A 57,671-nucleotide genomic window follows, 5' to 3' on the forward strand; every position below is an offset into this window, starting at 1 on the left:
GCCTCGTGGGGCAAGGGCCGGGTCTCGCTGGAAGGGGATCTGGAGCGCGTGGCCAAGGCACGTGGCCGCACCTATTCGCCCGATCCGAATCTGGAAGCGGGCTTCTTCTACCGCGCCGACCACTTCGCCTTCGCTCGCCTTGGCGTGCCAGCGATCACCATCGGCCCGGGGCTGGACATGCGTGAGGGCGGGATCGAGAAGGGCCGTGAACTGCGCGATGCGTACTTCGCCGCCTGCTACCACCAGGCCTGCGATGCGTGGACTCCGAGCTGGGACCCGAGTGGTCATGCCGCCGACACCCTGCTGGTCTACGACCTGGGCGCGGAACTGGCCAACAGCCGTCGCTGGCCGCAGTGGGAAGAAGGGTCCGAATTCCGCGCCGAGCGCGAGAAGAGCGAATCGGCGCGCCGCTGAGGCGTACCGCAGGCGGCGCTCAGCGCCGCCGCAGCAGGCGCCACGCGCCCCCGCCACTGGCCGCGAGCGCGGCCAGGCAACAGGCCATCATCGCGCCGAACGGTTGACCCATGGCAACGCAGCGCCCGTCCGGGCGCTGCGTTGCGTAAGAGGACGTGCTGGCCTGGGCGAACGCCGCCGGTACCCGCACTGCCGGCATCCACCCGCCCAGCGTGATCGCGGGGCGGGTGGTGCGGCCGTTACTTCCGGGTGCCATCGAGCCAGTTCGGGCCCTTGTTGGTCAGGAAGAACATGTAGACCACCAGCGACACCGCGATGATTGCCGTGACATACACCGCGAACATGCCGACCTGGCCGGTCTTCAGTGCGCCCTGGTACAGCAGCGGCGCGGTACCGCCGAACAGCGAGTTGGCCATCGCGTAGCCAAAGCCCACGCCCAGCGCGCGCACATGGGTTGGGAACAGCTCGGCTTTGACCACCGCGTTGATCGAGGTGTAGCCGGTGAGGATCACGAAGCCGATACCCAGCACCAGGAAGGCCATGAACGGATCGTGCTGGTTGGGCAGCTCGGTGATCAGGTACCAGCTGTACAGCACGCCACCGATGCCGAAGAACACCAGCAGGCTCTTGCGTCCGACCATGTCCGACAGCCAGCCGCCGATCGGCTGCAGCACCATCAGGAAGGTCAGCACGCCGAGGTTGATGAGCGTGCCGGTCATGACGTCATTGCCCGCGAACGCGCTCTGGATCATCTTCGGCCCGTTCACCGAGTAGGTGTAGAACGCGACGGTGCCGCCGGCGGTGATCAGGAAGCACAGCAGCAGCGGACGCCACTGGTTGACGAACAGCTCACGCATCGAGCCGGAGGCCTTGGCACGGCCATCGCGTGCAGCTTCGATGGAATCGGACTGCAGCGATTCATCCATGGTCCGGCGCAGCCAGAACACCACGATCGCACCGATGCCGCCGATGCCGAACGCCACGCGCCAGCCCCACGCGGAGATTTCCGGCTTGTCCCAGAAGGTCAGCATGCACAGCAGGGTTAGCTGTGCGAGCACATGGCCACCAACGAGGGTGACGTAATGGAACGAGGACAGGAAGCCGCGGCGCCCGGGTATGGCGGCTTCGGACATGTACGTCGCACTGGTGCCGTACTCGCCACCGGTGGCGAAGCCCTGCAGCAGGCGCGCGAACAGCAGGATCACCGCCGCCCAGATGCCGATCTGCGACGCGGTGGGGGTGATCGCGATCAGGAACGAACAGGCGGCCATCATCGTGACCGACACTGTCAGGGCCAGGCGGCGGCCGTAGCGGTCGGCGAAGCGGCCGAAGTACCACGCACCGATCGGGCGCATCAGGAAGGTGGCGGCGAAGATCGCCCACACGTACATGGTGGAGTTCTTGTCGGCGGCCGAGAAGAACTGGGATTCGAAATAGACGGCAAAGACGGAGTAGACGTAGACGTCATACCACTCGACCAGATTACCGGCCGAGCCTTTGAGGGTATTGGAGATGGAGCGCCGCAGGGCGGCCCGTTCGGGGTGTGCCGCAGTGGCGGGGACGGAAGTGCTCATGCAGGGTAGGGGTCCTGGCTGGGAAGCGTTGATTACTCTTGTTACCTTACCGCACGTCAAAAACGGGTGCGTGTCAGGCATCACGGTGCGGCTGGATGAAATCAGCGTGCCAGCACAAAGCGTGCCGCGCCATCGGCAACGGCCTAGAATTCGTGTTCCCCCGCACCGTGGTGGCCCATGGCCGTCCTACCCCCTTCCCCGTCGGCCGCTCCCCGCAGCGGCCTGGTCGTCCTGGCGCTGCTGCTGGTGTACGTGGTCTGGGGGTCCACCTATCTGGGGATCCGACTGGCGCTGGAGGGCGGCGCGCTGCCGCTGACGATGGTCTCCGGTGGCCGCTTCATCATCGCCGGTTCGCTGATGTACGCCGTGTTGCGCTGGCGTGGCTCGCCCGCGCCGACCCGGCGCCAGTGGCGGAACCTGGCGATCATGGGCCTGACCATGCTGGTGCTGGGCAACGGCATGGTGGTGCTGGCCGAGCGCACGGTCTCCTCGGGCCTGGCGGCGACCGCCGTCGCCTCGGTGCCGCTGTGGATGGCCCTGTTCGGCGCGATGCGTGGGCAGAACGCCAGCCGCGGCGAGTGGCTGGGCATCGCGATTGGCTTCCTCGGCGTGGTCTGGCTCAACGCCGGCAGCAGCCTGACCGCCTCCCCGCAGGGCCTGATCCTGCTGCTGATCGCCCCGATCGGCTGGGCCTTCGGCTCGATCTGGGCACGCGGCCTGGACCTGCCCAGCCCCTTCATGACCGCCGCCGGGCAGATGCTCTGCGGTGGCGCGATGCTGATCGTGCTCGGCCTGCTCAGCGGCGAACGCCCGACCACCTGGCCCAGCATGAATGGGCTGCTGGCGGTGGCCTACCTGTGCATGTTCGGTTCGATCGTCGCCTTCACCGCCTACGTGTGGCTGCTGCATAACGTGCGCCCGGCGCTGGTGGCCAGCTATGCCTACGTCAATCCGGTGATCGCGGTGATCCTGGGCGTGATCATCGGCAACGAGCACTTCGGCGGGCGTGACCTGCTGGCCATGGCGGTGATCCTGGCCGGCGTGGTGGTGCTGACCCTGGCCCGGACGCGCGCGAAGTGAGCCTGCCCGCACCACACAGCCTGCAGGAGCAGCGCCGCGGCCTGGCGATCACCGCGTTCACCTTCACCCTGTGGGGCCTGGTGCCGGTCTACTGGCACCTGCTCAATGCGGTGCCCTCGCAGCAGATCATCGCGCACCGCATCATCTGGAGCACGGTGCTGGTGGTGGCCTGGCTGCTGCTGAGCAACGGCCCGGGCTGGTGGAAGGCTATCGCGGCGCAGCCACGCGCGCTGCCGACGTTGGCGCTGAGCAGCGTGGCGATCGCGTTCAACTGGGGCCTGTACATCTGGGCGATCAACGCCGGGCATGTGATCGAGACCAGTCTGGGCTACTTCATCAATCCGCTGGTGAGCGTGGTGCTCGGCGTGGTGGTGCTCAACGAGCGCCTGCGCCGCCAGCAGTGGCTCGCGGTGGGCTGCGCGGCGCTCGGTGTGGCATGGCTGACCATCGATGCCGGCAGGCCGCCCTGGATCGCCCTGGGGCTGGCCTGTTCGTTCGGCCTGTACGGGTTGCTGCGCAAGATGATTTCGGTCGACCCGGTGGCGGGGCTCGGGGTGGAAAGTCTGTATCTGTTCCTGCCGGCGATCGGGTTCGCGCTGTGGAGCGAGAACGGGCACGGCGGGGCGTTCTTCAGTGGCTGGGGCTGGCGCAATGATGCGCTGTTGATCCTTGGCGGAGCGGTGACGGCGCTGCCGTTGATCGGGTTCGCGTACGGGGTGAAGCGGATTCCGCTGTCGCTGGTGGGAATCCTGCAGTACATCGCGCCGAGTATCGGGTTGTTGTTGGGCGTGTTCTTTTTCCGCGAGCCGTTCGATACGGCCAAGGCGGTGGGTTTCGCTGCGATCTGGACCGGGTTGCTGCTGTTCATCGGCGACAGCGTGTGGCGGTCGCGTGCTAGTGGTGCGTTGAAGCGCTGAAGCCTGAAAGCCTGAAAGCCTGAAAACTTGAGCCCTGGTTTGCTGGGCTGCGTGGCCAGGCGGGGTGTGGGTGGGTGCGCGGGACCCGCCGTGAACCCATCCATGGATGGCGGCATACGAGCTTACATGGGTGAAGGCGCATTGCTTGCGAGGCACTGCCTCGCATGCGACTGAACGCAAAGCCGCCAGCGGCTGGGCCGGGCCGCGGAGCGGGACTTGCAGCGGGTCCCGACAACCCACCCGTGCCCGCCCACGCCAGGCGAGTCCAGCACTGAAGGCTGTTGTTCCAAGGAGCTATTGCTCCAAAGAGCTGTTGCTCTTAAAGCCATCGCTCCAGAAGCCATCGCTCCAAAACTGCAGCGCAAAAAAAAAAGACGGCGCCCGAAGGCGCCGTCTTACTTCCACTCGGCGGCTTGGAGAGAGTAAGCCGCAGATCAGAAAGGGGTGATCAGGCAAGCCCGATCAGAAACGCTGCTGGTACTTCATGTACATGTAACGGCCGATATCGAACCCGCCGTAGTACGTGAAGCTGCTGTTCGGCTGGCTGTACATGATCGGACCCTGATGGTCGAACACATTGTTCACGCCCATCGAAACGGTACCGTTCCACGGCAGCACGTAACGCACCTGGATGTCGTGGAAGGTGTTCGAACCCACCTTGTTGACGCCCTGGCGGCCCGTGTACGCCGAGCTGAAGCCGGGATTGCTGCACTCGGTCGTGTACGCGCAGTTTTCCTTCATGCTGGAGTAGTAACGCGCCGTCCAGCCCAGGCCGAAGTTGCCGTACTGATAATCCAGGTTGAGGTTCGAACGCACGCGGAAGTTGCCTTCCCAGCCCGTGTACTGACGCACCGGCGTGGTGTCGACGTTGTCGTTCTTGCGCTCCAGGTAATCCACATACGTGGTGTTCCAGGAGACCGCGAACTTGCCGATCGCCAGTTCCGGCAGGCGGTAACGCACCGAGAGGTCATAGCCGGCGGTTTCCTGGTAGCCGGCGTTGAGCAGCGTACGGTCCAGGCCGTTGACCTGGCCGATGGTGCGGCCCGACTTGGCACGGGTGAAGCGGTCGCATGCGGCATCCACACCCAGCACATAGCACTGGTTGAGCATGTCCGTGGCCGACTCACCGACGATCACGTCGTTGATGCGGATCTTCCACCAGTCCAGGCTCAGGTCCAGGCCCGAGACGAACTCCGGGCTGTAGACCATGCCCACGGTCCAGGTCTTGGCGGTTTCCGGCTTCAGTTCCGGGTTGGAGCCCGAGCTGAAGTCGGTGCCGCCCTGCTGGCCCGGCACCGTCGCAGCGCTGCCGTCCGCGGCGAGCTGGCGGAAGTTGGCCGGGACACCATTGGCCAGGCAGCGCGCCAGGACCTGCGGGTTGTTGGCGGCCGCACCGAAGTTGGTATCGCACGGATCGGTGTACGAGTCGCGCGTGCTGGTGGTACCGCCGTACAGATCTTCCACGGTCGGCGCGCGGAAGCCGGTGCCGTAGGTGGCGCGCACCAGCAGGCTGTCGATCGGCTTCCACTTCAGGCCGAACTTGGTGTTCGTGGTCGAGCCGAAGTTGTTGTAGTCCGAATAGCGGCCGGCCATGTCCAGCGACAGCTCACGCGCGAAGGCCATGTCGGCCAGCAGCGGAACCTGCAGTTCCAGGTAAACCTCGTTGAGCGAGTAATCGCCCTGGGTCGGCTGGCCGGTGGTGCCGGCGATCTGGCCGTTGCGGACCATCAGGTCCGGCGAGTAGCTGGCTTCTTCGCTGCGGTGCTCGACACCCAGCGCACCCAGGATGTCACCGGCCGGCAGGGTGAACAGCGAGCCGGAGATGTTCGCGCTGGCCACCTTGGTGGTGCTCTGCATCTTGTCGGTGAAGCGGGTGAACAGGAAGTCCTGCACGTCCTGGTTGCTCATCGAGCCCGGGCCGGTATAGCCCATCGGCGCCAGCGGGTTCCACGGGGTGCAACCGGCGATCACGTTGCCCACGCTGCCGCAGTGGGCGACGTTGTTGGCATCCAGGAACGACGGGCCGACCGACTGGTTCACGTTCGGCTGGTACATGCTGCCCGTGCCGATGCGCTCGCCTTCATTGCGGTTGTACATGTAGCTGACGTTCCAGTCCCAGTAACGCGAACCGGTGTCGAAGCTGCCTTCCAGGCCCAGGCTGGCGCGCTTGGTGGTCAGGTTGTTCTCGGTGCCGCGCGGCAGCTCTTCGGTACGGTGCGCGAAGGCAACGTCCTGGCCGAACGGGTTGAACGCGCTGTCCTTGGACAGCAGCGCACGCGAACCGGTGCTCTGGTACGGGTAACCGGCCAGCTGCTTGCTCGACTCGCGCTCGCTGTACAGCGCATCGGCGACCAGGCGCAGGTCATCGGTGATGGAGAAGCCACCGTTGGCGAACACCGACTTGCGCTGCAGACCGGTGAGCAGGCTCATGTTGGTCTTGGTGTTGGCGTCGTTGGCCTTGTCGGCCGGCGTGAAGTTGCCGAGCTGGGTCGGATCGCCGCCCGGGCCCACGCTGAGGTTGCGGCCGTTGACGGTCGCATAGCCCCACGGGGTGACGCCGCTCAGGCCGTCGCCGGTGTGGCGCGGGCCGTTCGGGTAGGCGGTGAACTCACGCGCGCCGCCCAGGACCGGATCTTCGTCGGTGTACTCGCCACCCACGGTGACCCAGCCGCGGTCGAAGGTCTTGCCGAAGGTCGCGCTGTAAGCAGTCTTCTGGCCGTCACCTTCGCTGTACTGGCCAACGTAGGCGTTGACTTCGGCACCGTCGAAGTTCTTGCGGGTGATGATGTTGACCACGCCGGCGATGGCGTCCGAGCCGTACAGGGCCGACGCACCGTCGGTCAGCACTTCCACGCGCTCCACGATCGAGGACGGGATCGAGGCCAGGTCGGAGTAACCGCCGGCGCTGACGCCCATGCGGCGGCCGTCGATCAGCACCAGGCTGCGTTCCGGGCCCAGGTTGCGCAGGCTCACGTACATGCCGCCGAAGTCGCGGCCCGATTCCAGCGAGGAGGCACGGCTCATGCTCGGCGAACCGGCGGCGGTGACGTCCTGCAGGATGTCGGCGACGTTGACGTAGCCCTTCTTCTCGATCTCGGCGCGGTTCAGCGCAACGACCGGCTGGGCCGATTCGACGCTGGCCTGGCGGATGCGCGAGCCGGTGATCTCGATGCGATCGAGGTTGGTGGTGCCGTCATCGGCACTCTGTGCGAAGGCGGGGGCACTGCAGCTGGCGACAAGCGCGATGGCGATCGCGTTGCGCAGCGGATTGGTCTTCAAATACATCCGTGCGTTTCTCTTTCTCTGTAAAAACATTCGCCCGTTCGGGCGGCGTGGGGCACAACACACCACGACGTGGGGGGCGGGAGTCTAATGACTTTTCAAATTTTTTACTTTCATTTGAAAGCGTAAAAAGCGCTTTAAATGAACGATGGCTGACAAAACCACGCATTCAGACGAAACCTTTTTCACATCGTCGCGAGACGCATGCAGAAGCGGTCCGCCGCGCTGGGTCGATGCGCAATAGCGGCGACGTGCGAAGCAACTTGAGCGCGTGCGACGTTCCTTTGCAGCGTGCGTACAGCTGCGCGCTGGAGATCTAAACGTGCAGTGAACGTGCGCTGCAAAAAAAAGAACCGCACTCTTGCAAGTGCGGTTCCGGAGTTGCTATTTCGCGTGCGCGATCACGCGCACGCGCGTTGTTCAAACGTATCGCTCAGGTCTCGCGCAACGCCGTGGTGATCGGCAGTCGCGCCGCGCGCAGGGCCGGGAACAAGCCGCCCACCAGGCCAATGCCCAGCGCCCACTTCAAGCCTGTCCACAGCAGCTGCGGCGACACCTGGAACTGGAACACCACCTGGCTGAAATTGTTGCCCAGCGTGGAAACGGTGTAGTTGTTGAACACCAGCCATGCCACCAGACCGCCGAGCAGGCCGCCGAGCAGCGCCAGGAGCATCGTCTCCAGCATCACCGCGGTCACCACCGGCACGCCACGGAAACCGATCGCACGCATCGTCGCGATCTCTCGGGCACGCGTGGCCACCGCCGCATACATGGTGTTGAGCGCACCGAACACCGCACCGATCGCCATGATCGCGCCGATCCCCGTGCCCAGGATGCTGATCAGCTTGCTCAGGCCACCGGACTGCTTGCGGTAGTAGTCACGGGTGGTCTCCACATCCAGCTTCAGGCGCGGGTCGGCCTCCATGGCCGCCTTGAACTGCTGGAAGCCCGCGGCCCCTTCGGTGCGTACGTTGACCGACTGGTAGGCACTGCGGTTGTAGGTGGTGGACAACGTCTGGGTGTCCGACCACAGCTCCGACTCGTGCACATCGTTGGAGGCGAACACGCCCACCACCGTCCACTCCTGCTTGCCCAGCTGCAGGGTCTTGCCGATCTCCAGGCCCTCGAACTGCGCCTGGGCGCCCTTGCCGACCACGATTTCGCGCAGGCCGGGCTTGAACCTGCGGCCGGCGATGATGCGCACGTTGTCGCGCACCGCCCACGCCTGCTCGCCAACGCCGCGGAACTGCACGTTGGTATCGCTGTGGTCGCTGCGCGAGAGCAGGCTGATCACCTGCGACAGCTCGGCGGAGATCAGCGGCTTGCCATCGCTGCCCCGGGCCACGCCGGGCAGGTTCTCGATCAGTGGCACCTGGTCGCGCATGATCACCGAGTTGGTTTCGGCCTGTGAGCCGCCGCGCAGCACGATGGCCACGTCATCGCTGCCGCTGCGCTCCAGGGTGGCCTTGAAGCCATCGCCCATCGCCAGCATCGCCACCAGCACCCCGACCACGCCGGCGATGCCGACCACGATCACCGAGGAGGCACCCCAGCGCTGCGGCAGGCTGGCGATGCCGATCCGCGCTGCTGCCAACGACAGACGGCCAGCACGGGTGAGCACCAGCCAGGCGGCCAGCAGCATGGCGATGGCCAGCACCATCCACCACGGCAGCACGATCCACACCACCAAGGCGACCAGCAGCGCCAGCACCGTCACGACGTTCCACATCCATTGCTTGTTCATGGTGGTCTCCTCAGCGCCCGGCCAATGCATCGACGATCTTCAACCGCTGCGCGCGCAGTGCCGGCAGCAGGCCCACCACGATCCCGATCACTGCCATCAGGCACAGCGCCACCCCCCACGTCTGCGCCGGCACGCCGGGCAGGCTGATCATGCCCTGGCTGCTGGCGCTGATCACCGGCATCACGATCGAGGCCAGGCCCATGCCGATCAGCCCGCCGAGCACGATCAGCAGCACCGACTCCACCATCACCAGCACCAGCACGGTGCCATCCTTGAAGCCCAGCGTCTTGAGGATCGCCAGCTCCGGGATGCGCTCGCGCACCGCCTGGGCCATGGTGTTGCCGGTCAGCAGCACCAGGGTGAAGAACACCGCCGCCATGATGCCGGTGACGATCAGGCCGATATCGGCGAACTGCTTGGCGAAGGCCTGCGAGAACGAGGCCTCGGTCTGCGACTTGGTTTCGTGGTCGGAATTCAGCGACAGCGCATCGATCGCCTGGGCGACGCGCGAGGCGTGTGCGGGGTTCTCCAACTGGACGGTATAGAAACTGACCTGGTTCTTGATGTAATCGTTGGATTCATCGAAGTAGCTCCAGTGCAGCATCAGCTGGTTTTCCGCACTGGCGTTGTTGCGGTCCTTGGCCCGGTAGATGCCGCTCAGCACCAGCGGCCAGTCGTTGCTGCCCTTGCGCGGGAAGATCGTGGCCTGCATCGGAATGGTATCGCCCACTTTCCAGCCGAAGCGCTTGGCCAGGGCTTCACCCACCAGCGCACCGGTCCGGGTGTTCTTGAACGCCTCGGCCTGCTCGGGCGGCAGCTCGAACTCGGGGTACAGGTCCATGTAGTTGTCCGAGACGGAGAAGCTCGGGAAGAAGTTCTTCTGGTCCTGGTAGATGCCGCCGAACCACATCGCGTAGTTGACCTTGCGCACGCCGGGGGTGGCTTCGATATCGCGCAGCAGCCGCAACGGCAGGCTCTGGGTGATCGACAGCTTGGAGGAGACCACCAGCCGCTTGGCACCTTCGATGGTGTCACCGCCGGAGTTGAAGGCCACCCGCACCGAATCGAGCATGCCGAACAGCAGGAAGGCCGCCACCACCGACAACAGCGTCAGCAGGGTGCGGGTCTTGCTGCGGAACAGCTGTGCCCAGACCAGCGAAAAATATTTCATCGCCGCATCCTCCGTCAGTGGGCCGCTGGCGCGCCGGCCAGTTCGCCCTTGTCGAGGTGCACCGTATGGGTGGCGTACTCGGCGGCCTTGGGATCATGGGTGACCATGATGATGGTCTTGCCGTGTTCGCGGTTGAGCTGCTGCAGCAGCCCCAGGATTTCCTCGGCGGACTGGCGGTCCAGGTCGCCGGTGGGCTCATCGCAGATCAGGAAGGTGGGGTCGGAGACGATCGCACGGGCGATCGCCACGCGTTGCTGCTGGCCACCGGACAGTTCGTTCGGGCGGTGGCTGCGGCGGTCGGCCAGGCCGACCAGGGTCAGCGCGATCTCGGCATTGCGCTTGCGTTGTGCGGCGCCCAGGTGGGTGAGCAGCAGTGGCAGCTCCACGTTCTTCTGCGCGGTCAGCATCGGCATCAGGTTGTAGAACTGGAACACGAAGCCGACGTGATGGCTGCGCCAGGTGGAGAGCTGGCCGCCGCTCATGCGGTCGATGCGCTCGCCTTCGATCTCGATCTCACCGCCGGTGGGCGTGTCCAAGCCGCCGATCAGATTGAGCAGGGTGGTCTTGCCCGAGCCGGACGGGCCCATCAGCGCGACGAAATCGCCGGACTGGATGTCCAGGTCGATACCGTGCAGCACCTGCACTTTCTCGGGGCCGCGCTGGTAGGTCTTGGTGATGTTGCGGAGCGAAACCAGGGTGGACATGGGTGGTTCTCCGTGGATCGGTTGGAAAAACGTACGGCGCGTCAGGGCGAAGGCTTCCGGACGCCAGGGGGACGGGCAGCGCTCACCGTGCGCGCCGGGACGGCACGAGGAAATCGCACTTGCCGCGAGCGTGAGCGGCTCGCGTACCGCGTGGGCGCAGGCCGGTGGCGCATTGGCCACGCAGCCCGTTGTCTGTCAGGGGGTTTCGGTGACCTTGCTGCCATCGTGCAGCTCGGCCGGTGGGGTGGTCACCACGACCTCGCCGGCCTTCAGGCCCTGGGTGACCTGGCGGTCGTTGTTGAGCGTGGTACCCACGGTGATCGCGCGCTGTTCCACCCGGGCATCGTCCTTGACCACAAAGGCGACGGTCTTCTGCCCGCGCTCCACGATCGCCGAGGCCGGCACGCGCACGCCCTGCGGCCTGGCGGCTTCGGCGGGGCGGGCGCCTTCCAGGAAGCTGACCCGCACGCCCATCTCGGGAACGATGCGCGGGTCCTTGGCCTTCAGCGCCACGCGCACTTTCACGGTGGCCTTGCCGCGGTCGGCAGTGGGAATGATCGCGATCACCTCGGCCGGAATTTTCCAGTCCGGGTAGGCATTGAGGGTGGCTTCGACCGGCATCTTCGGCTGCACCCGGCCGATGAAGGATTCGCCGACCTCGACTTCGATCTCCAGCGAATCCATGTCCACGATGGTGCCGATGCCGGTCCGGGTAAACCCGCCGCCGGCCGAGAGCGGCGAAACGATCTCACCCGGCTGTGCGGCCTTGGCGGTAACCACGCCGGAGAACGGCGCGCGCACGATGTTGTTGTCCACGCCCAGATCGGCGATCGCCAGTGAATCGCTGGCCACGGTGGTGTTGCGCTGGGCAGTCTTGAGCTGGGCGCGCAGGGTGTCGCGCTGGGCGATGGCCAGGTCGTACTGGGAACGCGAGACCAGTTGCTGGCCGACCAGTGCCTGCAGGCGCCCGGCCTCGGCATCGGCCTGGGCCACCTGCGCCTGCAGACCGGCCAGTTGGCTGCGTGCGGCCTCGAGCTGCGAGGCCGACAGGCTGCGCTGGGCGTTGGCATCGATCGGGTCGAGCGTGGCCATCACCTGGCCTTCTTCCACGCGCATGCCTTCCTCGATCATCACCTCGCGGACCTTGCCGGTGATCTTGGCCGAGACCGTGGCCATGCGCCGGGCGACCACATAGCCGCTGGCGTCGAGCACCGAGCTGCTGGCACCGCCCTGCTGGATCGCCACGACGGGCGCGGTGGTCACGGCGATGGGGCGCTCGCGGCCGAACACGAACCAGGCCAGGCCGGCGAGCAGGATGAGAAGGACGACCGCCAGCGCGATCCAGCGGCCACGTCGCGGGGGCGACGGCGGCGGCGAACCGGCCTTGCGGTCGATACGGAGTTCCTTGAGCAGTTCAGCGGATGCGTTCATCGTGAGTCTGGACGGGGAATCGGGCCGAGTGTGACCGCATCGGCGGCCGAGGGGCAAACCGGCACGGTGGCCGGGTGGCGGACAGCATGCCCGGCGGCCTGGCGCGGCGGCAGTGACAGCTGTCACCTGCATGGGCTGACGACGGCCACTGGGGCGGCCGCGTCGGGCAGCAGACGCTATGGGTGTCCTCCGCGGGAGTCCGCCATGTCCATCTCCACCGCCTCACCCCTGGCCCGCCTGCACGACGCCCAGGTTCACTACGGCAGCGTCGCCGCCCTGCAGGACGTGAGCTTCTCGTTGCACCGCGGCGAAGTACTGGCCCTGCTCGGTCGCAATGGCGCCGGTAAGAGCACCGCCATTTCGCTACTGCTGGGCCTGCGCCGCGCCGATGCGGGTCGGGTCGAACTGCTCGGCGGCGACCCGCAGGACCGCGGCTGTCGTGGCGGCATCGGGGTGATGCTGCAGGCGACCGCGTTACCACCGGTGCTGCAGGTGCGTGAACTGATCGATCTGGCGCGCACCTGCTATGTAGATCCGCGCTCACTGGAGGATTGCCTCGCATTGGCCGGGCTGAGCGACCTGGCCCGTCGCCGCTATGGTCAGCTGTCCGGTGGTCAACAGCGCCGCGTGCAGTTCGCCATCGCGATCTGCGGCCGGCCGCAGCTGCTGTTCCTCGATGAGCCGACCACTGGCCTGGACATCCAGGCGCGGCAGCAGCTATGGCAGGCGATCCGGCAGCTGGCGGCCGAGGGCTGCGGTGTGCTGCTGACCACGCATTATCTGGAAGAAGCCGAGGCGCTGGCCCAGCGCGTGGTGGTGATCGAACAGGGCCGGGTGCTGGCCGATGGTCCGCTGGCGCAGTTCCGCCAGCAACTGGCACCGCGTCGCATCCGCTGCCGCAGCACGCTTGAGGTGGACGCGCTGAAGACCTGGCCGGGCGTGCGCGAGGTGGTCCGCGACGGCCTGCGCCTGCAACTGCTGGCCGAGCCGGCAGAGCCGGTGGTGGCGCGCCTGCTCGCCGAAGATCCGCAGCTGCACGAACTGGAAGTGCATGGCGGCGGGCTGGCCGACGCCTTCGTCGAACTGACCCGGGAGGCCGCATGAACACCGTGATGGATTCCGTCGCCGCTGTGCCTGCCCGCGCGCCGGCCTGGCCGATCTACCGTGCCGAGCTACGCTGCGAACTGCGCCGTGCCTGGCGCTATCCAGGCTTCGTGCTGCCGTCGCTGCTGTTCCCGGTGTTGTTCTATTCGTTGTTCGGCGTGCTGCTCGGCCGCGGCCAGGCCTCGATCTATCTGCTGGCCACCTACTGCGTGTTCGGTGCGATGGCGCCGGCGCTGTTCGGCTTCGGGGTGCAGCTGGCGTTGGACCGCGAAGGGGGCCTGCTCACGCTTAAACGCGCGCTGCCGATGCCGCCAATGGCACCCTTGCTCGCGCGTCTTCTGATGGCGCTCCTGTTTGCAGTAGTGGTGGCCTCGCTGCTGATCACGGTGGCGATCGTTGCGGGCGTGGCGGTTACACCCGGGGCGGTGTTCCATCTGCTGGCGGTGGCGGCGTTCGCCGCGCTGCCGCTGGGCGCGATCGGCCTGCTGATCGGCAGCCACGTCAGTGCCAGTGCCGCTCCGGCCGTCGTCAACCTGGTGTATCTGCCGTTGGCCCTGCTGTCCGGGCTGTGGTTGCCGCTGTCGATGCTGCCATCGCTGTTCACCACGCTGGCACCGCTGTGGCCGACCTGGCATCTGGCCCAGCTGGCGCTTCCTGCGGTCGGCCAGCCGGCACAGGGCAGCACGTGGGTGCACGTGGCCGTGCTGCTCGGCATCACCGTGGCGGCCCTTGGGCTGGCCCGGCGCCGCCTGCGGCGCATCGGCTGAAGTGGCATGATCGCGCCTGATCGCCCTGCTTTGGAAACGTCCGTGCCCTCCAGTCGGTTCGCCTCCCTGTTGCGCCCCGCGCCGGACTCGGCCGTGGCCGAGAACATACGGCGCGGCAAATCGCCGTGGGTCGATGCGATCCACCTGCTGTGGACGCTGTGGGTGTTCCTGACGCCGTTGTTCGGCGGCGGCTACACCTGGCGCTGGGCGGCGCTGACCCTGCTGACCTACCCGGTGTTCCTCGTGCTGTACGCCGGGGTGCTGCTGGCACCGCGCTGCCACGCGCCGCGCTACGCGCTGTCGATGGTGGTGCTGGGGCTGGTGCCGCTGGCGTGGTACCCCTCGGCGGTGAGCTACTTCATTTTCGGCTGCGTCACCCTGCGCGTCTCGCGCCGCAGCGGCTATGGGCGCTATCTGCTGCAACTGGCCGGGTTGAACGCGCTGTTCGTGGTGGTGGGCTTGCTGGCCCACTACCCGTGGCAGGCGCTGATCTGGATCCCGAGCATGGCGATGATCATCAGCCTGGTGGTCAACTTCGAGAGCGCCAGCCATGAACAGGATGCTGCGCTGCAGCTGTCGCAGGACGAAGTGCGTCGGCTCGCCGCGACCGCCGAGCGCGAGCGCATCGGCCGCGATCTGCACGACCTGCTGGGGCATACGCTGTCCTTGATCACCTTGAAGCTGGAGCTTTCGCGCAAGTTGTTCGAGCGCGATCCGGATGGCTCGCGCCGCGAAGTGGCCGAAGCCGAAACGATCGCGCGCCAGGCGTTGGCCGAAGTGCGCAGTGCAGTCACCGGGATCCGCGCCAGTGATCTGGCCGCCGAGCTGGCCTCGGCCCGGTTGCTGCTGGAGTACCAGCACGTGCATCTGCACTACGCGCCACCGCCACCGATGCCCGTCGATATCGAGCGTGCGCTGTCACTGGTGCTGCGCGAAGCGGTGACCAACGTCGCCCGCCACGCGCAGGCGCGGCAGGCGTGGATCACCTTCGAGCAGGATGGGCGCACTTTGTCGATGCAGATCCGCGATGACGGGCGTGGCGGTGCCCACGTGGATGGCAACGGCCTGACCGGCATGCGCGAACGGGTCGCTGCCCTGCGTGGCACCCTGGTGCTGCACGCGGCGAAGGGCGAGGGGACGTCCGTAACGGTCCGCGTGACCTTGCCGGCCGCGACCACGGCGGTGGTGGCGCCTGTGGCGGTGCCGACCGCGCCGTCGCTGCCGGCCGGGGGCGCATCATGATCCGCATCGTGCTGGCTGAAGACCAGGCGATGGTACGCGGCGCGCTGTCGGCGCTGCTCGGGCTGGAGCCGGACATCGAGGTGCTGGGCAGTGCCGCAGATGGCGAGGCCGCATGGCGGATGCTGCAGCAGCTCAAGCCGGACATCCTGGTCACCGATATCGAAATGCCCGGTTTGTCCGGACTGGAACTGGCGCAGCGGATCGCCCGCCAGGGCCTGCCGATCAAGGTGGTGATCGTGACCACCTTCGCGCGTTCGGGCTTCCTGCGCCGCGCACTGGATGCCGGCGTCTGTGGTTACCTGCTCAAGGATGCACCGGCCGAACGCCTGGCCGATGCACTGCGCCAGGTGCAGCACGGCGGCCGCGCGATCGATCCGCAGTTGGCGCTGGATGCATGGTCGCAGGCCGACCCGCTCAACGATCGCGAGCGCCAGGTGCTGCGCCTGTCCGGCGACGGCCGCTCGGCCAGCGAGATCGCCACGCAGCTGGGGCTGTCGCACGGCACCGTGCGCAACTACCTGTCCGAGTGCATCGGCAAGCTTGGCGTGGCCAACCGCATCGAAGCCTACCGGCTGGCGCGGCAGAAAGGCTGGTTGTAGTGCCGGCCGCTGGCCGGCTCCCGTTATTGTCGATCGTGAGGATGCAGAGCCGGCCAGCGGCCGGCACTACCGCGGTGCCGGAGATCCATGCGGTCCGATACCACCGGCCAACGGTCGGTGGTTACCGCGGATCCGTGTCGGTGGGGGAAGTGCCGCCCGGGCCCTTTGCCATCGCCTGGAACACGCCATCGCGGCGCACCCACAGGTGGAACAGCGCGGCCGACAGATGCATCACCACCGTGGCGAACAGCACATAGGCGAGCAGGCTGTGTGCATTGCGCAACGCGGCATACAGCGCCGGGTTGTGCGGCAGGACCGCCGGCAGATGCACGCCGCCGCCCATCACGATCGGGTAGCCACCGGCCGAAAGCATGCCCCAACCGATCAGCGGCATCGCCAGCATCAGCCCGTACAGCACCCAATGCGATGCATGCGCGGCGGCTGCCTGCCACGCGGGCAGGTCGGCCGGCAGCGGTGGCGGCCGATGGCGCAGGCGGTTGTACAGCCGCACCACGACCAGCAGCAGGATCGCGATGCCCAGCGGTCGATGCAGATCGATCAGCACCGGCCGCCAGTGCAGCGAGGCAACCATGGTCACGCCCACGAACAGCATCGCCAGGATCATCGCCGCCATCAGCCAGTGCAGGACGCGGGCGAGGAGATTGAAATGGCCAGCATCACGGTTCATCGCGCACCCTCCTTGCCCGTGGCGGCGGGCGCTTTGCCGCTGGCGATTTCGCGCTCGCGGCGGTTGAACGATTGCGAGTACACCGCCGAGCGTGCGGCCAGGATCGGATCATCGGTGCCGGCCACGCCGCTGGGCAGGATCAGCGGATCGTAGTTCAGATCGCGGCAGGCGCCGGTGGCCTGCGGTTGCATGCTGCTCAGGGTCAGCGTGCCGGCCTTCACCTGGCGACGGTCCTCCGGCCAGACCTGCGAGGGGTCGTTGATCGGGTCGCCGTCGTTGGCGATGGTCACCCACATGTCCCAGCGCACGGGGCCCTGCGCCAGGCGCCGGGCGAACTCCTCGCTGAGGAAATCGTCGTCGGACTGCGCGCGCTGTTCCGGGGTCATGTCCTCGAAGGGCGCCTGCGGCCGCATGCTCCAGCGCACGAAACGGTGGCTGCCATCGGCGGCGGTGAAGCGGAAACTGTTGACGCCGTTGTAAGCGGTGTTGGCCCAGCTGTTCGACCAGGGGGCGGTCTTGGCCCACTGCTGGAAGGCACGCGCGGACGGGTACTTCTCCAGCACGGCGGCCATCTTCGCCGGGTCCGGTTTGCCGGTGGCCGGGTCCGGGATGCCGGCGCGGGTCTGTTCCAGGAAGGCCTCGGCGGTGGGCACCGCGAAGAACGGGAAACTGTTCATCGCCATGCGCCATTCCTGGCCGTCATCGCTGACCAGCTGCAGCGCCATGCTGCGCACGCGGGCCTTGTTGTCGGCGCCATGCGGGTCGCCGCCGCCGATCGAGAGGCGGCCCAGTACCGGCACCTGGCGCTGCCGGAACACGCGTGCCGAACTCAGCGCTGCCCCTTCGGGCGTACCCTGGAAGACACCGCTGACGCACACGCCCTTGGTGTGCGCACGGCGGAAGCCGGGCTGCGGCGGACCGGTCGCCTCGATGGCATCGGTGAAGGTCTGTGCGGTGACGCGGTCGCGGCCGATCCAGCCAGCCAGCCAGGCAAAGGCCAGCACCAGGCCGCCGGCGATCAGGGCGATCAGCGCGATCCACAGCAGCGGTGAAGGAGGGCGTGGGCCGCCCGGTTCGCGACCAGCGCGGGTGTAGCCGAAGAGCGACATGTCCGGATTCCTGCCTTCACGATGCGTGTGGGGGGGCGACAGGGGCATGGTGTCAGAACGCGGCGCAGGCCGATATTCACATTTTCGACAACTGTTGAAAACAACGATCCCCGCCGGAGCGGGGATCGTCGGGTTCAGCCGCTGGTGCGCTGCCTCAGACGGCGTAGCGCGTCTTCAGCATCGCCCAGGCCGAACGCAGCGCCAGCGCTTCGCCACCGGCCGGACGGCCCGGGCGTTCGCCGTCGTTCCAGGCGTACACATCCAGGTGCGCCCAGGTCTGGCCGTCGGCGATGAAACGTTCCAGGTACAGCGCGGCCGTGACCGAGCCGGCCATGCGCGAGCCGGCGTTGGCCAGGTCGGCGATGTTGCTGTGCAGGTAGCGCAGGTACGGGCGCCACAGCGGCATGCGCCAGACCGGATCGCGCACCGATTCACCGGCCTGCAGCCACTGCTGGGCAAGAGTGTCGTCGTTGCTGAACAATGCCGGCAGATCCGGACCGAGCGCGATGCGGGCCGCGCCGGTCAGGGTGGCGAAATCGAGCACGATCTCCGGCTGCTGCTCGCTGGCGTAGGTCAACGCGTCGGCCAGGATCACGCGCCCTTCGGCATCGGTGTTGTCGATCTCGATGCTCAGGCCCTTGCGGGTGGCGATCACCTCGCCCGGGCGGAACGCATCCGGACCGATCGCGTTTTCCACCGCCGGGATCAGCAGGGTCACCTGCACCGGCAGCTGCTGGGCCATGATCAGCCCGGCCAGGCCCAGCGCGTGCGCGGCGCCGCCCATGTCCTTCTTCATGTTGCGCATGCCATCGCCCGGCTTGATGTCCAGCCCGCCGGTGTCAAAGCACACGCCCTTGCCGACCAGCGCAACGTGCGGCTGCCCTGCATTGCCCCAGCGCAGCACGATCAGGCGCGGGGCCCGGTGCGAGGCGCGGCCCACGGCATGGATGGAGGGGAAGTTCTGCTCGAGCAGGGCATCGCCGGTGATCACCTCGATCTGCGCACCGTGGGCGGTGGCCAGTTCACGGGCGGCGTCTTCGAGCTGCTGCGGGCCCATGTCCTCGGTCGGGGTGTTGACCCAGTCGCGCACGCGCAGGCTGGCGGTGATCACATCGCGCACTTCGGCCGAAGGCGTGGCCGCCAGCTGGGCCGGCGCGCGGTTGGGCGTGCGGTAGCGCGCGAAACGGTAGCTGCCCAGCCCCCAGCCAAGCTGCAGCAGGGTCTCGATCTCCGGCGCCAGCGCGTCGGCCAGTGTCCACACGGTGCCTTCCGGCAGCGCGAACGGTGCATGCGCGTAGCTGTAGACATCGCCCGGGTCGCCGACACCGACGATCGCGCCGGCCAGGCCGTGCTCGCCGGGCAGCAGCACCACGCTGCCACCGCTGCCGTTGAAGCGCTGCGCGTCCAGCCACGCGCCGAGCGCGTCGGACTGTTGCGCACGCCAGCCGGCGTACTGCTCGCGGGTCATCACATGCAGCGGCAGCGCATGCGAGGTATCGGACGTGAAACCGTTGATCTGGGACATGGGATTCGAAGGCTCCTTGGGCGGCCGCTCAGGCATGCGGGACGGATGCGTTCGCATCCAGCCAGTCGGCCAGCCCGGTCAGGGTGTCGAACTGCAGATCGGGCTGCAGTGAAGGATGAGTCCAGGTGTGCTCGACGCGGTTGATCCAGCAGCCGCGCAGGCCCGCCTGCATCGCACCGACCACGTCCATCTCGGCGTGGTCGCCGACGTGCAGCACGTGGGCGGGGGCGACCCCCAGGCGCTCGCAGGCGGCGTGGAAGATGCTGGCGGCCGGCTTGGCCGCGCCGTGCTCGCGCGAGCCGAGCTGGAAGGTGAAGTGGTGCGATACGCCGATCCGCTGCAGGTCGGCATTGCCGTTGCTGAGGGCGGCCACCGGCACGCGCGCGGCGATCCGGGCCAGCGCGTCCATGGCATCAGGATAGAACTCCACCTGGTTGCGCGCGGCATAGAACGCTTCATAGGCCGGTTCCAGCAGGGCCGGGTCGGCGCCGCTTTTCTCCAGCGCCTCGCTCAGCGTCAACCGGCGCAGCGCGCTCAGGTCGTAGTGCAGATGCGGGTTGTCATGGAAGGAGCGCTCGCGCAGTTCGCGCATCGCCGCCACCGGGTACATCGCGGCGGTGGCGGGGCTGTGCTGGAGCATCCACTCGTACAACACCTGGTCGATGCGGGCGCCGATGGGGGCGAACGGCCACAAGGTGTCGTCGAGGTCGAGGGTGATGGCTTGGACGGGAAAATTCACCCCGCCATTCTACGCCTGCGCGCGCGGGCTTTCATCGCGCGCGCAGGGAGTGCAGGGCTGTGCTTCAGCGCAGGTCGTAGGAACAGCTGATGGATGCCTGCCCGTCCTGCTGCCGCACGTTCAGGTCATGTCGACCCACCTCCAGGGTGTAGTCGCCAGCTACGCTGTCGCGCATCTTCGCCAGCGCGGCGATCTGCTCGACGGTGGCCGTGCTGAAGTAGGCGGTGTAGCTGTCAACGCCGTCCTCGCCGCTGGCGCCGTCGTACAGGTACAGGCGGTTCACCGGCTGGCCCAGCACAAGCAGCGGCGTGGTCAGCGCATACTCGCCATCGGACAGCTCGCCGTACGCCTGCAGCTCGGTCGGCTTGAGCACCTTCGCCAAGGCAGCGAACTGCGCGGGCGTCAGGTGGCGCTGGCAGGTGACCGCCTCGACCAGCTGGCGGCTGGCAACCTCGGCGCTGGGCGGGGTTGCGGCGAACGTCGGTGTGGTGAGGGTGACAAGGCCGGCGAGGGCAAGACAACGGACAGCGAGAGAAGACATCAGGGCCAGGATCCATCCAGAAAAGTGCGGGTAGTCTGGCAGCATCGGAGATTGCGCGGCCAGCCTGTCCCGGGCCTGACAGGCTTACTCCAGCAGCCGCGCCCAGCCCTGCGTGCCGTCCAATCGTGCCAGTACCAGCTTGATGCAGACCAGCAACGGCACCGCCAGCAGCAGGCCGACCATGCCCCACAGCCAGCCGAACACCATCAGGGCCAGGATCAGGATCAGCGGCGAGATCGCCATCCGGCGGCCGAGCACGATCGGCGTCACCACCTGCCCTTCCACCGTATGCAGGGCGAGATAGCAGGCCGCCGGCAGCAGCGCCTTGAACGGATCGCTGAACTCCACAAAGCCCATCAGCAACATCAGTGCCACGCCGATCAGCGGCCCCACATAGGGCGCGAAGTTCAGCAGGGCGGCCACGGTGCCCCAGAGCAGCGCCTCCTGCAGCGAGATGCCGAGCAGCAACAGGATGCCGGAGAAGACCAGGCCGACCAGCGTGTTGATCACCGTGATGGTCAGGACATACCGGGAGACCTCGCGCTCGATCGAGCGCAGGATGTCGGCGGTGAACCGTTGCTGCTGGCGGCTGGGGAACAGGGCGATGGCGTGCTTCTGCAGGCTCTGCCCGTAGATCATGAAGAACAGGGTCAGCAGCACCACCGCCAGCACCGAGGCAGCCAGGCGTGGTGCGCGGGTCAGCACCTTGTAGGGATCATCGAGCTGGGTGCGCACGATCTGCACCCGGCGGCTGCCTTCGCCCCCGGCCACGCGCGCGAAGTTCTCCGCGGCCTGGTTGGCCTGCTGCACCGGCTTGGTCAGGTTCTGCACCTGGCGGGCGACCTTGCGCAGCTGCTGCGGTGCTTCCTGGGCCCATTCCATCGCCGGGCCGACCAGCTGCACGCCGAGCGCGGCGGCACCGCTCAGGCCGACGCCGAGCACCAGCACCGCGCCGAGGAACCGGGGAATCCAGATCTTCTGCAGCACCCGCAGGATCGGGTTGCCGACCAGCGCGAAGAACATCGCCAGCAGGATCGGCAGCACCACGTCCTGTGCCGCCCATAAGGTGAAGGCGACGGCCAGGGTGGCCAGGATCACCAGCGACATCGGGGCGCGCGGGCGCGGCGCGGGCGGTGCGACGACGGCTTCGGCAGAAGGGGGAACCGGGACGCTCATTCGGGTCGCACACGGGAAAGGAGCGCCATTATTGGGCAAGCCGGGTGCGCGTGGCGTGTGGGGTGCGTGCAGACGAAGAAAGGCCCCGCGGCAGCTGCCGCAGGGCCTTCGGAAGATGCTGCCGACCGTGGTGGGATCAGCGTTCGGACAGATCCGTGGCTGCTTCAGCCGGTTGCGGCTGGGACGGCGAGGCCGGATCAACCCGCCGTTCCGGCCCGAGCCGTGGCGCTGCCGGTGCCGGTGCCGGTGCCGCCTGACGCGGGGCCTGATCGGCCGCGTCATCCACCTTGTCTGCCGCCTGCTCGGCGGTATCGGCCGCTTCGCTGGCCTGCATCGAGGCGAACGCGGCCTGGGTGCTGGCGACCAGATTGGAGACCGAGCCGATCATCTGCAGCCATCGCGCGCCCTGCACTTTCGCACCGAGACCGGTGGGCTCCAGCTTGCCGGCCAGGAAGCCGCCGGCGAGACCGACGGTGATGATCCGCAACGGCGTCCATCCGGCCCGCCAGACGCTGCTGAGGGTGAACCAGCTGCTGCGGGTTTTTTCGACCCGCACCGCCACCACCAGCTCGGCGCGCTGGACACGTTGCCGCAACGCTTCGAAATTCATCGCTTCACCCCCGTGGTATCCACGTCGGCATCGGGATCTTCATCGCTGGGTTCGTCATACAGACCCAGCCGCGACAACTGGCGACGCGTGGCATGCATGCCGGTATGGCGGAAGAAGAACGACACCCGCCACATCGCGTAGCCGGTGACCAGCAGGCTGACGATCGACGTGATCAGCAGCGAATGGAACCAGGACAGGCCCCAGCGCTGCATCAGGGCGATCAGCGTACCGGCCAGCAACAACCAGGCCGATGCACCGAACACGATCGCCACGCCGGCCCAGGCCAGTGCCCGGCCGAACGCGCTGCGCGCCAGTGCGAAATCGGCCGAAGCCAACCGTCGCAGGGAGCGCAGCGTGTGCTTGGCCGAATCGACTGTCTCACGGCCGGCCTCACCGACCTGGCGGATGCTCTCGTCCAGGCGTGGTGCTTTTTCACCGCTGTCCGGTGGCGGGGTATCCGCGCCACCGGGAGCGGTCGACTGGGCTTGATCGCTCACGCCGCTGCTTACTTGTCGCCGCCGCTACGGGCCAGCTTGGCGATGATCCAGCCGGCCGCGAAGGCGACGCCGAAGGAGGCCAGCGGGCGCTCGCGGATCAGTTCAGCGGCGCTGTCGACCAGGTCCTTGCCCTTGTCCATCAGTGCATCGACCTGTTCCTTGGCGGCGGCACCACCGAATTCGGCAGCGGCCAGGCCGGACAGCGCGGTATCGGACAGCTCGGCCTTGACGTTGGCCTTGCCGATGCGCAGCTCGTCACCGGCAGCACCGGTCGCGCCCTTGATGGCACCGCCGGCAGCGGTGGCGGCCGACTTCAGGTGCGAGCCGGCTTCGCCCAGGTGTTCCTTCAGGTTCTCGGTATTGGTGGGGCTCATCGTGTTTCTCCTGCTATGCGATGGGGAAGGTGACCGCGGACGATCCGACGGCAACGAACACAAGGTAATAGCACCGGACGGGTGTAAGCCACGTTACGGCTGCCGCCGCGTTCAGCGCATCACCAGCTGGCCACCGCCGTTTCCACGGATGATCCGCAGCACCAGCTGGGCCGGACGCTGCTGGAAGTTTGCACGCCAGCTGGCGAGATCGGCAAACTCACCTGCCGTTGCCGCGGTGATCACATCGCCCTGCGCCAGCCCGGAGTTGGCGGCGCGGCTGCCGCGTTTGACCTCGCTGACCAGCACGCCACTCACGCCGGCCTGGCGCAGCGACTCGGGCAGATCGACGAAGGTGGCACCGCTCAGGCGCGGGTCGAGCGATTCCCCGGTGACTGCGCGCGCCTGCTCCTTGAGCGTGGCCTTGATCTGCAGCGGCTTGCCCTCGCGGCGCACGTCCAGGGTCAGCGTGCTGCCGACCGGCTGCAGGCCTTCCACGTTGTGCAGCGCCTGCGCGCTGTCCACGCGCTGGCCGTTGGCCGACACCACCACATCGCCCGGCTTGAGGCCGGCGGCGGCGGCACCGGAGCCGGCCAGCACGCGGGTGACCAGCGCGCCGCGCGTCTCGGTCAGGCCCAGGCCCTGCGCGATCTGCTGGGTCAGGTTCTGCGCCTCGATGCCGAGCGTGCCACGCACCACCACGCCGTGCTTGACCAGCTGGTCCACCACGTCGCGCGCCAGGTTGGAGGGGATCGCCAGGCCCAGGCCGATATTGCCGGCCATGCTGCCCTGCGGGTTGAAGCTGGCGGTATTGATGCCGACCAGCTGCCCCTGCAGATTGACCAGCGCACCGCCGGAGTTGCCCGGGTTGATCGAGGCATCGGTCTGGATGAAGTTCTGGTAGCCCAGCCCGCGGATGCCGCTGCGCCCCACGGCCGAAACGATGCCGGAGGTGACCGTCTGGCTGAAACCGAACGGATTGCCGATCGCCACCACGAAGTCGCCGACGCGCAGCTGCGCGCTGTCGCCGAGCTTGATCTCGGTCAGGTTGCCGGTCGGAATCCGGATCAATGCGACATCGGTATCGGCATCGGAGCCGATGAATTCCGCCTTGACCGTGCGCCCGTCGGCCAGGGTCACCTGCACGTCGTCGGCGTTGTCGATGACGTGGTGGTTGGTCAGGACCAGCCCCTCGGCGGCATCGATGATCACACCCGAGCCCAGCGATTCGTTGATGCGCTCCTGAGGCACTTCGGGGAACAGCCGGCGGAAAAAGGGATCGTTGAAGTAGGGGTTGCGCACCCGTACCACCTGCTTGGTGTTGACGCTCACCACGGCCGGCATCACCCGTTCCAGCATCGGTGCCAGCGACGGCACCGCCTGGCCGGCGACCGCTGCGGGCAGCGCGGCCGTGGTCGGGATCGTATACGCGGCCGGCGCCGCCTCGGCACGGTTGTCCAGGTGCGCATTGATGGCCGTGGCAGTGAACCCGCCGAAGGCAGCGGCGAGGGCGAGCGTGAGCAGGGTCGGGAGCGGTCGCATGGTCCGGCGGTTCCGTGTCGGAGGGGACGGGTCAGGTGAGAACACGTATACGGTAATTCAACCTGAATGAGTGTGTCCGCTACCGGCTAAACCCTGGATGAAATTCATTGCCGGCGACGTCGCGCCGCACGACGGATGGGCGCCGGCAGCCAGGGCAATGTGTGCCGCTGGCCACCTGCAGAGCGGGTGCGGCACGATACCCGCGGCAGGGGGAAGAGCGTACCGGCAGGCGCGTCCGTCGGCCGCGCCCGCGCCATCCAAACCAGCGCAAATGCGCAGTACGAGGGCACGGAATGGATCAACTACGACGATCCATCATTGCATCGCCGGGCGCGGCGGAGATGCGCATCGAGACACATCGCATGCCTCTTCTGCGGGAACGCCGATGCTGTTTTCAAGGGGTTTCGTGCACGCGGCCGGTGCATTGCTTGCTGCCGACGATGACAGTGCTACTGTCGGCTTGGCACGAGCATCGCATCAAGACCGTTCCACGATGGACCGCGCCGGTATAGCATCGCCAGCGATTTGACTAACCAGGCCCCTTAGGAGGCACTCAATGAGCAACGGTAATGGTGTGACCACGGTTCTCTCGCAGACCGTCGAAGATGCAAAAGAAACCGCCACCAACGTCGGCGAGACCATCGCACACGTAGCGGAAGATGCAGTGGCTTCGGTCAAGAAGACCGCCAAGCGCGCACGCAAGGCTGCCACCACCCAGGTCGCCAAGGTCAAGAAGGCCGTGACCAAGGTCGAGAAGACCGTCGCCAAGAAGGCTGACAAGGCGGCCAAGTCGGTCGGCAAGACCCTGGCCACCGCCAAGCAGAAGCTGGAAGCGGCCAAGAAGAACGCCAAGGCCGAAGCCACTGCGATCAAGAAGCAGGTCGCCAAGAAGAAGGCCACCGCTGAAAAGGCCGTGACCAAGACCACCAAGGCTGCCGGCAAGAAGGCCACCACCGCCAAGAAGGCCGTGACCAAGAAGGCGGCTGCTGCCAAGAAGACCGTGACCAAGAAGGTCGCCACCGCCAAGAAGGCTGTCGCCAAGAAGACCGCGACCGCCAAGAAGGCCGTGACCAAGAAGACCGCCGCCGCCAAGAAGACCGTCGGCAAGAAGGTCGCCGCTGCCCGGACCGCTGTTGCCAAGAAGTCGGCGACCGCCAAGAAGGCCGTGACCAGGAAGACCGCAGCGGCCAAGAAGGTGGCTGGCAAGAAGACCGCCGTCGCCAAGAAGACCGTCGGCAAGAAGGTCGCCACCGCCAAGAAGGCCGTTGCCAAGAAGTCGGCGACCGCCAAGAAGGCCGTGACCCGGAAGACCGCGACCGCCAAGAAGGTGGCCGGCAAGAAGACCGCCGTCGCCCGCAAGTCGGTCGGCAAGAAGGTCGCCACCGCCAAGAAGGCCGTGACGAAGAAGACCGCAGCGGCCAGGAAGACCGTCGGCAAGAAGGTCGCGACCGCCAAGAAGGCGGTGGCCAAGAAGGCTCCGGCGAAGAAGGCTCCGGCCCGCAAGGCCGCCCCGGCCAAGCGTGCTGCCGCCAAGCCGGTTGCACGCAAGGCGCCGGCCAAGCGCGCGCGCAAGTAAGTCGTCGTAACGTGCTGCTCCTGCCTGAGGGCGGGAGCGGCATGGTGGGAGCCATGCACTGGGCTCATCCCCAACCCAGATACGTGGGCGGGGTAATCGTCCCCTCATGGGGAGACAGGGCGCCCCGAAGGGCACCCCGGCAACATCAGCGCGCCGCGATCGCGGCGAACTCGCGCATCAGGTGCTCGCCGTCATAGACCACCTGGATCTGGTTGCTGCCCTTGTCCAACCGCTCGCCATTGACGAATACGTCGGTCTGGATGCTATAGCGCCCCTGCGGCATGTTGGACGGGAAGGTCACGGTGAAGGTGTTCTCGTACGCACCGCTGCCTGCACTCTCGCTGGCGACTTTCTCGGCGGTTTTGAAGGGTTCGGACTGGCCGGGTTCGTAAATCCGGATCTGTTCCTTGACCTCGCGGATCGGCTGCTGGCGGCCGCTGACCGCTTCGATGTTGGAGACGATCTTCAGCGGTTCACCACGCCGTACGCTGTTGCCGGGGAGGCTGGTCTGGTAATGCACGACCTCGGCAGACTCCGGCAGCTGCGAGTAGCGCGACCGGTAATCCGACTCCACCTGGGCCGCGCTACGGGTGCGGCGGCTTTGTGCGTTGATCACGAAGCAGGCGGCGATGCCGGCCGCAGCGCCGACGTAGGCACCTTTCTCACCATTGACCAGCGCGCCGGCGCCGGTGCCCAGCGCGATCGCGCCCAGGCACTTGCCCCAGTCCGATCGGGTCATCTGATTGCCCGTGGTGCAGCCGGTAAGCGTGCCGGCGGTAGCGAGGCCGATCAACAGCACCTTGCCGAGCGAGGCGGGGGCGAAATAGTCCTTTTTCATGGTCAACACCTGGTGTGAAGTGGGGCGGGCATCATTCGATGGTGGTTTCGCGCATGACACGGTCGCGCTCCGCCTTTGCTTGGCGGATGAGCGACCGGGCAGCCGCTGAGTCGGGATTGACCTGCAGGGCCGATTCGCCCAGGGCTACGGCGACGTCGTAGCGGCCTTGCTGCAGTTCAACCCGCGCCTTGCTCAGCAGGCCTGCTTCCGGCGCCGCTGCCGGTGGCAGCGAGATCGTCGGCGCTTTGGGCGGGTAGCTGTTGTCAGGTTGGCGCAGGTCGGCCATGTCTGAGGCGGTGCCCGCGTCTGGGCTGAAGCTCACCTCCAGCTGCATCGTGCTTGCATTCGCCTGTCCGTCCCGGATGGCAGGTAGGTAACGCCAGCGACGCGCTGCTTCCAGCGCAGCACGGTCCAGCGACCGCACCCGACTGGTGCGCATCACCGAAATGGCCGTCGCAGTGCCATCTTCGGCAACATCGATGCTGAGCAGAACGGTTCCGCGTGCCCCGGTACGCACTGCATCCGGCGGATAGCGCACGGGAGCGCGCTCGCGCGATGCGGCATCCACCTGTGCAGACCGGTCCGGGATCGACGCAGGTGGGGGGGGCGCCTGGGCAACCTCAGTGTGGAGGGGTGCTTGTGCGGCGGTTGGCGCTGGAGCCGGTGCCGGTGTCGCTGCGCGGTTCGGGCGCGCGGGCTCGGCCTGCTTGGCAAGGTCGGCTTCCAATGCAGTCACCCGGACCTGCAGATCGCGCCAGTTCTCTTCACCCGGCAGATCGTGCTGCATGCCCAGCAAGGCGACGCGTGCACAGGCCAGGTCCGCCCGCGCGAGGCATGACTCCACAGCCGCACGATGCGCGTCGATGCGGCCGGCAGACACCGTTGGCGACGTACCTCGATCGCGCAGGAAGATCGCCCAGAACAGCCCACCCAGAACCAGGCAGACCAGGACCAGCGGCACGCGTGAGCGTGGTCGTGGGCTCGGCCCGGGAGCAATCGGCGCAGGCGCGATCGGCGCGGGAGGCGCAGGTGGCCTGGTCGAGCGCTTGGGTCCCGGCGCGGATGCCGGTTGCACAGCGGAAGGCGGAGGCGCTGCAGGGGCCGGTGGAGGCACGGATTCCACCACTGTCGGCGCCGCTGGCGAGGGTGTCGCAGGAATCGGGGGCGGCGGCATGACCGCCGCCGGGGCTATGACCGGCGGCGCCACAACCGCTGGCGCGGATACCCCACAGAACGGGCAGAAGCGTACCTGCCCGGGCAGGGGCTTCATGCACTGGTCATTGACACAGATCGAGGCGGTGGCGCTGGCGTCAGTCATTACGGCGATACAGCCTCAGTACCCGGTGGGCGGCGGCGGGGGAGCCGGCGGTTGCGGGGCCGATGGAGCGGTGAACAGATGGCCCAGTTCCGGCAGTGCACCGGCCGCGCTCCACTCGATGCCTTCGCGCCAGAGCAGGCTGTTGCGGGTGATGTTGCCGGTGCCCACGAACTGCTGCAGCTGCTGGACCGTATACGGTCCCAGCGACTGGTTGTTGTAGCCGACGTAGTAGCTGTAATCGACCATCGGCGGCGGTGGCGGGGGTGCCCCGGGCAGGCTGCCCTGCGGTGGAGGCGGTGGTACCGCGCCCGGGGCAAGCCTCGCCGCGCCCGCGCCCGCAATGGACGTAACGCCCAGCATCTGGGCGAAGGAATCATTTACCTGTCGCTTCTCGCCCCGGTCGGTGGCGACCTCGTCAGCATAGACATCGGCCGAAGAGCCGGAAACCGGCTGCGTCCAGGCGTCGAACAATGCACGGGCGCGCTCTTCGATCCGGTCGGCTTCGTCACCGGCGGCCTGCACCAGCTTCTGCCGATAGTCGGTGGCCAACATCTCACTCAGCTTGTAGGGGAAGCGCTTCTTCAAGCTTTCGCGACCCTGCTGGTCCTCCTGCTTGATCGGCTTGTATGCCACGGTGGCGTAATGCCGGAACAGCTGGGCCAGCACAGCCAGCTGCAGCGGGTCGCGCACGTTGGCCGAGCGCTGGCGCAGCTGTTCTTCGATGTTGCGTTTGTCATTCCCGTCCAGGCCGCTTTGCCGCACGGAGAATTCATCGCCGATGCTGAACCCGTCGCCTTCCAGCGTGATCTCATACTTGCCATCGGCACGGCGCTTGAGCACCCCCAGGCCGAGGGCATGCAGGTATATCCTGAAATCCTCAGCGAACTGCCGGTACTGGCCCTGAGTGAACTGGATGGGCTGCACGAACTGGCTGACCCGCTTGTGGATGTGCAGCGGAATACGGGCCGCCTCTTTGCGGTAAGCCGCCTGATAGGTCGGCAGTGGCGTGAGTGCCGGAACCGGGAAGCCAGACAACTCGGTGAAGCAGATCAGCTTGCCCGGAATGCCGGATTCGACGAAGTCGATCTGGCTGGCGGTCATGCCGGTGCCCTGCGGTACGGCCTGCTCCAGCATCGCGCCATACTGGCGCCGGAACAGGCGCGCATCCTTTACGCCGACCAGGCAGGTGTAGCGGTCCTTGGAGATATCAAATCCACCGTTGAGGTTCAGCGGCACCCATGGCATCGCACGCTGAAGCAGCAGGCGGAACGTCTCGCGCAGCTGCTCGGGCGTAAGCGCGGCCAGCGCCTGCATCAGCGGATCGGTCTGGGTTCGGGCATCGACCTGGGGCAGCTGTGCCACGGCCTTGTTGCGCAGCTTGCCCAACACTTCCTGCGCGCCGTCGTCGCTGAGCAGCTTCTGGAACAGCGTCTGGGAGCCGCCGAAGTCCTTGAATGCTTCCTTGGCCCATTGCCTGAACTCGGCCGGATCGATTGCCGGCTGCTCTTCGTCCTGCGGTGCCTTGAGCGCGATCAGGGTCGCATGCTTCTCGGCGATGGCCGCCTCGATCTTGCCGATGTCACGCTCGACGTGCAGCAGCAGGGACTCAACCGACTGGCGACCGTCCTGCAGGCGCCCGACGAAACCACTCCACAGCGGGCGGCCGTGGGCATCGACAGCTTCCTTGACGCCGAGCCAGCCCGAGACGTCGCGCAGCAGGTTGGCCGCTTCGCGCGAAGCGACCGAGCGCACGTAGAACAGCAGGCTGTCGCGGATCGTTTCCTTGATCTGCGCCAGTACGGTCTCGGCCTGCTTGTCCTTGCCGCTGATCCGCGCAAGCAGACCCTTGCCGGTGGTCTCCTTGAGGCGTTCGAACTCGCGCGCAAGCTCGGCGTTCTGCAGCCTCTCGGAAATCTCGGCGAATCGCTGCGCATTGCGTTCCAGCGCAGGAACGATGCCGGTACCTTCGTTCTCGAGCCGGTCCTTGATCATTTCCACCAAGGCCAGCGTGTAGTCCAGGCCACCGCGCTCGTCATCGTCCAGGCGCCGGAAGATCTGCGCCGGCAGTTCAGCCTCATCGGTAATCGACAGCAACACCCGCTGGCGATTCTCCTTGATGCGGACTTCGTGGTTGCGGTCGGCGCTGTCCACCCGGTTGCCCTTGGTATCGCGCTCAAGCTGCTTGATCACATCCTGGACGTGCAGCGGCCATTGGTCGCGGTCAGCGCTGCCGTGCATCAGCTGCTGGAAGGCATTCTCGACTTTCTGTTCGATCTGCGCACCGATGCTGGCGTCGCCGGTCACTTTCAACAGATCATCAGCGACCTGGTAGTGCGTGAACTCTCCGTTGAGCGTGGCAAGATCGCCGCGGGAGAGGAACTGTGGAATATCCGTAAAGGTGCGTGGCACGATCGCCAGCTGCTCACGCAGGAAATCATCGCGTTCTTTATCAGTGGGGCGGTTGCCCGGGGCCTGGATATTGGCGATGCCGAAGAACGCCTTGAGCATCGCCTGCACCTGGCGGTTCATGCGTACGTTCTGGCGCGCTTCCACCTGGGTATCAAGCACGGCCTGGCCGACGCCGGAGTAGCTGGCGGTGAAGCGCAGTTCCGTATCGTCACCATAGTCCTGCGGCAGCGGAACCGAATAGGCGCGGATCTTGTGCTGATTCTGGTTGACGGCCACCGAGCGCTTGCGGTTGGCGAAGTCCTGGGAGGTGAAGTCGGTGAAGAAGACATCCGAGAGCATCTCGTAGATGTCTTCCTGTTCACTGGTCTTGGCCATCGCCACGTTGGTGTTGTCGACGATGTACACATCGTCGTACGGGCGGCTGTCGATGTGCAGGTTGTCCGAGGCATCCCAATGCTTGACCAGGACATTGCCGCGCAGTGCAGTCTCAAGCTCCATCAACGCGGCGTAGCCGTTGGCCTGGATGCGGTCGGGGTTGGTGGTGGTGATGAAGCCGCCGGGAAGGACCATGTACAGGTCGACCTTGCCCTCGACATTCTTCTCCTTGAGGATCGCCTTGGCCAGATAGCCCATGTCCAGGAATGACCCGGAGCCCGTGCCGCCGGCCGCCGAACCGGTGATGACCACCCGCACCTTGCCCGGCTCCACTTCCAGTCCCAGCTTCTTGAGCTTGTCCGCACGCGCGCCGATGTTGCTCAGCAGCGTCTCGATCTTGTCGCGCAGCTTGTCCCGGATCACCGGATACTTGTCGAAGAAGTACAGGCGCGACAGCGCACGGATCTGGCCTGCGCCTTTGCTTGGATCCACGCCCAGCAGGCGGATGCGCTCGGGCGTGAGCGGGAACCATTCAGCTACTTCCCGATGACGCCGCAGCTCGTCGTCGGACTGGGTGTACTTGTTGAGGTCCAGCCGCTCGATGATCTTCTCTTCTGGAGTGAAGGCGACCTGCTCGGCCAGTACGTCGGTCTTGACCGACTTGCCGTCCTGGGTGACCTCACCGGCATCCAGATCGAAGTTGATGAACTGTGCCACCGGGAAGTCAGCGACGTTCTCGACCTTCGCGTTGCCGCCCCAGATCGCATTGAGGATGCGCCGGCGCAGACGGATGTTGACCTTCATGCCGGTGCCGCCGAGGGCGATGAACAGCGTCGGACGGATCTTCTCGGTTAACTGCGGCGGCTGACCGGGCAGGGAGGTACTTTCGGTGGCATCGTTCATGCGGCGGACCCCTGGATCAACGCTTGGCGGAGAAGGTGGCGAGCCAGGCGATCAACGACACGCCGGCCAAGGCGCTCATCGGCACCAGATACAACGGCGCCAGGAACCGCCCGGCGTTGACGAAGGCCAGCACGGTCACCGTGGCGACCGCCATCAGACCGATGAACAGGAACCAGCCCGACGCATTGGCACGACTCGGCGCGACGCGCTCCTTGACCCGCCAGTTGGCATACGCGTTCTTTACCACGAAGAACACCACGGCCAGCACCAGCAGCACCACACCACCAATCAGCGCATCGCGGCTGCTGGTCTGCTCGCCGACCTGGATGTCCCAGTCGCCGGTGAAGGTCGCAGTCGGCTGCTGCGTCCCCGCGGTCGTCGCCGGTGCGGTCTGTTCGGACGGCGTGGCGGTGGCCGGCTGGTCGGTCACTGGCGCGGGGAGGGAACTCTTCTGGCTCATGCTCTGTCCTTGGCGGTGAATCGTTTAGTTGATGCGGATGGATGTATCAGGTTGGGCCCAGCTCACGCGAGGCTTGAACGCGCCGCGACGGACCGTGGCAACATGCGTGCCGTTGGCATCGCGCACCTCGGTAGTGGTGAACGGTTTGAGCCGCAGGTGCTGGGGTTGATCGTCGATCCAGACCGTTGCTTTGCGCGCGCCGGTCACCAGCACGAGAAACAGCAACGCCCCGATCAGGGCGAGCAGGCCGCCGCCATAGACCACCACGGCAGGCCACACCGGGTACTGCACCCGAAGCAGCAGCGGGACCCGTGTGACCGAGGCATTGGCCGTGACCGGAGGAAGGAAGACCTCCGGCAGCGCATCCCCCGGGAAGAGGTCGGCCATGTGCGCGCGGAACTGCGGCGATACTTCCAGCTGCTGGTTATCCAGGTGGATATCGATCGCCCCGCGCCGTTCATAGCCGCTGCGCAGCAACACCTCACGCGACCACTGCGACGGCAGGGGGGCAGCGACAGGCGCAGGGTCAGCGGGTCACTCTGTTTGCCCGGATCAAGCGCCTGCAGCGAGTGCGTGGACATCTCGCCCTGCAGGCCGATGGCCGGCGGCGTCACCAATGACGTGTCAGCGCTGACGATACGGTAGGGATTGAACAGATTCTCGAACCGGCCCTGCACCTGTGCAGTGCGCACCTGCGTGCTGGCGTCGAACGACAGCACGAGGGTGTGGCCGTCCGGGGCGAGGCCAGCGGCGATGCCCGGCGAATCCTTCACGCCCGTCGGGCTGAAGCGCACGGCCGCTTCGGTCAGTGGCTTCAGGCGCACATGTCCCTCGGGAAGCAGTGCGGTCAGGGCCGGTTGCGCGAGTATCGCGTCCAGCGCGGCCGAGGCCGGTTCGCCGTAGGCCAACGCGTACAGCATCAAACCGTTGGCGCGGTAATGCTTGCCCTGTACCGGCATCTTCAGCGGAAACGCAGCGATCCGGCTGATGACATCCTCACCATGCAGCAGCTCGTAGAACTCGCGATTGCGAGCCACGACCTCGGTACTGTTGTTGGGGCTGTTCTTGTTGTTGGTGACGATCCAGATGATGCCCGGGCGGCCTTCCAGGCCCACCTCGATCGCACCGAGCAGCGCTTCCTTGAAGTCGGTGTCGGCCAGTGCGCCACTACCTTTATGCGCCATCTGCAGGCGCGTCATCGCCTGGGCGAGCCCCGGGTGGTTGCCCGGTCCGCGATACACCCACTCCGGCGAGGGGTGGGTGGCATCGGACTGGTTGAACGCGCCCACCACGACCTCTCCGTGGCCAGCCGCAGCCTGCGCCAGCTGCGCGACAAGCGGCTTGAAAGGCGACTCGGCATCGACGTAGAACGGCTCCATCCAGCCAGAGTTCTGCACCAGTACTGCCTGCCGCAGCTCGGCGGCTCCGACGCTCATGCCCATGCTGCTCGCCAGCAGCACCGCGACGCCCAGCAGGCGATTCAGGACGACGCTGGTCATTGCGGCAGGCTCCAACGCAGCAGGGTGCCGCGCGCGTCTACCCAGAGCCACAGTGCCTCATCGTGGACGAACCACTGCGCGTTCCAGGGCGAGGGTGTGTCCATGGCATAGGTGTAGGCATGACCGCCGATCCGCTCCAGGCAGAACGTGGCATGCACGGTCGCCTGACTCTCGAAGAATGACAGCAGGCTGCGCTGCTGCGGCAGCGGCGCGTGGAGCGACAGCATCAACTGCGGTTCGACGACTTCCAGGAACGGATAGACCACATGGGTCACCGAATACAGGTCATGGTCGAACTCGTCCCACGGGCGCTCCAGACGGACGTTGAACTGAAAGCTGGTTCGGCCGGTGCTGGTGGATCCGCGTGGCGCGGGGCGCTGCTCGGGCAGCACGGTGTCCAGCCGGGTGAGCAGCCACTTTTTGTCCCGGGTGTCATACAGCAGCTGCCAGAAGCCTTCGCCGTCGCGATACGGTGGACCCAGAACCGGGTTGGCCTGATAGCCCTCGGGCCAGCTCTGCCACCGGGCGGAAACGTCCCCCTGGCCGTCCAGGCGCACGCTCAGCACGCCCTGCGTGCCGATCCAGAACAGGCTGCGGTGCGCTGGATCGCTGATCGGCGCAGCAAGCAGTTGCAGGGGCGCGTCAAGCGTCAGCAGCACCTGCTGCCATGCCTCACCGGTGCGGCGGATCGCAAGGCACCATTGGCCCTCATGTTCCTGTGGCACGAAGGCGGCATCGTCCAGCAGGCCGGGTGCACCCAGGGACCGACCCACCGCGCGATCAATCTGATAGCTCAATGTCATTGCGTCGACGCTGACGCAATCGGCACCTGCATCAGTCGCCATGATCACCTCATGGCCATCGTCGTGCGGCAACGTCAGTGTGGCATTCGCCCATGTTTCAAGATGGCTGCGGCCGAGTGAGGCCCCGCGCGGTGTCAGCGGCACCCAATGGCGGTGACCGTGCTGCCAAAGCGACAGCTGGCCAGAGCGGCTCGCCGCGAACAATCCATTGCGATGGCCACCGGCGCGGCTGCTGAAAAAGAACAGGCCACTCGGCTGCGGTGACTTGATCACCTCGGCGGCGTCCTGCATGGACTGGCCACTTCGCTGCCATTGATCGAACAGCGCCTGAAGCGTCGAGGGGATCGGTTCCGCCGCGGCGGCGCTGCAGCTGCGCCCCCCATCATCCCCGCCAAACGGGGTTCGCCACTGCTCAACCGGGCGCCGCTCAAGCGGCTGGCCGGTAAAGGGAGAAAACCGGAAGCTGCCCGGGAGATAACCCCCCTCGGGCACGCGATACGCGCCAGACAGATAGTCCAGATCGCTCAGTGATGTTGGAGGCACGGCAGCGTCGATGGCGACCAGAGAAAATCCGGTTCCATCCTGCACCCACGACTCATTATCCAGGTGCCAACGGACACCTCGCTCTGCTCCGGCGGCCACGCCGTCCCCCTGTATCCTTTCGCGGGCAAGGATATCCTAAAGTCAACGGCATGGAACAAACGCATGCGAATGGTGCCTGTAGGGAAACTCCTGACGTGACGCATTTGGCTCCAAGTCGCATTATCGCCCGCGCATGAAGGAATATGCCTGCAGAAAGGCAGCTGTCGCAGGGCATCACGCATTGGACGCATCAGGGGATACGCAGTGAAGAAAATTCTGTGGGGTGTACTGTTGGTCGTGCTTGCCGGCTGCCAGCAGGGTCGGGCGATCCGCCTCGACCTGATGGCGATGGAGTTCCGCTCCGAGTGTTTCGGTGCAGGCGCGACGACAAAGTGCGTTGCCATGCGCGTCAAGTACAACGTCGCTGCAACACAGTTGATGCTTGATCGGCTGGAAGACGAGTTCGCAAAGATTCCCGATCCGGACCCCCAGGCCTATGCTGCTGCCAGGCAGGCACTTCAGCGGGTGATCGATCGCAACGAACAGGATCGTCCCGGGTGGTGGCGGCGTATCCTGATGAACAACATCGAAGTGACCTACGGTCTGGCGGCGGGTCAGTTCCTGGTGACGCCCAACGAGCTTTCGGAACTTGCGGCCGTGGCTGCCGAGAACGAAAAGCGACGGCGCAAAGTGGCTGCGACCGATAGCCTTCCCGTGGAAGCAGCCGCGCCAGAGGTGAGCGACGTCACCCTCCACACCGATGCGGCGGCGACCACAGAGGGGTTTGACCTGGACTCGGAATCCGCCGATCCCCGTGATGCGCCAGCTGGGCCAGAAGCCATTGAGCGAATCGCAGTGCAGGCAGCGCCTGCAGATGAAACCGGCTATGCCGGCATGATGGCGCGCATGGCGCGCGAGGCTGAGCAAGCGACGGCCCGACCGAGTTTCGACTGCGCCCGGGCGAGCCATCCTGCCGAACACCTGCTATGCAGTGACGCCAGCCTGGCAGCCATGGACGTTCGCATGGCTCGGGCCTACGCCGATGCACCTGCATGTGGGACGGACCGCGCTGCATTGCGCGCCGATCAGCGGCAGTGGCTGCAACATCAGCGCAACCAGTGCAGCGACGCCTCCTGTCTGGAAGACGCCTATCAGGCCCGGATCGCACAACTGGAGCAGTACTGCACGGGTTGAGCACGGCGCAGCCTTGACGATTGCGGGCGTATCGTCCTGCTAGTCTGGACGCCGGCTTCTGGAGACATTCCATGCGCGGTCTCGACTTCACCTCCTGGCAGGCCATGCTCTCCACCCTGGCTGGGCTGGCGATCATCACCCTGATCGGTGTCGGCATACGGCTGCTGGTCATGCAGACCATGCAGCAGCGCCGCGAGCGTGAGAACCGGCAGATCAACGAGCGACTGCGCACGTTGATCGCGGCTTACAAGGTCCTGGGCGGTTCGTTCACCGGCACGCTCGATGTCGATCCTCGCCATCGCCGGGATTTCCGCGCGCTGCCCGACGGCAGCGAAGCCGGCGATGCGCTGCACCTGCCGGCGGAGGCCGAGAACGGCGGCGAGCGTGCGCGCCGGATCCGTGATGCGGTGGAAGCGGCCCTGTCGGACATCGTCCTGCTGGGCACCGACGAGCAGGTGCGCCTGGCCGCCCACGCCGCCAACGAGATGGCCCAAGGTCGCCTCGTTCCCACGGCCGAGCTGGTGGTGTCGCTGCGCGACTTCATTCGTCAGGCGCTGGATCTGGATCCGATCCCGGCCTCGGTCACCATCCCGCGCCAGGGTCCCGCACGGCCTTCGGCCGGTGCGAAGGGCAAGGGCGATGCGGGTGACAAGGGCGGCGGCAAAGGCGGCGGAGGCGGAGGGATGGGCGGTGGAGGCGGGGGTGGCATGGGGGGGATGGGCGGTGCTGGCATGGGGGGCGGAACGGAGGATGCCGCCGATACCCATCGCTGAGCGAGGCGCGTCACCTCACGGCGAGGTGGCCGCCCCGATCCGGTAGGGCGGCGGCGTCGCGCCCATCAGATGCGTGACGAAGTAATCCCACATCCGGCGCATGTAGTAATCGTCGTTGCGGAACAGTTCGTGGTCCTGGTTGGGCAGGTAGAGCAGGTCGTAGTCCTTGTTGGCCAGCGTGAGGGCGCGCGCCAACTGCAGGGTCAACGCCGGCATCGCGTTCTCATCCAGGTCGCCGTAGACCAGCATCAGCCGACCCTGCAGGCGATCGGCCAGTGCATCGTTGGCCAGCGGCTGGAACAGCGCTGGCACTGCATCCGCTGCTGGGCGCACGGCGGTGCCGTCTGCATAGACCGGCTGGCCGCCGACCAGGCGGTCCATGCCGTGGATCGCGCCGCCGTACATGCCCTGGAAGCTGTGGCTGCCGGCCGAAGCCACGCCGACTTTGTAGAAGGTCGGATGACGCAGCAGCGCACGCGCCGCACTGTAGCCGCCGAAGGAATGCCCATAGATGCCGACCCGCGTCAGGTCCATGCCCGGATAACGTACGGCAAGCGCGCCGATCGCCGCGACGTGATCGTCCAGCTGCAGATCGGCCGCGCTCAGGAAGCTGGCATCGTGGAAAGCCTTTGAACGTCCGGGTGTGCCGCGCGCATCGATGCTCACCACCACGAAGCCGAGCTGGGCCAGGCTGGAGCGCGCGACGGGGTTCATCGTCGCGGTGGCGTCGACGAAGCCCACCGGGGTATTGGTGATGTGCGGTCCGCCGTACATGGCATCGATGACCGGATGCCGTCCATCCTCGCGGTAGCCAGGCGGCAGATAGACCGTGGCCTGCAGTTCGGTGCGTCCATCGGCGGCCAGGACACTCACCCGCTGTGGTGGCGTCCAGCCGGCGGCGCGCACGGCGCGGTCGTCGCCGCGCTCCAGTTCCAGCACGACCCGGCCATCGGCCGTTGAGCGCAGCACGCTGACTGGCGGCTGGTCCACCCGCGAGTAGCCATCGACAACGTACGCCGCCGAGGGCGACAACAGGTGGGAGGGACGCCCGCCCATGAGCACACCGGTTCCGCCTTCGATCGCATGATCGGCCGCTTCAGGTGTGAGGAGGACCGGCGCGCCACCATCCAGCGACACGCGGTACAGGCGTCGTTGATACGGATCACCCGGCTCGCGCCCGCCCGCAGTGAACAGCACCTGGCGACGCACCTCATCGACGCCGACCACATCGCGCACCAGCCATGCGCCCTTGGTGAGCTGGCGGACCACACGTCCATCGCGTCGATCGACCAGGTACAGATGGCCCCACCCATCGCGCTGCGAGAACCAGACGATGCCGTCGTCGTGCTGCAGGACGTGCACCGCCGGCCGGTTGTAGGGATAGCTGTTGAGCTGCACGCGGGTATCGCTGCGCTCCTCCTGCACGGTACGCACGCTGCCGGTACTGACATCCACCTCGACCAGACGCAGCCGTGCTGGGTGGTCATAGCGCGCGATCGCCGTATAGACCTTGCCGGCATCGGCCGACCAGCCCAGCACGCCGGCTTCGGTCAATGCATGCCAGCCCTCGGGAACGGGGATGCTGCGTGTGGCGCCATCCACCTCGCTGACGAACCACGCATCGCGGACCTGCTCGACGTCGCCCAGCAGGCCCAGCCGTACTTCGTGCACGACCGGGCGGAAGCCGGTGGCCGGCGCGGTGGCCAGGTAGGGATAGGGCAGGACGCGGCGTTCGTCGTAGCGCACGCCGAACAGGCGCTGGCTGTCCGGAGACCAGGTCACCGCGAACGGTGGTATCTGCATCCGGCCTTCCCGGCGCGGAATGCCGCGCAATGCAAAATCGGGCAGTACCCCATAACCGTACGAAGGCTCACCATCAAGAGTGAGCGCCCGTCGTTCGCCGTCGGCGCCGCGCCGCAGCCACAGATTGTCCTGCTCGACCCGCACGCTGTGCCGACCGTCAGGCGCAGGCAGGTCGCGCGGATCGGCGGCAGGCGATGACTGCACCTTGCACGGCATCGGCAGCGTGCATGCCGCCACCCGCTGTGCGTCCACGCGCAAGGTAATCCGTAGTCCATCGTCGCCGCTGGCGACGCGGTCCACCTGCTGCATGACGTTGCCCGGATCAGCGACCCCGGCAGCCTGCAGCGCCGTACGCATCACGTCGTCGTCAAACAGCGCCGCGCGCGTGGAGCCCACCGGATCGACCAACACGTAGCCGGTGCGGCCATCGTCCTCCTGGCGGGCATACCAGAAGCGGCCGTCCTGCAGCCAGCGCGGCGCGACGCTGGCATTGCGGACCTTGCCGCGCAGCTGCTGGTCGAGCACGCGCTCGGCGCGCTGGTACTGCACCAGGCCCGGCGCCTCGGCCCCGGCCGGTGGGCTGGTGATCGCGGTGACCGCCACGCCGAGAAAGAGCAGACAGTGAAACATCCCCGAACGTGGTGCGGCCATGCGTATCGCTCCCTGATGACGGTCGCCCGGCAGGCGGCATCGTCATCATGGCGCGCGCTCCTGCCAGCCTGGAGCACCGAGCATGCCGGTGCTCCAGCGCGCACTCAAGCGGCGCTGCGGCAGCGTGTGCGCCCCTCGGGGCCCCCCGCTTACTGTGTCAGTTCCACCACCGGCACGAAGCCACCGTAGATCATCCGCTTGCCGTCGAACGGCATCGGATTGTTCTCCGGGTTCATCCGCGGGTCCTCCATCATCTTCTGCATGCCGGCATCGCGGGTGGCTTTGTCCGGCCATTCGATCCACGAGAACAGCACGGTTTCATCGTCCTTGGCCGCCACCGCGCGATGGAAGTCGGTCTGCTTGCCATGCGGGACATCGTCGCCCCAGCACTCCACCACGCGCAGCGCGCCATGCTCGATGCAGATCGCATCGCCCATGTGCGCGTGTTCCAGGAATTTCGCTTTGTTCGCGGTCGGCACGGCAAGTACAAAACCATCGATGTAGGCCATGGCAGAGCTCCAGATGACGCGCCGGGATGGGCGTCTTCAAGACATACGACGAACCGGGGGACGGAATCTCGACACTGCGCCCGGTGGCCTTTGCGGCCAGTGAGGTTGTCCAGACGGGTCATGGAGTGAACAAATTCAGCATCCGATACGTCCTTTAGGGCTGCCTTTGGGACAAATGTCAGAAAAGTCTGAGTCATTGAGGGGAACATCCTGATAGTCCAGCTGACGCATTCAGCTCATGATGGCCTTGCCGGGCAGGACGCCCCACGGCGCCCTGCGGTCCAACGCCCCACGGCACGGACCTCGGTGCATCCAGGAGGATGGACGCGTTAGCCGATAACTCCCCAAGAGCGGCTTCCCCAGCGCGTGACGCCCCGAAAGGGCACCGTCGTGACCAGAATCCTTTCCCGCCCCGTCCACCTGCGCGCCGCGCCTTCCCCTTTGCATGACGCCCCCGCGTGATCCCCGCGGCAACGGGCGCTCACGCCGTCCTCGCCTGGAAAAAGTCACGCGCGTATGCCAGAGCGCGTCTGAACGCCGCCCCAAAATTCACTTTTGTGGACGCGGTCAACTTCAGGGCGGGTTGTGTCGAATAACGGAGAATTTACATTCCCGATGCAGTCCGGCCTCCATGCCGGGTGCAAGTAGTCCAAGACATAAAGGTGTACCCCCATGAAGACTTCGTTGATTGCTCTGGCCCTGGCCGCCGCCCTCCCGTTCACCGCTTCGGCGGCTGAAGGCCTGTCCTACAACTACGCTGAAGCCGACTACGTCAAGACCGACGCAGATGGCGGCAAGGCCGATGGTTGGGGCGTGAAGGGTTCCTACGCCTTCCACCCGAACTTCCACGCCTTCGGTGAGTACAACCAGCAGAAGACCGACATCGGCGACTTCAAGATCGACCAGTGGCGCGTGGGCGTTGGCTACAACCAGGAAATCGGTAACAGCACCGACTTCGTGGGCCGCGTCGCCTACAACAAGTTCGACCCGAAGGAAGGCCAGGACTTCAACGGCTACAGCGCTGAAGCCGGTATCCGTACCGCCTTTGGCCAGCATGCCGAAGTCTATGCCATGGCCGGCTACGAGGATTACAGCAAGAAGCACGGCGTCAATCCGGATGGCCAGTTCTACGGCCGCCTGGGTGGCCAGGTGAAGTTGAACCAGAACTGGGGCATCAACGGCGACATCAAGATGGATCGCCATGGCGACAAGGAATGGTCGGTCGGCCCGCGCTTCAGCTGGTAATCCCAGCGTGACCGCATCGCCACGCGCCTGACCGGCGTGGCAGGAAAGGCCCGGCATTGCCGGGCCTTTTTCGTGGGCGCGATCCAGGCACGGGCCCCGAGGGATAATGAAGCACCGCCATGGAGATGCCCGATGCCCCCGTCCTCTGATCTGCAGCACCCCCGCCTCGGCTGCGGTGCCGTCATCCAGCGCGCCGATGGCGCGATCCTGCTGGTCCAGCGCGGGCGTCAGCCTGAGCAGGGGCATTGGGGCCTGCCGGGCGGCAAGGTGGACTGGATGGAGAAGGTCGAAGATGCCGTGGTGCGCGAGGTGCAGGAGGAAACCGGGCTGCGTGTCGCAGTGACGCGTTTGCTGTGCGTGGTCGACCACTTCGAGCCGGCACTGGGGCAGCATTGGGTCGCCCCGGTGTATCTGGTGCGTGCGCTCGACGCCACCATCGCATCGGTGAAAGAGCCCGAGGCGTTGCTCGGGCTGGGCTGGTTCATGACGGATGCGCTGCCGGCGCCGCTCACGCTTTCTGCGCGGAAGGCCCTGGAACACCTCTCGATCGCGACTTGAGCTGCACCGTGGCGGCGCTCAGCGCCGCGCCGCCGCCCCATCGCCGCGCGCCACGGCCTCCACTTCAGCCAGGCTGGTGACAGCGCAATCGCCCGGCGTGGACATCGCCAGCGCGCCATGCGCGGCGCCCAGGTCCACCGCTGCCTGCTCGCCCTTGCCGCCGAGCAGGGCATGCACCACGCCGGCCACGAAGGCGTCGCCACCGCCGACACGGTCGAGCAGGTCTACTTCGCGTGCGGCGGAGACATACAGTTGCGACCGGGTGCGCAGCGCGCCGGCCCAGCCGTGGCGGGCGGCGTTGGCGGCGTCGCGCAGCGTGAACGCCACCGCCTGCAGCGCCGGGAACTGCGTCATCGCGCGCTCGGCGGCTGCCTCGGCCGGACCGACATCCATCGGCGTGTGGCGGCGACCGAGATCGCTCAGGTCCATGCCCAGGCATGCGGCGAACGAATACTCATCGCCGATCAGCAGATCGCATTCGGCGGCGATGGCGCAGTTGGTGTGCCGCGCGGCCTCCGGGTCCGGATGGCTGTTCCAGAGGCTGGCGCGGTAGTTGAGATCGTAGGACACCGCCACGTCGTGCCGGCGCGCAGCACGCACCGCCGCAATCGCCGTCGCCGCGCTGTGCTCGGACAGGGCGGCGAAGATCCCACCGGTATGCAGCCAGCGCACGCCGTGCTGGCCGAACAGCGCGTCCCAGTCGAAGGCCTCCGGCTGCAGTTGCGAGGCCGCCGAGTACGCGCGGTCGGAAATGCCCAGCGGCGCACGCGCCCCGAAACCACGCTCGGTGAAGTTCAGGCCCATGCGGGTGTTGCGGCCGATGCCATCGTAGTCGCGCCAGAGGATCTGGCTGGCATCCACGCCACCGGCCTGGATCAGCTGCTGGGCGAGCAGGCCGAGCTCGTTGCGCGGCAGGGCGGTGAGCACCCCGGTGCGGTGTTCGAACGTGCTGCACAGGCCGCGTGCGACGTTGTATTCGCCGCCGCCTTCCCACACGGTGAACTGGCGCGCGCTGCGGATCCTTCCCTCGCCGGGATCGAAGCGCAGCATCACCTCGCCCAGCGCCAGTGCGTCCCAGCGCTGGCCGTTGTCAGGCGCAACGACGAAGCTCTGGGCCGTCATCGCACCGGGCACCCGAGCAGGGCCAGATCGATGCCGTCGGCCATGCGCCGGTAGCCTTCATCGTTGGGATGCAGGTGATCGCGGGTGATGTCCTCGGGCAGGTTCTCCGGGTTGGCCGGATCGCGCAGGATCCGGTCGAAGTCGATCAGGCCATCGAAGCCGCTGCGGCCACCGCGCATCCAGGCGTTGAGGGTGGTGCGGGTGGCGGCCGCGATCGGCTCGTAGCGGTCCGAACCACCGAACGGCGTGATCGTGGCGGCGATCGGGCGGATGCCGTTGCTGTGCAGGCGTTCGGCGATCTGCCGGTAGCCCAGCACCATGTCCTCGGCGTTGCGGCCGGGCACGGGTGGGGTGCCGCCGTCGTGGCGGATGTCGTTGATGCCTTCGAACAGGATCACGCGGTCCACGTTCGGCAGCGCGATCACGTCGCGGTCCAGCCGCGCCAGCGCGCTGTGGCTGCGGCCATGGTCCATCACCTTGTTGCCGCTGATGCCGGCGTTGACCACCACCACCTGGTCCGGGCAGGCCTGCTGCAGGCGGGCGGACAGCAGTGCGGGCCAGTCGCCGTTGCTGCCGCGGGTGGCGGTGGCCCCTTCGGTGATGGAGTCGCCCAGGGCCACCACGACGATCGGCTTGCGGGTGCGTTCGGCCAGCACGGCCGAGACCACGTTCTGCCGGTAGGCGAGTTTGACCGCATCGCCGACCGTGGCAGCGCGGCCCTCGGCAATGCGCAGCGCGGTACGCCGGACGGCCGGGCGGGTGGCATCCGGGAAGTACACGGTGAGCGAGACGTCGGCCAGGGCCGGTGCGGTGATCGCGACCGGGTCGCTGAGCAGGGCGGCGCCGACCGGCACCACCACCTCGCCACGTCCATTGAAAGTGACCGGCCTGGCCGCGGTGGCGGTGCCGGTGAGGTGGGCCGAGGCACTGCCGATACGCAGCGGCGCCTGGCCGAGTTCATTGCTGATGCGGAAGCGCAGCGCCCTGGCCGAACTGGCCAGGCGCATGTCCTGGCGCACGGTCTGGTTGGCGAACTGCACCGGGGCCTCGGGGGTGCCATCGAGACGGTCCGGGGCCGGCGAGGCGGTCCAGGCTGGCACCCAGACCTGGGCCTGGGCGGGCAGCGCCGCGGCGCTGGTGGCGAGTGCAAGAGAGAATGCAGTGATCCAGCGCAGCATGGCGGCCCTCCCAGGCGGTCAGCGGGTCAATCAGGAGAAGTAGGTGCCGCCGTTGACGTCGACGTTGGCACCGGTGATGAAACCGGCGGCGTCGGAGGCCAGGTACACCGCGGTATCGGCGGCTTCCTGCGGACGGCCCTGGCGGCGCAGCGGCGTATTGCCGGCCACGGCAGTGCGTACTTCCGGCTTGGTGAATTCATCATGGAAGCGGGTGGCGATCATGCCGCAGCACAGCGCGTTGACGCGGATGCCGCGCGGGCCCAGTTCCTTGGCCATGGCGCGGGTGAAGGTCATCACCGCGGACTTGGCGGTGGCGTAGATCGCCGCGCCGGGGCCACCGCCATCGCGGCCGGCCTGCGACGCGAAGTTCACGATCGCACCGCCCTCGGGCATGTGCGGTACCACCGCATGCGTGGTCAGGTAGACCGAGCTCATGTTGAGGTCCATCACCTTGTGGAAGAAGGCCTCATCGATCTCGGCCAGCGGACGGCGCTGGACCATGCCACCGGCGACGTTCACCAGCACGTCGATCTGCGGGCCGAACGCGGCCTGGGTCGCGGCGACCATCGCCGCCACCGCCTTGGCATCGGTGACATCGGCGCGATGCACGATCGCGGTGCCGCCGGCGGCTTCGACCTGCTTGAGGGTCTCCTGCGCGCTGGCTTCGTCGTTGGCGTAGTTGATGCACACCTTGGCACCGGCCGCGGCCAGCTTGAGCGAGATCTCGCGGCCGATGTCACGGCCGCCACCGGTGACGATCGCCACCTTGCCCTTGAATTGGGTCATGAAACACTCCTGTGATGCGTTGGGGGAAAGAGAAGAAGGGAACTCAGCGGCGCTCGACCGGGCCGTGGATTTTTTCCACGCGACCGGTGACCAGCCACAGCGCCAGCAGGGAGGCCGGCACCAGGGCCGCCACCAGGATGAAAATCGGTGCGTAGGAGTCGTGGGTCATCGCCGGCACCAGCCAGGTGGTGATCAGCGTGCCGGCCACCGCGGCCATGCCGCCCAGGCCAGCCACCGAGCCGACCGATTTGCCGCTGAAGATGTCGCCGGGCAGGGTCTGGATATTGCCGATCGCGATCTGGAAGCCGAGCAGAACGAAAGCGATGGTGATCACCGCCCAGACCGGATCGGTGGCCAGCACCGCACCGATCAGCGCCGGGGCCATGATCGCGCCGCCCAGGGTGATCACCACCTTGCGGGCTTTATCCACGCTCCAGCCGGCACCGATCAGACGGCCGGACAGCCAGCCGCCGCCGAGGCTGCCGATCATCGCGCCCACGTAGGGCACCCAGGCGAAGATGCCGATCTGCTTGATGTCGAAACCAAAGGTGTCGGCCAGATAGATCGGCAGCCACGACACGAACAGCCACCAGATCGGGTCCAGGAAGAACCGCGAGATCAGGATGCCCCAGGTCTGGCGGTGGCCCAGCAGCTGGCGCACGTTCGGCACGTACTCGGCCACCGGCACGGCCGGCTGCTCGGTTGGCGCATCCAGGATCAGTGCACGCTCGGCCGCGCTTACCCACGGGTGCTTGTCCGGGCCGGCGCGGTAGATGATCAGCCACGGCAGCAGCCAGATGAAACCGATCGCACCGATCAGGATGAAGGTCCCGCGCCAGCCCAGCCACAGGAACAGCACGGCGATCAGCGGCGCGGAGATGATCGCGCCGATCGAGGCGCCGGCGTTGAACACGCCCTGCGCCAGTGCGCGTTCCCGCGCCGGGAACCACTCGGCATTGGCCTTCACCGCGCCCGGCCATGCACCAGCTTCGCTGATGCCGAGCATGGCGCGCACGATGCTGAAGGACAGGATGGAGTGGGTGACCGAGTGCAGCGCGATCGAGATCGACCACACCGCGATCGAGAGCGCAAAGCCCAGGCGCGTACCGATGATGTCGAACAGGCGCCCGAACACGAACTGGCCGGCGGCGTAGAACAGCATGAACACCGTGACCAGCAGCGCGTAGTCTTCCTTGGTCGCGCCGACATCCTGCGAAATCTGCGGCCACATCACCGCCAGCGCGTTGCGGTCGATGTAGTTGATCACCGTGGCGACGGCGATCAGCGCCACGATCAGCCAACGGACATAGGTGCGGGCCTGCGTGGTGACCTTCATTTGCTGTCCTTGCCGGCGCCGGTGCCGGTATCGAAGCGCTTCCAGCCGCCGTCCCAGCGCCAGCTGTGCCCATCGCCACTCACTTCATGCGATCCGCCCTGGGTGGGGTCGTCGGCGATGCCCAGCGCCAGCCGCTTGCCGCCGGCCAGGTCGAGCACCAGCACATCCGCATCCTTGCCGCGGTAGTGGGTGAGGCGATCGATGCGGCTGTTGGCGCCGCGCACGGTCTCGGCGGTGCCGTCGTACTGGCCGTGCGGTTCGAGCACACCGTAGAACGTGGTGGCGGCCTGGCCATCCACGCGCTGCAGCAGCATCGGCTCACGGCGCAGGTTGAACGAGGGATCATTCGCGCCGCTCTCGCCGATCAGGGCGCGCGAGGGTGCGGTGCTGGCGAACCGGTAGGTGTAGAAGCGACCGTCCAGCAGCCAGGTCAGGCTGCGCGCATCGCGGGTCGGCTCGCTGGCCGCATCGACCCACACATGCTGGTAGCCGTTGGCCTTGCCCAGCACCGGACGCGCGGCGACGGCGGACTGGGTCTTGAAGCCGACGTCCATGATGTGGCCATTGAAATGCAGCGGCAGGTCATAGCGCGCGGCCTTGCTGCCGGTGACGCGCAGCAGGTCCAGCACCACCGGCTCGCCCAGCGATGGGTGCGAGAGCAGCGCCTGGGTGCGGGTGAAGCTGACCCCGTCGTAGGCGCCTTCCATCCGCGCGGAGGCGATCTGGGTATCGCCGCTGACCGCGAACAGCAGCGGCGTCGGCGCCAGCGGCTGGCCCTTCTTCCAGTCGCCACCGAAGTGGCTCTGCTCGTTCACCACCAGCGTGTTGTGCGCGATGGTCTGGCGGGCCCAGCTGCTGTTCTCCGGCAGGTAGATGCCACCGGCCTTGGCCTCGATGTTGAGGAAACGCGCGGCACCGTAATCGGTGACCACGCGCTGGCCGTTGTCGTAGAACAACCAGTTGAGCTTGTCGAAGTGGCCGTGGCCCATGCCCTGCTTGGTGTTCTTCATCACCAGCGCCTGGCCGCTCTCGCCGCCCATGCGCAGGATCGCCAGTGCGCCTTCGGTGCCGTCCGGGCCATCGCGCAGCAGGGTGGGCACGAAGGCGAACGGTTTGGCCTTGTTCTCCGCCAGCGCCTGGGCCACCTGCAGGCCTTCCGGCGAGAGCAGCACGCGCTTCTGTGTTTTGGCCACCGACAGCAGGCGGGCATCACCGGTCTGCGCGTAGGCGATATCGATGCCGGCCACCAGTTCCTCGGTGTCCAGCCCTTTGTCGAGGATGGCGTCGTTGATCGGGATGAAGTAGCCGCCGTAGCTGCTCTGCACCAGCGCATCGACCGCCTTGAGCAGCACGCCGTCGCGACGCTTGAAGATGCCGCGTTGCGGTTCGTTGCGCTCGATGGCGTTGGCGAACAGGATGAATGGCGCCAGCGCATACCGCTGGTAGTACGGGCCTTCTTCGTAATAGCCGTCCGGCGAGAACAACTGGTCGACCTGCTTGAGGAAGCCGGCGCTGCCATCGCGTTTGCTGCCCTGCAACGCCTTGTCGACGTAGCTGGCATCGCGCAGCACGTAGCCGGTCATGCCCACGGCCGCCACGGCCCAGGTGGCGTGGTTGTGGATCTTGTCGAAGTTCTCCGGCGTGCCGGAGAGGAAATCGGCCATCGCGCGGAACACGTTGTCGTCGATGGTCGTGCGATCCGCGTCACTGAGCGTGTCGCGGATCGCGTCGTAGCCCTGCGCCGCGCTGACCAGCCACACCGAATCGTTGAGGGTCTGCCAGAACAGCCGGCCGGGAATCTGGCCGCGGCCCTGCGGGTGCGCGCCCAGCCCCGGGTAGAGCTTGGCGTAGCCCAGCAGCAGGTCGCGGGCGAAGGTGGCGTAGGCCTTGTCGCCGGTCAGGCGGTACAGCGCGCCGGCGGCCTGGATGGCCTGGTAATTGCGCTTGTGCTGTTCGTGCGTGTAACCGCCGCCCTTGTCCTTGGGCACCGGCACGTCGATGCCGGCCTTCATCATCGCGCGCACGCGCTGTTCGGCGCGCTGCTGTTCCCTGGCGAACAGTGGCGAGCGCGCACCCTCGGCACGCATCTGCGTCCACTGCGCAGCGGTGACCAGCACCGGTGCGGTGGCGGACGCCGCGGGCGCCTGCCGGGCGGCGGGTGCGGCCTGTGCGGCGGGCAACGCAGCCCCGCCAAGCGTGGCGGCAAGCAGCAGCATCAGGGGCGGGGCGTGATTCATGGCAGGGCCTCAACAGGGGTATCGGACAGCAACGGCGCGGTGGCCGTCAGCGGGTTGTCGCCCATGCGCAGGGTCGGTTCCCCGACGCGATGGCTGAAACGGACGCGGCCGCTGCGGTCGAAGCGGTTGTCGCGGATGCTGGCGAACTGCACGCCATGCAGGCGCAGGCTGGTGTCATCGGCGACGCCCACCTGCTCGAACTGGTTGCCGTGCACCTGCAGGGCCGGGCCGAAGGTGCTCTCGTCGGTGCCACCGCGATACAGGTTCAGGACCGGCCCACCGATGCGGCGGAAGCGGGAGTTCAGCAGATCCACCTGCTCGGCGTTGTAAGTGCCCAGATCATCGGTCTCGGCGGCCGCGGCGATCACGCTGCCGGTGATGTCCTCTACCGTGACGTTCGAGAGCGCGATCCGCGCGGCCAGGCTGCCCTTGCCGGTGGCGATCACATCGAAGGCCTTGTTGGCGGTCAGCCCGTGCACGTGGCTGTCTTCCAGCAGGAGCGTGTAGTTGAACGCCTGGCTGCCCGGCGGCACGCGGATCACCGCATTGCCGGCCGCATCCGGTGCGAGCGCACCGTCGATGTCCAGTCGCGCCAGTCGCAGCGAACCGCCCGCACTGATCTCGAACAGGCTGGGCCGCGAGAACTGCACGCTGGCCTGGCCACGCGCGGGACCTGCCACGCTCAAGGGATGGTCCACCGCGAGCACCTGGCTCACGGTGTAGCGGCCACGCTGCAACTGCAGCCGGTCGCCCGGGGCGCTGGCAGCCATGGCGGCGGTGAGGGTGTCCTCGCCCGGTGCGACCGTGCGTACCGCGCCGCTGTCCAGGGCGGTGGTGGTCAGGGTCTTGGGGTACCAGTCCACGCCGACCTGGTCGCGGGCGATCGGGGCAAGATCGCGCGGGGCGCCGGCATCGAGCGCCGTAGTGGGATAAAGCAGGCCGTTGGGCGCGCGCTGCAGGGTCAGGGACTGGCCGCTGACACCGCCGGGGAAGCCGGGCGATACGGCCGGGCTCTGCACGTTGCCGGCGAACGTGATGCCGGACAGATCGCCCTGCGTGCGCAGCAGCTCGCGTTTGCCATCGCCGATGAAGAGGTTGCCGGCGATGCGGCTGTTCACCGGCATCGCGTTGCGCTCCTCATCCAGCCCCGCGCCCAGCAGCACGGTGCCGACCTGGATGAAGCTGTTGCGTTCGATCACCGCGTGATCGATCTGCTCGTAGCGGTTCAACGGCGCGTCGTGGGTACCGGCCATCACGCTCAAGGCCGCGGCGAAGTTGTCGCCGGCAATGCCTTCAAAGTAATTGTCGCGCACGGTCTGGTGGCGGTTGATCACGCGCACCCCGCCGGTATGCGCCTTGCCATGGCCGAGGAACACATTGCGTTCGACCCGATTGCCGTGGCCGTGACGCAGCACCAGCGAGCCGCGCGAGTCCTGGAAGACGTTGCCCCGGTAGATGTTGCCGCCGGACTTGTTGGAGACGATCTCCACCTCGCCATCGCACTGCTCGAACCAGTTGTTCTCCACCACGGTGCGCGAGTCCGACTGCGAATCATGGCTGGTGCCGATGCGCATCGTCTCGCCGCCGTTGGAACCGAGGTTGGGGCGCGGGCCGAACCAGTTGTGGTCGATGCGGTGCTGGTTGTCCAGGCCGCTGGTGGCGTTGCGCACCACCACCAGGGTGGTCCCTGCATTGGTCTTGCCGACCAGCTGGTTGTGGTCGAAGCGGTTGTGCTGGCCATACAGCGCCACCCAGTGATCGGACTGCTGGCGGTCCGGTTTGTTGTAGCGGTCGATCACGATCCCGGTCACCCGGCTGCGGTTGGCCCACTCATTGGCCGACCGCCGGAACGAGACCACTTCGCCACCGGGCGCCCAGCCATCGCGGAAGACCAGGTTGGACACCTCCAGATGCTCCCCGGCCAGACGCAACTGGGATTGGCCGCTGAGAATCACCTTGCCGGGGGTCTGGGCCGTCAATCTAATTGGTTGACCAATTTTCCCGGTTCCCCGGAAAAGCAGGTCCATGTCACGCCAGACGCCGTCGGCCAGGATCACCGTATCGCCGGGGGCAAGCGCGCGGGTGGCGTTGGCATAGGCAGCGGCGTCGCGCACCAGGTAATCGGCGGCCGTGGCCGGGAATACGGCCAACGACAGGCTCAACAGCAAGGCGTTGGCCATGGGACGCAGCACCATCGGTGCATGCGAGTGTTGCAAAGTCACGGGGTTACCCTCCCAGATGAACCGTGGCGACTGACGCGAACCACGATCCTAACAGGTTGCCGGGCGCGAGCGTCAACCACAATCGCATACCACTTTAGGTGCATGTGGTCTGCGGTTTGCGCATTTTTCTGCTGCGTCCGCACATTAATTCAGTGCAAAGTGGTCTGGACAGTGGTGCGGGGTAGACTTTAGTACCAATTCATTGACATTGGTTCATCAGTCGTGAATCTTCCGGATCGAATCCGTGTAATCGGACGATCCATCCTGGGAGGGAGATCACGATGTTGCATGACCGCCGTACGGCCTCGCCACGAGGCCTCCGCCACACCGCGCTGCACAGCGCGCTGTTCTATGCCCTGTGCGCCACCGCGGCCCTGCCGCTGGCCCACGCACAGGACGCCGATGCACCGGCCTCGCCGCCGGGGCAAGCCACCACGCTGGATCAGGTCCAGGTGACCGGCATCCGCGGCACCATCCAGACCTCGATCGACAAGAAGCGCGAGGAGACCGTGGTCTCCGACGTACTGGCGGCCGACGACATCGGCGACCTGCCGGCGCTGTCCATCGGTGAAGCGATCGAAACCATCACCGGCGCCTCCACCCACCGCGAAAAAGGCGGTGCGTCGGAAATTTCCATCCGCGGCCTGGGCCCGTTCCTGGGCTCGTCCACCTTCAATGGCCGCGAGGCCACCAACGGCAGCGGCGACCGCTCGGTGAACTTCAACCAGTTCCCGTCCGAGCTGATCAACACCGTGGCGATCTACAAGACCCAGCGTGCCGACTTCGTCGAAGGCGGTGTGGCCGGCACGATCAACATGGAGACGGTCAAACCGCTGGAGTACGGCAAACGCACGTTCCAGCTCGATGGTCGCGGCACCTGGCAGGATTACGACGATCGCCTCAAGGACAAGGACGGCGTCGGCTGGCGCGGTACCGCCAGTTACATCGATCAGTTCGACATGGGCAACGCCGGCAAGCTCGGTGTCTCCATCGGCGTACAGGCGCTGGAAGGCAGCAACCCGGAAGAGATGTTCTCCAGCAGCTCCACCTGGGTGGCCTGCGATGGCCGTGAAGTGGTCGGCGCGACGCGCAACTGCACCCAGGTCAACGGCAACCAGGTCGCCAATGGCGTGCCGTACTACTTGGTGCCCAGCAGCCGCATCTATCGCCAGTTCATCGAACACGACAAGCGCGATTCGCAGTTCGCCGCGCTGCAGTGGCGCCCCAGCGACCTGGTGGAAGTGAATCTGGACTACCAGCACTCAAAGCGCGATTACACCGAAGACCGCTCGGATCTGTCGCTGTCTTCGATGATGCGCAACCTCAACAACCGCGTGGTCACCGATGATGGCGCGCTGCTGCACCACACCGGCAGTACCACGGTCGATTCCACCGGCAATTTCCTGGAGCGCCAGGAGGAATACACCGGCGGCGGGCTGAACGTGATCTTCCGGCCGAGCCCGGCGTGGACGCTGTCCACCGATCTGTCCTATTCCAATACCGAGCGCGATCAGATCGAACGCAGCACCCGCCTGCGCGCCGGCCGCACCGACGTCAACGGCCGGCCGGTCGGCGGCATCAAGAACACCCGCTATGTCGATTACACCTACGATTACAGCGGCGATGTGCCGAGCATCACCCTGGATCCGGCGTTCGATGTGAACAATCCGGACAACTTCACCGACTCGGCCCTGGTGCGTCGTCGCCAGCAGCACCGCGAGCACACCATCCGTGCTGGCCGCTTCGATGCCACCTTCACCCCGGAAAGCGGCTTCTTTACCGCCATCAAGGGCGGCCTGCGCCGCTCCGAGGCGACCTACACCGATTACACCGACACGGTGGATGTGACCACCACGAACGTCGCGGCGATCCGCGCGGCCAACCTCGCCTGCCGCCAGGCGTTCCCGCAGGACGACTTCCTGGCCAATGCCAGCGGCAACACCATCGACCAGTGGGCCAGCTTCGACAGCCGCTGCCTGTTCAAGGCGTTCACCGGCGTCGACGATACCGGCCTGAGCGCGGACCTGCGCAACCCGGCCAACAACGATGTCACCGAGAAAACCAGCGCGCTGTACCTGATGGGCGACTACAGCGCCGAATGGTTCGGCCTGCCGGTGACCGGCAATATCGGCGTGCGTGGTGTGCGCACCGAAGTGCGCTCGGTCGGCCTGCGCAGCGGTCTGGATGTGATCAACAATCCCGACGGTACCGTGACCCTGGAACCCACCGGCGATTTCACCTCGCAGGTGCTCAAATCCAGCAATACCGAATGGCTGCCCAGCTTCAACGCCGCCTTCGAACTGCGCCCGGACCTGCTGCTGCGCGTCGGTGCGTATCGGGCGATGTCGCGCCCGGACCTGGCCGCTGAAGGCTTTGGCCGCACTTTCAACCTGGGTGAGGTGGATACCGAGTTCAACAGCGTGGGCGATGCGCTGCGCAGCATCACGGCCACCGGCAACCCGCGCGCCAAGCCCTTGATGTCGTGGAATGGCGATCTCTCGCTGGAGTGGTATGCCAACGAAGACACCATGTTGTCCGGTGCGCTGTACTACAAGCAGTTCAACGGCGGTTCGATGCCGGTGATCGTCAACGAAACCTTCGATATCGATGGCCAAAGCGTGACCGTGCCGGTGGAGCAGCTGGCCACCAGCGACCAGAAGAGCGATCTGTTCGGCGTGGAGTTCACCGCCTCGCACAGCTTCTCCTACCTGCCGGGGATCTTCTCCGGGCTGGGCGTGAAGGCCAGCTACAACTACGCCGATTCCAACTTCAAGACCGAAGACCTGCGCCTGGGCGAATCCACCGACCCGGCTACCGGCGTGGTGACCCCGGGCATCGTCGAGCCGGCCAACATCTTCGGCCTGTCCAAGCATGTCGCCTCGGCGCAGGTGTACTGGGGCCTGGGCAAGCTCGACCTGCAGGCGATCTACAAGTACCGCTCCGACTATTACCAGCAGTTCGTCGGCGACCCGTCGCAGAACCGCTATGTGCGGGACAATGGCTCGCTGGACTTCCGTGCCACCTACAAGGTGAACAAGCACCTGTCGCTGTCGCTGTCGGCCAGCAACCTCACCGATGAGCCGCGGGTATCGGATATGCCCATCCTCGGCAGCTTCCGCGAGTACACCACGTACGGGCGGCGGTATTATCTGGGGGTGCGCTACCGCTTCTGAGGTCAGTGGCGCGGTTTTTCCGACCGCGCCGCTCTCTGAAGGCGCGGTCGCGTGTCGGTCCCCAGCCACCTGTCAGCCAGGCCTTTGATGATGTCCGAACCCCGTCTGTACCAGTCCATTGCCGCCGAAATCGTCTCGCTGATCGAGAAGGGCGAATTCCCGCCGGGCTCGCGCCTGCCGGGCGAACGCGACCTGGCCGAACGCCTGGGCGTGAGCCGGGTGACGGTGCGCGAGGCGGAAATCGCGCTGGAAGCGCAGGGCCTGATCACCATCAAGACCGGCTCGGGCGTTTACGTGAAGGCCAAACCGTCACAGGCGCCGGGCGCACTGCCCGATGTCTCGGCGTTCGACCTGACCGCCGCCCGCGCGGTGATCGAGGCCGAGGCTGCGGCGATGGCCGCCAGCCGCATCACCGATGCCGAACTGGAGGACCTGGCCGGCCTGATCGCGGCCATGGTCGACCCCAATTCGGGCGAAGCGGCGGCCAGCGAGGCCGACCGCCAGTTCCACCTCTCGATCGCGCGGATCGCCGGCAACCCGGTGGTGGAGCACTGCGTGCAGCTGATCTGGCGGATGCGCAACGAACTGCCGCGGGTCAAGCAGGTGTATGCCAACGTCTGCCACAACGACGATGACACCCGCGACGAGGAACACACCCGGATTCTGGACGCCCTGCGCCAGCGTGATCCGGCAGCGGCACGGTTGGCCATGCGCAACCACTTCCAGCGTCTGTTCGAATCGATGCTGGAAGCCACCGAGAACGAAGCGCTGGCCGAAATCCGCCGGCGTACCCAGCAGGACCGCGAACGCTTCATGGCCGCGACCGGGCACTGAGCCCGGCGCATACCGGCGCGATTATTCGCCCTGGTACTGCTTCTCTTCGACCAGCTGCGAGCCGGCGATGCGGTTGATCTCGTTCTTCACCTTGACCCGCTCGCCATTGGTGCCATAGACGCCGCGCGCCAGCTGGATGAAGGCATCGTCGAAGACCTGCGCTGCTTCCTTGTCGCGCAGCTGGTCCTGGATCTCCCACATGCGCTCGTTGATCGCCTTGAGCTGGGTCTTCAGTGCCTCCAGCCCGGGCTGGGCGCCGACCTGCTGCTGCCACAGCGGCCACAGGCCCTCGAGTTCCTTGCGGACGTTGGCGTTCTTGCCGGCATCGGTGATGCGTTCGGCCTTGATTTCCAGGATGGTGATCTTGTCGATCAGCTCGCCAATCGATACCGGGGTCAGGATCGCGTCCACGCCATTACTCGCAACAGGTCAGAGTGGGCATGATACCGCGCACCTCCCGGCGCCACCCTGACGCAGGATTTACAGAAACGTTGCGCCGATCGGGTGGCCACGCCATGGCGGCTTTACGCCGGTCCTGAGGACACTGTCGCTCTCGACGGCGCGGCCGTCATCTGGAGCGGGACACGTGGTGGGTAACTATTCGAAACAGCGCCTGCGCTGCGGCGTGGTGCTGGTGGGGCTGGTCATGAGCGGTGCGGCCGCGGCCGCTGTGGAGGGAAACGCGACGCTGACTTCGGACTATGTCTGGCGTGGCAGTTCGCAGAGCGACGGCGATCCGGCCGTGCAGGCCGGCGTGAAGCTCAGCGCGGCCAGTGGCTGGTACGCCTCGGCCTGGGGCTCGGGGGTCTCGTTCCGGCCGGACAACGGCGCGCGCAGCGAGTTTGATCTTGTCGCCGGCTGGAGCGGGGCGGTGACGCCGGACTGGAGCGTGGACGTCAATCTGACCCGCTACGTCTATCCGTCCGCCACGGTCGATCTGGACTGGACCGAGCTCAATGGCACCGTCACCTGGCGGCAGCGCGCCTGGCTGCAGGTCGGCGTCTCCGACAACGCGTTGGCCGGCGGCCATGGCGGCACCTACGCCCAGCTCGGTGCGCGCCTGCCGCTGGGCGAGCAGTGGCGTGTCGAGGGCGCGGTAGGCCACTACTGGCTGGACAGCGCGCAGGCCGATGACTACCTGCATGGCCAGCTCAGCGCCATCTGGAAGGTGCACGGCCCGTGGGAGCTGCGCCTCACCGCGCACGACACCGATGGTGCGGCCAAACGCCTGTTCCCCGGCAACGCAGGCTCGCGCGTCGAGTTCGCGGTACAAACTGCCTTCTGACGGAGCGCCCACCCACCCCGCGCGGTAGAGCCGACCGTTGGTCGGCTGCCCCAGGCGGCGCGCAATGCAGCCGACCAACGGTCGGCTCTACCGGCGTACTACCGCCACTGTCCACACCGCGATCGCCACCATCGCGACGCCGGCACCGGTCACGCACACGCCGGTCCAGCCGAAGCGATCAAAGACCTGCGCCGAGACCAGTGAGCCCAGCGAGCCGCCGATGAAATAGCCGGTCATGTAGCCAGCATTGAGCCGGTTGCGGGCGTCCGGACGCAGCGCATAGACCACGTTCTGGTTGCTCACGTGCAGCAGCTGCGCGGCCAGGTCGAGCACGATCACGCCCAGCACCAGTGCGATCAGCGAGTGCGTGGAAAAGCCCAGCGGCAGCCACGATGCCGCCAGCAGCACCAGCGCCACGGTGGTCGCCAGCGCCGCCTTGCCCCGGTCGGCCATGCGCCCGGCCACGCCCGCGGCCAGCGTGCCGGCCGCACCGACCAGCCCGAACAGGCCGATCGTCGCATCGCTGTAGCCATACGGTTCGGCGGCGAGCAGGAACGCCAGTGGCGTCCAGAAGATCGCGAACATCGCAAAGCTCAGCGCACCCAGCACGGTGCGCAGGCGGAACACCGGTTCCTGCGCGAACAGCGTGCCGATCGAGCGCAGCAGCTGCAGATAACCCAGCCCGGCGGTCTGATGGAAGCGCGGCAGATGCCGATAGAGCATGCCCGTGGTCAGCACCAGCGCGGCCGCGGCGATCCAGTACACGGTGCGCCAGTCGCCCAGCGAGGACAGTGCCCCGGCCACGGTGCGTGCCAGCAGGATGCCGAGCAGCAGCCCGCTCATCACCGTGCCCACGACCTGGCCGCGTTCTTCGGGTCGCGCCAGCGTGGCCGCGAACGGCACCAGCACCTGCGCCACCACCGAGAACAGGCCGGTCAGCGCGGTGCCCACCAGCAGCCACACGAACTGATGGCTGAGCGCGCTCAGCACCAGCCCCGCCGCGGACAGCAGCGACATCACCACGATCAACCGGCGGCGCTCGAACAGATCGCCCAACGGCACCAGCAGGATCAGGCCCGCCGCATAGCTCAGCTGGGCCACGGTCACCACCGTGCCGGCCCGCGCGAAGGACACGCCGAACTGGCCGGCGATGGTATGCAGCAGCGGCTGCGCGT

The 57,671-nt window shown here is 66.8% G+C and carries 48 protein-coding genes and 1 pseudogene (2 of these 49 cut by a window edge); 15 read left to right on the top strand and 34 right to left on the bottom strand.

All coding sequences use genetic code 11. The annotated features are described in order from the left end of the window. Positions 1–414 (top strand): annotated as a pseudogene (locus BIZ42_RS10710) (M28 family metallopeptidase); it begins 1,238 nt to the left of the window's first position. Positions 415–433: 19 nt separating this feature from the next. Here BIZ42_RS10710 and BIZ42_RS19545 read toward each other — a convergent pair. After that, positions 434–670, bottom strand: a complete 237-nt coding sequence (locus tag BIZ42_RS19545) for a hypothetical protein (protein ID WP_156785727.1) — start codon at positions 668–670, stop codon at positions 434–436. Beyond that, entirely contained in the window at positions 654–1,988 is a 1,335-nt protein-coding gene (locus tag BIZ42_RS10715; RefSeq protein ID WP_070426424.1) for an MFS transporter, read from the bottom strand. The genes BIZ42_RS19545 and BIZ42_RS10715 overlap by 17 nt, the downstream gene beginning before the upstream one ends. 177 nt (positions 1,989–2,165) lie before the next feature. On the opposite strand from BIZ42_RS10715, the gene yedA reads away from it, so the two are divergent. Both yedA and rarD read left to right on the top strand, forming a co-directional pair. Beyond that, entirely contained in the window at positions 2,166–3,068 is a 903-nt protein-coding gene (gene yedA / locus BIZ42_RS10720) for a drug/metabolite exporter YedA (RefSeq protein ID WP_019185531.1), read from the top strand. Continuing rightward, positions 3,065–3,985 (top strand): EamA family transporter RarD, encoded by a 921-nt coding sequence (gene rarD, locus BIZ42_RS10725; RefSeq protein ID WP_070426425.1) that lies wholly within the window; start codon positions 3,065–3,067, stop codon positions 3,983–3,985. The genes yedA and rarD overlap by 4 nt, the downstream gene beginning before the upstream one ends. Positions 3,986–4,447: 462 nt before the next feature. On the opposite strand, the gene BIZ42_RS10730 is transcribed toward rarD, so the two are convergent. The 5 genes from BIZ42_RS10730 to BIZ42_RS10750 all read right to left on the bottom strand — a co-directional run bounded on the left by BIZ42_RS10730 (position 4,448) and on the right by BIZ42_RS10750 (position 12,317). Further along, a complete protein-coding gene (locus BIZ42_RS10730) occupies positions 4,448–7,270 on the bottom strand; it encodes a TonB-dependent receptor (RefSeq protein WP_070426426.1) in 2,823 nt (940 codons plus the stop codon). Between the two features lie 430 nt (positions 7,271–7,700). Then, positions 7,701–9,011: an ABC transporter permease gene (locus tag BIZ42_RS10735; protein WP_070427508.1), complete on the bottom strand. Its 1,311-nt coding sequence runs from the start codon at positions 9,009–9,011 to the stop codon at positions 7,701–7,703. Positions 9,012–9,021: 10 nt separating this feature from the next. Beyond that, on the bottom strand, positions 9,022–10,182 hold the full coding sequence (locus tag BIZ42_RS10740) for an FtsX-like permease family protein (RefSeq protein WP_046274366.1): 1,161 nt from the start codon (positions 10,180–10,182) through the stop codon (positions 9,022–9,024). Between the two features lie 14 nt (positions 10,183–10,196). Then, the gene (locus BIZ42_RS10745) at positions 10,197–10,886 is read right to left on the bottom strand and encodes an ABC transporter ATP-binding protein (protein WP_019185536.1); all 690 of its coding nucleotides are present in this window, start codon (positions 10,884–10,886) and stop codon (positions 10,197–10,199) included. 195 nt (positions 10,887–11,081) lie between these two features. Continuing rightward, on the bottom strand, positions 11,082–12,317 hold the full coding sequence (locus tag BIZ42_RS10750; RefSeq protein WP_070426427.1) for an efflux RND transporter periplasmic adaptor subunit: 1,236 nt from the start codon (positions 12,315–12,317) through the stop codon (positions 11,082–11,084). A gap of 204 nt (positions 12,318–12,521) precedes the next feature. Between BIZ42_RS10750 and BIZ42_RS10755 the strand changes: the two genes are divergently transcribed. The 4 genes from BIZ42_RS10755 to BIZ42_RS10770 are packed head-to-tail and all read left to right on the top strand — an operon-like array spanning position 12,522 to position 16,029. Then, a complete protein-coding gene (locus tag BIZ42_RS10755) occupies positions 12,522–13,421 on the top strand; it encodes an ABC transporter ATP-binding protein (protein ID WP_070426428.1) in 900 nt (299 codons plus the stop codon). Continuing rightward, positions 13,418–14,188, top strand: a complete 771-nt coding sequence (locus tag BIZ42_RS10760) for an ABC transporter permease (protein WP_070426429.1) — start codon at positions 13,418–13,420, stop codon at positions 14,186–14,188. Before BIZ42_RS10755 ends, BIZ42_RS10760 begins: the two co-directional genes overlap by 4 nt. Before the next feature lie 6 nt (positions 14,189–14,194). Continuing rightward, positions 14,195–15,430: a sensor histidine kinase gene (locus tag BIZ42_RS10765; protein ID WP_070426430.1), complete on the top strand. Its 1,236-nt coding sequence runs from the start codon at positions 14,195–14,197 to the stop codon at positions 15,428–15,430. Next, complete coding sequence (locus BIZ42_RS10770) at positions 15,427–16,029, top strand: response regulator transcription factor (protein ID WP_046274363.1); 603 nt, start codon at positions 15,427–15,429, stop codon at positions 16,027–16,029. Before BIZ42_RS10765 ends, BIZ42_RS10770 begins: the two co-directional genes overlap by 4 nt. A 121-nt stretch (positions 16,030–16,150) precedes the next feature. Here the strand turns inward: BIZ42_RS10770 and BIZ42_RS10775 are convergent, their stop codons facing one another. The 10 genes from BIZ42_RS10775 to BIZ42_RS10820 all read right to left on the bottom strand — a co-directional run bounded on the left by BIZ42_RS10775 (position 16,151) and on the right by BIZ42_RS10820 (position 24,827). Further along, entirely contained in the window at positions 16,151–16,717 is a 567-nt protein-coding gene (locus BIZ42_RS10775; RefSeq protein WP_070426431.1) for a cytochrome b/b6 domain-containing protein, read from the bottom strand. After that, the gene (locus BIZ42_RS10780) at positions 16,714–17,826 is read right to left on the bottom strand and encodes a catalase family peroxidase (RefSeq protein ID WP_019185541.1); all 1,113 of its coding nucleotides are present in this window, start codon (positions 17,824–17,826) and stop codon (positions 16,714–16,716) included. Before BIZ42_RS10780 ends, BIZ42_RS10775 begins: the two co-directional genes overlap by 4 nt. Before the next feature lie 154 nt (positions 17,827–17,980). Further along, on the bottom strand, positions 17,981–19,351 hold the full coding sequence (locus BIZ42_RS10785) for a leucyl aminopeptidase family protein (RefSeq protein ID WP_070426432.1): 1,371 nt from the start codon (positions 19,349–19,351) through the stop codon (positions 17,981–17,983). 28 nt (positions 19,352–19,379) lie between these two features. After that, positions 19,380–20,090 carry an HAD family hydrolase gene (locus tag BIZ42_RS10790; protein WP_019185543.1) on the bottom strand — a complete coding sequence of 237 codons (711 nt, stop codon included), beginning with the start codon at positions 20,088–20,090 and terminating at the stop codon, positions 19,380–19,382. A 64-nt stretch (positions 20,091–20,154) separates the two neighbouring features. After that, the gene (locus BIZ42_RS10795) at positions 20,155–20,631 is read right to left on the bottom strand and encodes a hypothetical protein (RefSeq protein ID WP_070426433.1); all 477 of its coding nucleotides are present in this window, start codon (positions 20,629–20,631) and stop codon (positions 20,155–20,157) included. An 84-nt stretch (positions 20,632–20,715) separates the two neighbouring features. Next, positions 20,716–21,807 carry an AI-2E family transporter gene (locus BIZ42_RS10800; RefSeq protein ID WP_070426434.1) on the bottom strand — a complete coding sequence of 364 codons (1,092 nt, stop codon included), beginning with the start codon at positions 21,805–21,807 and terminating at the stop codon, positions 20,716–20,718. 136 nt (positions 21,808–21,943) lie between these two features. Then, positions 21,944–22,417 (bottom strand): protein sip-5, encoded by a 474-nt coding sequence (locus BIZ42_RS10805; RefSeq protein WP_070426435.1) that lies wholly within the window; start codon positions 22,415–22,417, stop codon positions 21,944–21,946. Next, the gene (locus tag BIZ42_RS10810) at positions 22,414–22,914 is read right to left on the bottom strand and encodes a phage holin family protein (RefSeq protein ID WP_019185547.1); all 501 of its coding nucleotides are present in this window, start codon (positions 22,912–22,914) and stop codon (positions 22,414–22,416) included. Before BIZ42_RS10810 ends, BIZ42_RS10805 begins: the two co-directional genes overlap by 4 nt. Positions 22,915–22,922: 8 nt before the next feature. After that, complete coding sequence (locus BIZ42_RS10815) at positions 22,923–23,288, bottom strand: hypothetical protein (protein ID WP_019185548.1); 366 nt, start codon at positions 23,286–23,288, stop codon at positions 22,923–22,925. A gap of 111 nt (positions 23,289–23,399) precedes the next feature. Then, the gene (locus tag BIZ42_RS10820; protein WP_019185549.1) at positions 23,400–24,827 is read right to left on the bottom strand and encodes a Do family serine endopeptidase; all 1,428 of its coding nucleotides are present in this window, start codon (positions 24,825–24,827) and stop codon (positions 23,400–23,402) included. A 556-nt stretch (positions 24,828–25,383) separates the two neighbouring features. Here BIZ42_RS10820 and BIZ42_RS10825 point away from each other — a divergent pair. Continuing rightward, entirely contained in the window at positions 25,384–26,403 is a 1,020-nt protein-coding gene (locus tag BIZ42_RS10825; RefSeq protein ID WP_070426436.1) for a histone, read from the top strand. 145 nt (positions 26,404–26,548) lie between these two features. On the opposite strand, the gene BIZ42_RS10830 is transcribed toward BIZ42_RS10825, so the two are convergent. The 7 genes from BIZ42_RS10830 to BIZ42_RS10860 all read right to left on the bottom strand — a co-directional run bounded on the left by BIZ42_RS10830 (position 26,549) and on the right by BIZ42_RS10860 (position 35,596). After that, a complete protein-coding gene (locus BIZ42_RS10830) occupies positions 26,549–27,241 on the bottom strand; it encodes a hypothetical protein (protein WP_019185552.1) in 693 nt (230 codons plus the stop codon). 31 nt (positions 27,242–27,272) lie between these two features. Then, the gene (locus BIZ42_RS10835) at positions 27,273–28,202 is read right to left on the bottom strand and encodes an energy transducer TonB (RefSeq protein WP_070426437.1); all 930 of its coding nucleotides are present in this window, start codon (positions 28,200–28,202) and stop codon (positions 27,273–27,275) included. A 372-nt stretch (positions 28,203–28,574) separates the two neighbouring features. Continuing rightward, positions 28,575–32,246 carry a tubulin-like doman-containing protein gene (locus BIZ42_RS10845; RefSeq protein WP_070426439.1) on the bottom strand — a complete coding sequence of 1,224 codons (3,672 nt, stop codon included), beginning with the start codon at positions 32,244–32,246 and terminating at the stop codon, positions 28,575–28,577. A gap of 16 nt (positions 32,247–32,262) precedes the next feature. Then, entirely contained in the window at positions 32,263–32,706 is a 444-nt protein-coding gene (locus tag BIZ42_RS10850; RefSeq protein WP_026070152.1) for a hypothetical protein, read from the bottom strand. A 24-nt stretch (positions 32,707–32,730) separates the two neighbouring features. Beyond that, positions 32,731–32,973, bottom strand: coding sequence for a hypothetical protein (locus BIZ42_RS19775; RefSeq protein WP_216636689.1), 243 nt, complete (start codon positions 32,971–32,973; stop codon positions 32,731–32,733). Continuing rightward, positions 32,940–34,205 (bottom strand): hypothetical protein, encoded by a 1,266-nt coding sequence (locus BIZ42_RS10855; protein ID WP_216636690.1) that lies wholly within the window; start codon positions 34,203–34,205, stop codon positions 32,940–32,942. The genes BIZ42_RS19775 and BIZ42_RS10855 overlap by 34 nt, the downstream gene beginning before the upstream one ends. Next, entirely contained in the window at positions 34,202–35,596 is a 1,395-nt protein-coding gene (locus BIZ42_RS10860) for a hypothetical protein (RefSeq protein ID WP_156785728.1), read from the bottom strand. Before BIZ42_RS10860 ends, BIZ42_RS10855 begins: the two co-directional genes overlap by 4 nt. Before the next feature lie 258 nt (positions 35,597–35,854). Between BIZ42_RS10860 and BIZ42_RS10865 the strand changes: the two genes are divergently transcribed. Both BIZ42_RS10865 and BIZ42_RS19780 read left to right on the top strand, forming a co-directional pair. Further along, on the top strand, positions 35,855–36,784 hold the full coding sequence (locus tag BIZ42_RS10865; protein ID WP_156785729.1) for a lysozyme inhibitor LprI family protein: 930 nt from the start codon (positions 35,855–35,857) through the stop codon (positions 36,782–36,784). 71 nt (positions 36,785–36,855) lie between these two features. Beyond that, positions 36,856–37,557, top strand: coding sequence for a hypothetical protein (locus BIZ42_RS19780; protein WP_070426442.1), 702 nt, complete (start codon positions 36,856–36,858; stop codon positions 37,555–37,557). A gap of 15 nt (positions 37,558–37,572) precedes the next feature. On the opposite strand, the gene BIZ42_RS10875 is transcribed toward BIZ42_RS19780, so the two are convergent. Beyond that, positions 37,573–39,990 carry a DPP IV N-terminal domain-containing protein gene (locus BIZ42_RS10875; protein WP_070426443.1) on the bottom strand — a complete coding sequence of 806 codons (2,418 nt, stop codon included), beginning with the start codon at positions 39,988–39,990 and terminating at the stop codon, positions 37,573–37,575. Positions 39,991–40,160: 170 nt separating this feature from the next. Then, on the bottom strand, positions 40,161–40,520 hold the full coding sequence (locus BIZ42_RS10880; protein ID WP_070426444.1) for a DUF1428 domain-containing protein: 360 nt from the start codon (positions 40,518–40,520) through the stop codon (positions 40,161–40,163). Between the two features lie 672 nt (positions 40,521–41,192). Here BIZ42_RS10880 and BIZ42_RS10885 point away from each other — a divergent pair. Both BIZ42_RS10885 and BIZ42_RS10890 read left to right on the top strand, forming a co-directional pair. Further along, positions 41,193–41,765 (top strand): Ax21 family protein, encoded by a 573-nt coding sequence (locus tag BIZ42_RS10885; RefSeq protein WP_019185563.1) that lies wholly within the window; start codon positions 41,193–41,195, stop codon positions 41,763–41,765. Between the two features lie 132 nt (positions 41,766–41,897). Beyond that, positions 41,898–42,323 (top strand): NUDIX domain-containing protein, encoded by a 426-nt coding sequence (locus BIZ42_RS10890; RefSeq protein ID WP_070426445.1) that lies wholly within the window; start codon positions 41,898–41,900, stop codon positions 42,321–42,323. Between the two features lie 18 nt (positions 42,324–42,341). Here BIZ42_RS10890 and BIZ42_RS10895 read toward each other — a convergent pair whose 3' ends face one another. From BIZ42_RS10895 to BIZ42_RS10920, 6 genes are read right to left on the bottom strand one after another with little or no spacing between them, the layout of a single operon-like run. Next, positions 42,342–43,445 (bottom strand): sugar kinase, encoded by a 1,104-nt coding sequence (locus BIZ42_RS10895; RefSeq protein ID WP_070426446.1) that lies wholly within the window; start codon positions 43,443–43,445, stop codon positions 42,342–42,344. Further along, positions 43,442–44,623 carry a GDSL-type esterase/lipase family protein gene (locus tag BIZ42_RS10900; RefSeq protein WP_070426447.1) on the bottom strand — a complete coding sequence of 394 codons (1,182 nt, stop codon included), beginning with the start codon at positions 44,621–44,623 and terminating at the stop codon, positions 43,442–43,444. The genes BIZ42_RS10895 and BIZ42_RS10900 overlap by 4 nt, the downstream gene beginning before the upstream one ends. A 30-nt stretch (positions 44,624–44,653) precedes the next feature. Beyond that, positions 44,654–45,409, bottom strand: a complete 756-nt coding sequence (locus BIZ42_RS10905; RefSeq protein ID WP_070426448.1) for a glucose 1-dehydrogenase — start codon at positions 45,407–45,409, stop codon at positions 44,654–44,656. Positions 45,410–45,452: 43 nt separating this feature from the next. Beyond that, positions 45,453–46,745 carry an MFS transporter gene (locus tag BIZ42_RS10910; RefSeq protein WP_019185568.1) on the bottom strand — a complete coding sequence of 431 codons (1,293 nt, stop codon included), beginning with the start codon at positions 46,743–46,745 and terminating at the stop codon, positions 45,453–45,455. After that, positions 46,742–48,982, bottom strand: a complete 2,241-nt coding sequence (locus tag BIZ42_RS10915; protein ID WP_070426449.1) for an oligoalginate lyase — start codon at positions 48,980–48,982, stop codon at positions 46,742–46,744. Before BIZ42_RS10915 ends, BIZ42_RS10910 begins: the two co-directional genes overlap by 4 nt. Next, on the bottom strand, positions 48,979–51,204 hold the full coding sequence (locus tag BIZ42_RS10920; RefSeq protein ID WP_237393494.1) for a polysaccharide lyase 6 family protein: 2,226 nt from the start codon (positions 51,202–51,204) through the stop codon (positions 48,979–48,981). The genes BIZ42_RS10915 and BIZ42_RS10920 overlap by 4 nt, the downstream gene beginning before the upstream one ends. A gap of 281 nt (positions 51,205–51,485) precedes the next feature. Here BIZ42_RS10920 and BIZ42_RS10925 point away from each other — a divergent pair, with 281 nt between their 5' ends. Next, positions 51,486–54,377: a TonB-dependent receptor gene (locus tag BIZ42_RS10925; RefSeq protein ID WP_070426451.1), complete on the top strand. Its 2,892-nt coding sequence runs from the start codon at positions 51,486–51,488 to the stop codon at positions 54,375–54,377. Between the two features lie 90 nt (positions 54,378–54,467). Further along, positions 54,468–55,211: a FadR/GntR family transcriptional regulator gene (locus tag BIZ42_RS10930; protein WP_070426452.1), complete on the top strand. Its 744-nt coding sequence runs from the start codon at positions 54,468–54,470 to the stop codon at positions 55,209–55,211. Between the two features lie 21 nt (positions 55,212–55,232). Here the strand turns inward: BIZ42_RS10930 and BIZ42_RS10935 are convergent, their stop codons facing one another. Beyond that, positions 55,233–55,622: a DUF6165 family protein gene (locus tag BIZ42_RS10935; protein WP_070426453.1), complete on the bottom strand. Its 390-nt coding sequence runs from the start codon at positions 55,620–55,622 to the stop codon at positions 55,233–55,235. 235 nt (positions 55,623–55,857) lie between these two features. Here BIZ42_RS10935 and BIZ42_RS10940 point away from each other — a divergent pair, with 235 nt between their 5' ends. Then, on the top strand, positions 55,858–56,496 hold the full coding sequence (locus BIZ42_RS10940; RefSeq protein WP_070427509.1) for a TorF family putative porin: 639 nt from the start codon (positions 55,858–55,860) through the stop codon (positions 56,494–56,496). An 87-nt stretch (positions 56,497–56,583) separates the two neighbouring features. Here the strand turns inward: BIZ42_RS10940 and BIZ42_RS10945 are convergent, their stop codons facing one another. Next, positions 56,584–57,671 carry the 3' portion of an MFS transporter gene (locus BIZ42_RS10945; RefSeq protein ID WP_019185575.1) on the bottom strand. The gene runs 88 nt beyond the window's last position, so the window shows 1,088 of its 1,176 coding nt (coding positions 89–1,176); its start codon lies off the right edge, out of view — the gene reads right to left on this strand; it ends in the stop codon at positions 56,584–56,586.

Origin of the sequence: Stenotrophomonas sp. LM091 (genome assembly GCF_001806305.1) — a bacterium.
Lineage (GTDB): Bacteria > Pseudomonadota > Gammaproteobacteria > Xanthomonadales > Xanthomonadaceae > Stenotrophomonas > Stenotrophomonas bentonitica_A.

Bases quoted from the DNA above. Each gene is read 5' to 3' on its own strand.
- BIZ42_RS19780 (WP_070426442.1), top strand. From the start codon at position 36,856: ATGCGCGGTCTCGACTTCACCTCCTGGCAGGCCATGCTCTCCACCCTG.
- BIZ42_RS10730 (WP_070426426.1), bottom strand. From the start codon at position 7,270: ATGTATTTGAAGACCAATCCGCTGCGCAACGCGATCGCCATCGCGCTT.
- BIZ42_RS10885 (WP_019185563.1), top strand. From the start codon at position 41,193: ATGAAGACTTCGTTGATTGCTCTGGCCCTGGCCGCCGCCCTCCCGTTC.
- BIZ42_RS10855 (WP_216636690.1), bottom strand. From the start codon at position 34,205: ATGACCAGCGTCGTCCTGAATCGCCTGCTGGGCGTCGCGGTGCTGCTG.
- BIZ42_RS10800 (WP_070426434.1), bottom strand. From the start codon at position 21,807: ATGAGCGTCCCGGTTCCCCCTTCTGCCGAAGCCGTCGTCGCACCGCCC.
- BIZ42_RS10875 (WP_070426443.1), bottom strand. From the start codon at position 39,990: ATGTTTCACTGTCTGCTCTTTCTCGGCGTGGCGGTCACCGCGATCACC.
- BIZ42_RS10890 (WP_070426445.1), top strand. From the start codon at position 41,898: ATGCCCCCGTCCTCTGATCTGCAGCACCCCCGCCTCGGCTGCGGTGCC.
- BIZ42_RS10940 (WP_070427509.1), top strand. From the start codon at position 55,858: ATGAGCGGTGCGGCCGCGGCCGCTGTGGAGGGAAACGCGACGCTGACT.
- BIZ42_RS10825 (WP_070426436.1), top strand. From the start codon at position 25,384: ATGAGCAACGGTAATGGTGTGACCACGGTTCTCTCGCAGACCGTCGAA.
- BIZ42_RS10820 (WP_019185549.1), bottom strand. From the start codon at position 24,827: ATGCGACCGCTCCCGACCCTGCTCACGCTCGCCCTCGCCGCTGCCTTC.
- BIZ42_RS10830 (WP_019185552.1), bottom strand. From the start codon at position 27,241: ATGAAAAAGGACTATTTCGCCCCCGCCTCGCTCGGCAAGGTGCTGTTG.
- BIZ42_RS10925 (WP_070426451.1), top strand. From the start codon at position 51,486: ATGTTGCATGACCGCCGTACGGCCTCGCCACGAGGCCTCCGCCACACC.
- BIZ42_RS10845 (WP_070426439.1), bottom strand. From the start codon at position 32,246: ATGAACGATGCCACCGAAAGTACCTCCCTGCCCGGTCAGCCGCCGCAG.
- BIZ42_RS10760 (WP_070426429.1), top strand. From the start codon at position 13,418: ATGAACACCGTGATGGATTCCGTCGCCGCTGTGCCTGCCCGCGCGCCG.
- BIZ42_RS10740 (WP_046274366.1), bottom strand. From the start codon at position 10,182: ATGAAATATTTTTCGCTGGTCTGGGCACAGCTGTTCCGCAGCAAGACC.
- BIZ42_RS10850 (WP_026070152.1), bottom strand. From the start codon at position 32,706: ATGAGCCAGAAGAGTTCCCTCCCCGCGCCAGTGACCGACCAGCCGGCC.
- BIZ42_RS10880 (WP_070426444.1), bottom strand. From the start codon at position 40,520: ATGGCCTACATCGATGGTTTTGTACTTGCCGTGCCGACCGCGAACAAA.
- BIZ42_RS10770 (WP_046274363.1), top strand. From the start codon at position 15,427: ATGATCCGCATCGTGCTGGCTGAAGACCAGGCGATGGTACGCGGCGCG.
- BIZ42_RS10910 (WP_019185568.1), bottom strand. From the start codon at position 46,745: ATGAAGGTCACCACGCAGGCCCGCACCTATGTCCGTTGGCTGATCGTG.
- BIZ42_RS10805 (WP_070426435.1), bottom strand. From the start codon at position 22,417: ATGAATTTCGAAGCGTTGCGGCAACGTGTCCAGCGCGCCGAGCTGGTG.
- BIZ42_RS10755 (WP_070426428.1), top strand. From the start codon at position 12,522: ATGTCCATCTCCACCGCCTCACCCCTGGCCCGCCTGCACGACGCCCAG.
- BIZ42_RS10905 (WP_070426448.1), bottom strand. From the start codon at position 45,409: ATGACCCAATTCAAGGGCAAGGTGGCGATCGTCACCGGTGGCGGCCGT.
- BIZ42_RS10735 (WP_070427508.1), bottom strand. From the start codon at position 9,011: ATGAACAAGCAATGGATGTGGAACGTCGTGACGGTGCTGGCGCTGCTG.
- BIZ42_RS10775 (WP_070426431.1), bottom strand. From the start codon at position 16,717: ATGAACCGTGATGCTGGCCATTTCAATCTCCTCGCCCGCGTCCTGCAC.
- BIZ42_RS10895 (WP_070426446.1), bottom strand. From the start codon at position 43,445: ATGACGGCCCAGAGCTTCGTCGTTGCGCCTGACAACGGCCAGCGCTGG.
- BIZ42_RS10785 (WP_070426432.1), bottom strand. From the start codon at position 19,351: ATGTCCCAGATCAACGGTTTCACGTCCGATACCTCGCATGCGCTGCCG.
- BIZ42_RS10815 (WP_019185548.1), bottom strand. From the start codon at position 23,288: ATGAGCCCCACCAATACCGAGAACCTGAAGGAACACCTGGGCGAAGCC.
- BIZ42_RS10795 (WP_070426433.1), bottom strand. From the start codon at position 20,631: ATGTCTTCTCTCGCTGTCCGTTGTCTTGCCCTCGCCGGCCTTGTCACC.
- BIZ42_RS10750 (WP_070426427.1), bottom strand. From the start codon at position 12,317: ATGAACGCATCCGCTGAACTGCTCAAGGAACTCCGTATCGACCGCAAG.
- BIZ42_RS10780 (WP_019185541.1), bottom strand. From the start codon at position 17,826: ATGTCGCTCTTCGGCTACACCCGCGCTGGTCGCGAACCGGGCGGCCCA.
- yedA (WP_019185531.1), top strand. From the start codon at position 2,166: ATGGCCGTCCTACCCCCTTCCCCGTCGGCCGCTCCCCGCAGCGGCCTG.
- BIZ42_RS19545 (WP_156785727.1), bottom strand. From the start codon at position 670: ATGGCACCCGGAAGTAACGGCCGCACCACCCGCCCCGCGATCACGCTG.
- BIZ42_RS10715 (WP_070426424.1), bottom strand. From the start codon at position 1,988: ATGAGCACTTCCGTCCCCGCCACTGCGGCACACCCCGAACGGGCCGCC.
- BIZ42_RS10745 (WP_019185536.1), bottom strand. From the start codon at position 10,886: ATGTCCACCCTGGTTTCGCTCCGCAACATCACCAAGACCTACCAGCGC.
- BIZ42_RS10930 (WP_070426452.1), top strand. From the start codon at position 54,468: ATGTCCGAACCCCGTCTGTACCAGTCCATTGCCGCCGAAATCGTCTCG.
- BIZ42_RS10915 (WP_070426449.1), bottom strand. From the start codon at position 48,982: ATGAATCACGCCCCGCCCCTGATGCTGCTGCTTGCCGCCACGCTTGGC.
- BIZ42_RS10765 (WP_070426430.1), top strand. From the start codon at position 14,195: ATGATCGCGCCTGATCGCCCTGCTTTGGAAACGTCCGTGCCCTCCAGT.
- BIZ42_RS10900 (WP_070426447.1), bottom strand. From the start codon at position 44,623: ATGCTGCGCTGGATCACTGCATTCTCTCTTGCACTCGCCACCAGCGCC.